At 47.3% G+C, this 57671-nt stretch carries 45 protein-coding genes, 3 tRNA genes, 6 rRNA genes, 1 other RNA gene, 1 pseudogene and 1 riboswitch (1 of these 57 cut by a window edge); of the genes and pseudogenes, 12 read left to right on the top strand and 44 right to left on the bottom strand.

The window, feature by feature from the left end; all coding sequences use genetic code 11:
• From BS614_RS03715 to rpoE, 19 genes are all read right to left on the bottom strand, one after another.
• A 23S ribosomal RNA gene (locus BS614_RS03715) occupies positions 1-785 on the bottom strand; it reaches 2141 nt to the left of the window's first position.
• Between the two features lie 209 nt (positions 786-994).
• Positions 995-1070, bottom strand: a tRNA-Ala gene (locus tag BS614_RS03710).
• 22 nt (positions 1071-1092) lie between these two features.
• Positions 1093-1169: transfer RNA gene (locus BS614_RS03705), tRNA-Ile, on the bottom strand.
• Between the two features lie 36 nt (positions 1170-1205).
• Positions 1206-1322 (bottom strand): 5S ribosomal RNA (gene rrf, locus BS614_RS03700).
• A gap of 100 nt (positions 1323-1422) precedes the next feature.
• Positions 1423-2975 (bottom strand): 16S ribosomal RNA (locus BS614_RS03695).
• The 16S, 23S and 5S rRNA genes sit together here with 2 tRNA genes alongside, the layout of an rRNA operon.
• A 349-nt stretch (positions 2976-3324) precedes the next feature.
• The gene (locus BS614_RS03690; RefSeq protein ID WP_074092952.1) at positions 3325-3594 is read right to left on the bottom strand and encodes a pro-sigmaK processing inhibitor BofA family protein; all 270 of its coding nucleotides are present in this window, start codon (positions 3592-3594) and stop codon (positions 3325-3327) included.
• Between the two features lie 32 nt (positions 3595-3626).
• Positions 3627-3854 carry a DUF2508 family protein gene (locus BS614_RS03685; protein WP_083657421.1) on the bottom strand — a complete coding sequence of 76 codons (228 nt, stop codon included), beginning with the start codon at positions 3852-3854 and terminating at the stop codon, positions 3627-3629.
• 234 nt (positions 3855-4088) lie between these two features.
• A complete protein-coding gene (recR, locus tag BS614_RS03680; protein WP_062838113.1) occupies positions 4089-4688 on the bottom strand; it encodes a recombination mediator RecR in 600 nt (199 codons plus the stop codon).
• Positions 4689-4723: 35 nt separating this feature from the next.
• Positions 4724-5035, bottom strand: coding sequence for a YbaB/EbfC family nucleoid-associated protein (locus tag BS614_RS03675; RefSeq protein ID WP_036607248.1), 312 nt, complete (start codon positions 5033-5035; stop codon positions 4724-4726).
• A gap of 41 nt (positions 5036-5076) precedes the next feature.
• Complete coding sequence (dnaX, locus tag BS614_RS03670; RefSeq protein WP_074092950.1) at positions 5077-6822, bottom strand: DNA polymerase III subunit gamma/tau; 1746 nt, start codon at positions 6820-6822, stop codon at positions 5077-5079.
• Between the two features lie 174 nt (positions 6823-6996).
• Positions 6997-7264, bottom strand: an RNA gene (ffs, locus tag BS614_RS03665) — signal recognition particle sRNA large type.
• Positions 7265-7410: 146 nt separating this feature from the next.
• Complete coding sequence (rpmE, locus tag BS614_RS03660; RefSeq protein WP_036607255.1) at positions 7411-7608, bottom strand: 50S ribosomal protein L31; 198 nt, start codon at positions 7606-7608, stop codon at positions 7411-7413.
• Positions 7609-7710: 102 nt separating this feature from the next.
• Positions 7711-8985 carry a radical SAM family protein gene (locus BS614_RS03655; protein ID WP_074092949.1) on the bottom strand — a complete coding sequence of 425 codons (1275 nt, stop codon included), beginning with the start codon at positions 8983-8985 and terminating at the stop codon, positions 7711-7713.
• A 97-nt stretch (positions 8986-9082) separates the two neighbouring features.
• The gene (gene rho, locus BS614_RS03650; protein ID WP_036607258.1) at positions 9083-10408 is read right to left on the bottom strand and encodes a transcription termination factor Rho; all 1326 of its coding nucleotides are present in this window, start codon (positions 10406-10408) and stop codon (positions 9083-9085) included.
• Between the two features lie 465 nt (positions 10409-10873).
• The gene (locus BS614_RS03645) at positions 10874-12127 is read right to left on the bottom strand and encodes a UDP-N-acetylglucosamine 1-carboxyvinyltransferase (protein WP_036607261.1); all 1254 of its coding nucleotides are present in this window, start codon (positions 12125-12127) and stop codon (positions 10874-10876) included.
• 147 nt (positions 12128-12274) lie between these two features.
• Positions 12275-13129, bottom strand: coding sequence for a class II fructose-1,6-bisphosphate aldolase (gene fba / locus BS614_RS03640; RefSeq protein ID WP_036607263.1), 855 nt, complete (start codon positions 13127-13129; stop codon positions 12275-12277).
• A gap of 260 nt (positions 13130-13389) precedes the next feature.
• Positions 13390-13776 (bottom strand): response regulator, encoded by a 387-nt coding sequence (locus BS614_RS03635; protein WP_017691292.1) that lies wholly within the window; start codon positions 13774-13776, stop codon positions 13390-13392.
• A gap of 227 nt (positions 13777-14003) precedes the next feature.
• Entirely contained in the window at positions 14004-15608 is a 1605-nt protein-coding gene (locus tag BS614_RS03630; RefSeq protein WP_074092948.1) for a CTP synthase, read from the bottom strand.
• A 451-nt stretch (positions 15609-16059) separates the two neighbouring features.
• Complete coding sequence (rpoE, locus tag BS614_RS03620) at positions 16060-16629, bottom strand: DNA-directed RNA polymerase subunit delta (RefSeq protein ID WP_047841137.1); 570 nt, start codon at positions 16627-16629, stop codon at positions 16060-16062.
• A gap of 461 nt (positions 16630-17090) precedes the next feature.
• Between rpoE and BS614_RS03615 the strand changes: the two genes are divergently transcribed.
• Entirely contained in the window at positions 17091-18245 is a 1155-nt protein-coding gene (locus BS614_RS03615; RefSeq protein WP_036607270.1) for a S8 family peptidase, read from the top strand.
• 295 nt (positions 18246-18540) lie between these two features.
• On the opposite strand, the gene argS is transcribed toward BS614_RS03615, so the two are convergent.
• The 5 genes from argS to BS614_RS03590 all read right to left on the bottom strand — a co-directional run bounded on the left by argS (position 18541) and on the right by BS614_RS03590 (position 24065).
• Positions 18541-20220 (bottom strand): arginine--tRNA ligase, encoded by a 1680-nt coding sequence (argS, locus tag BS614_RS03610; RefSeq protein ID WP_074092946.1) that lies wholly within the window; start codon positions 20218-20220, stop codon positions 18541-18543.
• The gene (locus BS614_RS03605; RefSeq protein ID WP_074092945.1) at positions 20217-20642 is read right to left on the bottom strand and encodes a YwiB family protein; all 426 of its coding nucleotides are present in this window, start codon (positions 20640-20642) and stop codon (positions 20217-20219) included. Before BS614_RS03605 ends, argS begins: the two co-directional genes overlap by 4 nt.
• 265 nt (positions 20643-20907) lie before the next feature.
• Entirely contained in the window at positions 20908-21174 is a 267-nt protein-coding gene (locus BS614_RS03600; protein ID WP_036667692.1) for a DUF6171 family protein, read from the bottom strand.
• A gap of 3 nt (positions 21175-21177) precedes the next feature.
• Positions 21178-22659, bottom strand: a complete 1482-nt coding sequence (locus BS614_RS03595) for an alpha-N-arabinofuranosidase (RefSeq protein ID WP_074092944.1) — start codon at positions 22657-22659, stop codon at positions 21178-21180.
• Between the two features lie 218 nt (positions 22660-22877).
• Positions 22878-24065, bottom strand: coding sequence for a WD40/YVTN/BNR-like repeat-containing protein (locus BS614_RS03590; protein ID WP_074092943.1), 1188 nt, complete (start codon positions 24063-24065; stop codon positions 22878-22880).
• Positions 24066-24694: 629 nt separating this feature from the next.
• On the opposite strand from BS614_RS03590, the gene BS614_RS32340 reads away from it, so the two are divergent.
• Positions 24695-24826: a hypothetical protein gene (locus BS614_RS32340; protein ID WP_017691304.1), complete on the top strand. Its 132-nt coding sequence runs from the start codon at positions 24695-24697 to the stop codon at positions 24824-24826.
• Positions 24827-25134: 308 nt separating this feature from the next.
• Here BS614_RS32340 and speB read toward each other — a convergent pair whose 3' ends face one another.
• Positions 25135-26004 carry an agmatinase gene (gene speB / locus BS614_RS03580; RefSeq protein ID WP_036607280.1) on the bottom strand — a complete coding sequence of 290 codons (870 nt, stop codon included), beginning with the start codon at positions 26002-26004 and terminating at the stop codon, positions 25135-25137.
• A gap of 15 nt (positions 26005-26019) precedes the next feature.
• Positions 26020-26847 carry a polyamine aminopropyltransferase gene (gene speE / locus BS614_RS03575; RefSeq protein WP_036667687.1) on the bottom strand — a complete coding sequence of 276 codons (828 nt, stop codon included), beginning with the start codon at positions 26845-26847 and terminating at the stop codon, positions 26020-26022.
• Positions 26848-27259: 412 nt separating this feature from the next.
• On the opposite strand from speE, the gene BS614_RS03570 reads away from it, so the two are divergent.
• A complete protein-coding gene (locus BS614_RS03570; protein WP_074092942.1) occupies positions 27260-29338 on the top strand; it encodes a transglycosylase domain-containing protein in 2079 nt (692 codons plus the stop codon).
• 197 nt (positions 29339-29535) lie between these two features.
• Here the strand turns inward: BS614_RS03570 and BS614_RS03565 are convergent, their stop codons facing one another.
• Positions 29536-30039, bottom strand: coding sequence for a YwhD family protein (locus tag BS614_RS03565; protein ID WP_017691308.1), 504 nt, complete (start codon positions 30037-30039; stop codon positions 29536-29538).
• Between the two features lie 101 nt (positions 30040-30140).
• On the opposite strand from BS614_RS03565, the pseudogene BS614_RS03560 reads away from it, so the two are divergent.
• The 5 genes and pseudogenes from BS614_RS03560 to BS614_RS03540 all read left to right on the top strand — a co-directional run bounded on the left by BS614_RS03560 (position 30141) and on the right by BS614_RS03540 (position 35209).
• A pseudogene (locus BS614_RS03560) lies at positions 30141-32133 on the top strand (M1 family metallopeptidase).
• A 10-nt stretch (positions 32134-32143) separates the two neighbouring features.
• Positions 32144-32995, top strand: a complete 852-nt coding sequence (locus BS614_RS03555) for a hypothetical protein (protein WP_036607309.1) — start codon at positions 32144-32146, stop codon at positions 32993-32995.
• A 245-nt stretch (positions 32996-33240) separates the two neighbouring features.
• Positions 33241-33378: riboswitch (cyclic di-AMP (ydaO/yuaA leader) on the top strand.
• A gap of 3 nt (positions 33379-33381) precedes the next feature.
• Positions 33382-33852 (top strand): C40 family peptidase, encoded by a 471-nt coding sequence (locus tag BS614_RS03550; RefSeq protein ID WP_017691311.1) that lies wholly within the window; start codon positions 33382-33384, stop codon positions 33850-33852.
• A 355-nt stretch (positions 33853-34207) separates the two neighbouring features.
• Positions 34208-34702 (top strand): GNAT family N-acetyltransferase, encoded by a 495-nt coding sequence (locus BS614_RS03545; RefSeq protein ID WP_074092941.1) that lies wholly within the window; start codon positions 34208-34210, stop codon positions 34700-34702.
• Between the two features lie 150 nt (positions 34703-34852).
• Positions 34853-35209 carry a c-type cytochrome gene (locus BS614_RS03540; RefSeq protein WP_036607288.1) on the top strand — a complete coding sequence of 119 codons (357 nt, stop codon included), beginning with the start codon at positions 34853-34855 and terminating at the stop codon, positions 35207-35209.
• A gap of 74 nt (positions 35210-35283) precedes the next feature.
• Here the strand turns inward: BS614_RS03540 and rbsK are convergent, their stop codons facing one another.
• From rbsK to BS614_RS03520, 3 genes are all read right to left on the bottom strand, one after another.
• Positions 35284-36267: a ribokinase gene (gene rbsK / locus BS614_RS03535; RefSeq protein ID WP_074092940.1), complete on the bottom strand. Its 984-nt coding sequence runs from the start codon at positions 36265-36267 to the stop codon at positions 35284-35286.
• A 44-nt stretch (positions 36268-36311) separates the two neighbouring features.
• Positions 36312-36608: a 4a-hydroxytetrahydrobiopterin dehydratase gene (locus tag BS614_RS03530; protein WP_017691315.1), complete on the bottom strand. Its 297-nt coding sequence runs from the start codon at positions 36606-36608 to the stop codon at positions 36312-36314.
• A 250-nt stretch (positions 36609-36858) separates the two neighbouring features.
• Positions 36859-37152: a hypothetical protein gene (locus BS614_RS03520; RefSeq protein WP_074092938.1), complete on the bottom strand. Its 294-nt coding sequence runs from the start codon at positions 37150-37152 to the stop codon at positions 36859-36861.
• A 233-nt stretch (positions 37153-37385) separates the two neighbouring features.
• Between BS614_RS03520 and motA the strand changes: the two genes are divergently transcribed.
• Both motA and motB read left to right on the top strand, forming a co-directional pair.
• On the top strand, positions 37386-38186 hold the full coding sequence (gene motA, locus BS614_RS03515; protein ID WP_036607291.1) for a flagellar motor stator protein MotA: 801 nt from the start codon (positions 37386-37388) through the stop codon (positions 38184-38186).
• Positions 38173-38991 (top strand): flagellar motor protein MotB, encoded by an 819-nt coding sequence (gene motB, locus BS614_RS03510; protein WP_036607292.1) that lies wholly within the window; start codon positions 38173-38175, stop codon positions 38989-38991. The genes motA and motB overlap by 14 nt, the downstream gene beginning before the upstream one ends.
• 213 nt (positions 38992-39204) lie before the next feature.
• Here motB and rluF read toward each other — a convergent pair whose 3' ends face one another.
• Together rluF and BS614_RS03500 are read right to left on the bottom strand one after the other, a co-directional pair.
• On the bottom strand, positions 39205-39906 hold the full coding sequence (gene rluF / locus BS614_RS03505) for a 23S rRNA pseudouridine(2604) synthase RluF (protein WP_074092937.1): 702 nt from the start codon (positions 39904-39906) through the stop codon (positions 39205-39207).
• Positions 39907-39924: 18 nt separating this feature from the next.
• Positions 39925-42264, bottom strand: a complete 2340-nt coding sequence (locus BS614_RS03500; protein ID WP_074096673.1) for an ATP-binding protein — start codon at positions 42262-42264, stop codon at positions 39925-39927.
• A 332-nt stretch (positions 42265-42596) separates the two neighbouring features.
• Between BS614_RS03500 and tadA the strand changes: the two genes are divergently transcribed.
• Positions 42597-43103, top strand: a complete 507-nt coding sequence (gene tadA, locus BS614_RS03495) for a tRNA adenosine(34) deaminase TadA (protein ID WP_074092936.1) — start codon at positions 42597-42599, stop codon at positions 43101-43103.
• Between the two features lie 43 nt (positions 43104-43146).
• Positions 43147-43716 carry a GNAT family N-acetyltransferase gene (locus tag BS614_RS03490; RefSeq protein ID WP_074092935.1) on the top strand — a complete coding sequence of 190 codons (570 nt, stop codon included), beginning with the start codon at positions 43147-43149 and terminating at the stop codon, positions 43714-43716.
• A 260-nt stretch (positions 43717-43976) separates the two neighbouring features.
• On the opposite strand, the gene BS614_RS03485 is transcribed toward BS614_RS03490, so the two are convergent.
• From BS614_RS03485 to BS614_RS03435, 12 genes are all read right to left on the bottom strand, one after another.
• Positions 43977-45071 (bottom strand): hypothetical protein, encoded by a 1095-nt coding sequence (locus BS614_RS03485; protein ID WP_047841148.1) that lies wholly within the window; start codon positions 45069-45071, stop codon positions 43977-43979.
• A gap of 235 nt (positions 45072-45306) precedes the next feature.
• The gene (locus tag BS614_RS03480; protein WP_036607296.1) at positions 45307-45459 is read right to left on the bottom strand and encodes a small acid-soluble spore protein P; all 153 of its coding nucleotides are present in this window, start codon (positions 45457-45459) and stop codon (positions 45307-45309) included.
• Positions 45460-45480: 21 nt separating this feature from the next.
• Entirely contained in the window at positions 45481-45657 is a 177-nt protein-coding gene (locus BS614_RS31760) for a hypothetical protein (RefSeq protein WP_017691325.1), read from the bottom strand.
• 29 nt (positions 45658-45686) lie between these two features.
• Positions 45687-46025, bottom strand: coding sequence for a hypothetical protein (locus tag BS614_RS03475; protein WP_036607297.1), 339 nt, complete (start codon positions 46023-46025; stop codon positions 45687-45689).
• A 192-nt stretch (positions 46026-46217) separates the two neighbouring features.
• Positions 46218-46306, bottom strand: a tRNA-Ser gene (locus BS614_RS03470).
• A gap of 196 nt (positions 46307-46502) precedes the next feature.
• Entirely contained in the window at positions 46503-47786 is a 1284-nt protein-coding gene (gene serS / locus BS614_RS03465) for a serine--tRNA ligase (protein ID WP_017691327.1), read from the bottom strand.
• Between the two features lie 273 nt (positions 47787-48059).
• Positions 48060-48650 (bottom strand): pyridoxal 5'-phosphate synthase glutaminase subunit PdxT, encoded by a 591-nt coding sequence (gene pdxT, locus BS614_RS03460; RefSeq protein ID WP_036671585.1) that lies wholly within the window; start codon positions 48648-48650, stop codon positions 48060-48062.
• Positions 48651-48867: 217 nt separating this feature from the next.
• Positions 48868-50256, bottom strand: coding sequence for a D-alanyl-D-alanine carboxypeptidase family protein (locus BS614_RS03455; RefSeq protein WP_074092934.1), 1389 nt, complete (start codon positions 50254-50256; stop codon positions 48868-48870).
• Positions 50257-50672: 416 nt separating this feature from the next.
• On the bottom strand, positions 50673-52130 hold the full coding sequence (gene guaB / locus BS614_RS03450; protein ID WP_036607306.1) for an IMP dehydrogenase: 1458 nt from the start codon (positions 52128-52130) through the stop codon (positions 50673-50675).
• Positions 52131-52497: 367 nt separating this feature from the next.
• Positions 52498-52614: ribosomal RNA gene (gene rrf, locus BS614_RS03445) — 5S ribosomal RNA — on the bottom strand.
• Positions 52615-52692: 78 nt separating this feature from the next.
• Positions 52693-55618, bottom strand: a 23S ribosomal RNA gene (locus tag BS614_RS03440).
• A gap of 314 nt (positions 55619-55932) precedes the next feature.
• A 16S ribosomal RNA gene (locus BS614_RS03435) occupies positions 55933-57485 on the bottom strand.
• Positions 57486-57671: the final 186 nt, after the last annotated feature.

Raw genomic sequence — 57671 nt, 5'->3', positions numbered from 1 at the left:
GTTCGGGCCTCCAGTGCGTGTTACCGCACCTTCACCCTGGACAGGGGTAGATCACCCGGTTTCGGGTCTACGTCCACGTACTATGTCGCCCTATTCAGACTCGCTTTCGCTGCGGCTCCGGCTCTTCACCTTAACCTTGCACGGGAACGTAACTCGCCGGTTCATTCTACAAAAGGCACGCCATCACCCCTAAAACGGGCTCTGACTTTTTGTAAGCACACGGTTTCAGGTTCTATTTCACTCCCCTTCCGGGGTGCTTTTCACCTTTCCCTCACGGTACTGCTTCACTATCGGTCGCTAGGAAGTATTTAGCCTTGGCAGATGGTCCTGCCGGATTCATACGGGGTTTCACGTGCCCCGCACTACTCGGGATCCGTCTCGGAGGGAACAGACTTTCAACTACAGGGCTTTTACCTTCTTTGGCGGGCCTTTCCAGACCTCTTCGCTTAACCGGTTCCTTTGTAACTCCATGTGAGACGTCCCACAACCCCAAAGAGCAAACTCTCTGGTTTGGGCTTCTCCGCGTTCGCTCGCCGCTACTGACGGAATCACTATTGTTTTCTCTTCCTCAGGGTACTTAGATGTTTCAGTTCCCCTGGTATGCCTCTACACAACCTATGTATTCAGTTGTGAGTAACTGGAAATTACCCCAGCTGGGTTTCCCCATTCGGACACCCCCGGATCAAAGCTTGCTTACAGCTCCCCGAGGCAGTTTCGTTGTTCGCCACGTCCTTCATCGGCTCCTAGCGCCTAGGCATCCTCCGTGTGCTCTTAGTAGCTTAACCATTTTTTTCCGGTTTCGGTCGCTCGCTTCCCTTGGTTTGGACTGCGTCCAAATCCAAAAGTCGCTCTCACCCGATACCATCACAAAAGCAATTTAACTACCTTTATACACTTGACTTGTTTGCACAAGTTCAGCTTAAAGGAATGTTCTAATTCGCGTTTGTTTCGTTTCGATATCTAGTTTTCAAAGAACAAACTTGTAAAACATTTTTGGTGGAGCCAAGCGGGATCGAACCGCTGACCTCCTGCTTGCAAGGCAGGCGCTCTCCCAGCTGAGCTATGGCCCCATATAAAGTTTAAAGGTATAGATGGTGGGCCCTGGTGGACTCGAACCACCGGCCTCACCCTTATCAGAGGTGCGCTCTAACCAACTGAGCTAAGGGCCCACATTATATATACTATTTGAACCCAAAATGGGTTACGCTTGGCGGCGTTCTACTCTCCCAGGACCCTGCGGTCCAAGTACCATTGACGCTGAAGGGCTTAACGGTCGTGTTCGGGATGGGAACGTGTGGAACCCCTTCGCTATCGCCACCAAACGTTTGAGAGTTTGAGCTCTCAAAACTGAGCAACGAGTGAGTGTTTTGCAGCTAAGCTGCATATTTGAATGTTTCCGTTGCAGGAAACGATTCTCCATAGAAAGGAGGTGATCCAGCCGCACCTTCCGATACGGCTACCTTGTTACGACTTCACCCCAATCATCTATCCCACCTTCGGCGGCTGGCTCCTTGCGGTTACCCCACCGACTTCGGGTGTTATAAACTCTCGTGGTGTGACGGGCGGTGTGTACAAGACCCGGGAACGTATTCACCGCGGCATGCTGATCCGCGATTACTAGCAATTCCGACTTCATGCAGGCGAGTTGCAGCCTGCAATCCGAACTGAGACCGGCTTTGTTGGGATTGGCTCCATCTCGCGATTTCGCAGCCCGTTGTACCGGCCATTGTAGTACGTGTGTAGCCCAGGTCATAAGGGGCATGATGATTTGACGTCATCCCCACCTTCCTCCGGTTTGTCACCGGCAGTCTATCTAGAGTGCCCACCCGAAGTGCTGGCAACTAAATATAAGGGTTGCGCTCGTTGCGGGACTTAACCCAACATCTCACGACACGAGCTGACGACAACCATGCACCACCTGTCTCCTCTGTCCCGAAGGAAAGATACATCTCTGCATCGATCAGAGGGATGTCAAGACCTGGTAAGGTTCTTCGCGTTGCTTCGAATTAAACCACATACTCCACTGCTTGTGCGGGTCCCCGTCAATTCCTTTGAGTTTCAGTCTTGCGACCGTACTCCCCAGGCGGAGTGCTTAATGTGTTAACTTCGGCACCAAGGGTATCGAAACCCCTAACACCTAGCACTCATCGTTTACGGCGTGGACTACCAGGGTATCTAATCCTGTTTGCTCCCCACGCTTTCGCGCCTCAGCGTCAGTTACAGCCCAGAGAGTCGCCTTCGCCACTGGTGTTCCTCCACATATCTACGCATTTCACCGCTACACGTGGAATTCCACTCTCCTCTTCTGCACTCAAGTCACCCAGTTTCCAGTGCGATCCGGGGTTGAGCCCCGGGATTAAACACCAGACTTAAATGACCGCCTGCGCGCGCTTTACGCCCAATAATTCCGGACAACGCTTGCCCCCTACGTATTACCGCGGCTGCTGGCACGTAGTTAGCCGGGGCTTTCTTCTCAGGTACCGTCAACTTGAGAGCAGTTACTCTCCCAAGCGTTCTTCCCTGGCAACAGAGCTTTACGATCCGAAAACCTTCATCACTCACGCGGCATTGCTCCGTCAGGCTTTCGCCCATTGCGGAAGATTCCCTACTGCTGCCTCCCGTAGGAGTCTGGGCCGTGTCTCAGTCCCAGTGTGGCCGATCACCCTCTCAGGTCGGCTACGCATCGTCGCCTTGGTGAGCCGTTACCTCACCAACTAGCTAATGCGCCGCAGGCCCATCCCCAAGTGACAGATTGCTCCGTCTTTCCAGTTCTCTTCAGGCGAAGAAAACAACTATTCGGTATTAGCTACCGTTTCCGGTAGTTGTCCCAAACTTGAGGGCAGGTTGCCTACGTGTTACTCACCCGTCCGCCGCTAAGTATCAAGGAAGCAAGCTTCCTATCAACTCCGCTCGACTTGCATGTATTAGGCATGCCGCCAGCGTTCGTCCTGAGCCAGGATCAAACTCTCCAATAAAGTATTGAAAAGAGCGATAAGCTCATTTTGAATCTGACGAGATTAAAAATCTCATTTATGCTCCAGTCGATCCAAGCCAAGGCTTGTTTCAAACTTTCGCGTTTCATTCTGCAAGCAGAATGTTTACTCACTCGTTGTTCAGTTTTCAAAGATCAAACTCGTTTTTTCGTCACCATTTTCTCTCAGCGGCGACTTTTATAATATATCATACTTCGTTTGTTTTGGTCAAGTGTTTTTTTGAAATTCTTTTTCGAAGTTCGTAATGAACTCCTCCATTTCATCTAAAGCATCTAACCAAGCAAGCAAAGCAACGAGATATAATGTACCATATAAATATCCTGCGAGTCAACTATCCGAACAAAGAAATTTTCAACCCTAATAATAGCCCCACACCTGGCAATCCCAAAACAGTTACAGTCCCTATCGTTGCAGGGTTCAGCGGGATGTAGGTTCCTGTAATCCAGCCAGAATAATTCACGATATATATCCCTACTGCAGCCAGCACCAGATGAATTCCGAATGACGTGAAAAACGATAACCCTATCCGCTTTCTGAACAAAACAACGATAAGCCCCAGTAATGATATAACCAATACACTTCCCAGTATGATACTCTTCATATGTTACACCTCCGTGTTTAATGTAAACGTGACTACATACTAATCCCTCGCTGTGATGTAACATCATCATTAGCTCTGGCTCGCTTTGCTCTTCTCAAGTGGATCTGGTACTTCCGCTCAGCTGCCTCCAATACATAAATGGCATAATCAATCTCATCCTGCCCCTGTGCATCTTCAAACTGTCTCATAGCCCGTTCCCATTCCTGCTTAGCCATCTGAATATCTGCATAGATCTGATCCGCCTCAAGTTCCTTCAACATTCTGTTGTGTTTCTCTACCGAGTTCCGTGTATTTCGCCACAAAAACATAAACTCTCCCCCTCCTGATCAGCACAGCATATTCTCATACTTATCAGGGAAAGGACAAACTTAGAACTCAGGCATTCATTTTCTCCATAAAAAAAAAGAGAGCCCTAAGGCTCTCTTTGCACACCGAAACTTATTTAGCATCCGAAGTTTCCAAGGAAATCCGCTGCGTAATACAAATTGATCACACTAACGCATCTCCCTGCGCCCTTCCAACGCTTTGGAAAGGGTCACTTCATCCGCATACTCAAGATCGCCACCTACAGGCAATCCATGCGCAATCCGGGTTACACTGATCTCAAACGGACGCACCAAGCGGGAGATGTACATCGCTGTAGCCTCACCCTCAATATTGGGGTTCGTCGCCAGGATGATCTCTTTTATACGTTCATCACTTAATCGGATCAGGAGTTCCTTCAAACGAATATCGTCTGGGCCAATTCCCTCCATAGGTGAAATCGCGCCCTGTAACACATGATAGTATCCATCAAATTCCTTGGTTCGCTCCATGGCCACCAGATCTTTCGAATCCTGAACTACACAGATTACAGAGACATCCCTGGACTTATCCTGACAGATGCGACACGGGTCCGTATCAGTGATATTACAACATACAGAACAGTAATGAAGATTACGCTTCACACTTACGAGCGCTTTGGCAAAATCGATAACGTCATCTTCCTTCATGTTAAGCACATGAAAAGCTAAACGCGCTGCCGTCTTGGGACCCACACCCGGCAACCGGGTGAAGGCATCAATCAGCTTGGCTATTGGTTCGGGATAATACAATCGATTGTGTCTCCTTTGACAGGATCAATTTTTAATTAAAATAATCCCGGAATATTCATGCCGCCTGTGAATTTGCCCATATCCTTGTTGGCAATCTCATCAGCTTTGGCCATTGCATCATTAACAGCTGTCATAACGAGATCCTGCAACATTTCAACATCTTCCGGATCTACCGCTTCAGGTTTGATCGTGATAGCAAGCAATTTCTTGTGTCCGTTAACTTCAGCCGTCACTACACCGCCACCAGATGTACCTTGGACTGTTTTGTCCGCCAGTTCCTCTTGTGCTTTCAGCATTTGCTCCTGCATTTTCTTCACTTGTTTCATCATTTGGTTCATGTTGTTCATAATTGTTCATCTCCTTTGTTATGGTTATCGCGCGATGCGCATTATTCTTTGATCACTACAAGGTCTTCACCAAAGAGCTGGATGGCTTCATCAATCCAAGGCTGTTTGTTGCCTGAACCGCCGTCTTCATGCTCAGGTTCAAGCTTAAAGTCCTCCTTTGGCGCTTCAGAAGCTCCCTCCATTGCTCCGGTCCAATCTTTGAGCATCATCGTCACCAATCGTGCAGGACGCCCAAGCTGTTCGGACAACACCCGCTCAATGACTTCACGGTTAGCCTGCTTCTCCGTTGTTTCACGGTGAATGTTGTTTTTGAAAGCAACCAACACATTGTCTTCAAGCAACGACACCGGCTCACCATCCACAAACCAGGCGTGGACGGTAACCCTCTCTTCCTTCACTCGTTGCAGGATCTGACTCCATTTTTTGCTGATCTCCGCGAACTCAGGGGCTCCCTTGCGCGCAACATACTGATCTAACTGTGCAGGAAGCTTCGCAGGCGAGTTGCCTCTCGATACAGGAGCTCTTGTTGCCGGACGCGATGGAGCGCTCGATGCACCTTCTCCACCAGACAACCCACTTTTTAGTGCACGATCCAACTTCTTCTCCAACTCAGCAAGCTGCTGCTTCAAGCGGTTGATCTCCCCCCCATCAGCAGGTGCTGCATGAGCTGAAGTTCCCACCTGAACAGAAGCCTCACCTTGAGCAGGAATACTACACAGTTTAAGCAATGCAACTTCAAATAATGTCTGTGGCTGTACTGCATATTTCATTTCACTCTGGTACCGATTAAGGGTGTCAATCATGTGGAACAGTTGTTCCTTGGTGAATGACTCCGCCATATCACGGAAAGACTCCGGATTAAGTACGCGGTCCGTCAGTTTATCTGCATCAGGCACCATCTTAATCATAAGCAAATCACGGAAATAATACAGTAAATTCTCCATGCACTTGTCTGCACTCTTTCCTTCATGCATGAAACCTTCAATCATCTGCAAAATATGACCAACATCACCTTTGAGCAGCGAAGCAGCCAGTTTGGCAAATTGCTCTGAAGCAATTCCACCCGTCATGTCCATGACCTGCTGGTACGTTACTCGTCCATCCGTAAATGAAGAGATCTGATCCAGCACACTAAGTGCATCCCTCATTCCACCGTCCGATAAACGGGCAATGTATTGGAGCGCATCCTGGTCAGCTTCCATGCCTTCCTGTTCACAGATCAGTGTAAGTCTTGCTGTCTGCTCTTCTAGGGATACCCGGCGAAAATCAAATCGCTGACAGCGCGATATAATGGTAGCCGGAAGGCGGTGCGGTTCCGTTGTTGCCAAAATAAACATCACATGTGGCGGTGGCTCTTCCAATGTTTTGAGTAAAGCATTGAATGCCTCCGTCGTCAGCATGTGCACTTCATCAATAATATAGACTTTCTGCCGGACTTCGGTTGGCGCATATTTAACCTTTTCCCGAAGATCACGGATTTCCTCAACGCCCCGGTTGGATGCAGCGTCAATCTCCTGCACGTCCATCACAGCGCCAGTCGTAATCCTGCGGCAAGCTTCACACTCGTTACAAGGTTCAGGCGCAGGCCCACGTTCGCAGTTCACAGCTTTGGCCAAAATCTTGGCGGCACTTGTCTTTCCCGTTCCTCTGGGCCCGCTAAATAAGTAGGCATGGGAAGTCCGCTGTTCACGAATCGCGTTCTGCAAGGTCTGAATAATATGCTGTTGCCCCACCATATCTTGAAACGACTGGGGACGCCAAGCCCGGTATAACGCGATATGCTCCATGATGCGTTACCTTCCTTCCACTTCGCATTCGAGTCCTTTGTCGTTCCCCCATTATACTATATTCCAGGGTGAATCCAAACTTTATCTGACTCATTCATGCATGGTTTTTTAAGACATATCAAAAAGACCCCTGCATACATACAACTGCAAAGGTCTCTACATTTAAAAGGTAAGCCGTGCACCTGCTATCGATATTTGCGATCCAAGTGGCACCCCTGAACAATAGCTCGGGCTAGGCAACCCTCCGGCACAAGAGTGATCTCACTTATGGCTGCTTCCTTCCGGACCTGACCAGGTTCATGAGTACTCATTGCGGAGGACCCAACCGTCAACACCACGTTTAGGGACCAAACCTCACATCGGCAAAACCTCTAGCAGGAATTCAACCTCGCTATAGCGGATTGCGAGTTACAGGGCACCGCTACCTCCCCATCTAGCACGGTAAGAAATAGTATAACGTAAGGTTATCCAAATTGCAACCAGAGGAACTCGGAAGCAACCATGCTTACATATAACATATAAAAACCCCTGCCAGATCAGCAGGGGTGCGTTGGATGCAATTAGCAGACAACTCCAAGAATTGTCCTATTAGATTCCGTATTTCTTCTTGAAACGATCAACACGGCCGCCAGCATCGATAAACTTCTGTTTACCTGTGAAGAACGGGTGGCACGCGGAGCAAATCTCTACACGAAGTCCGTCTTTAACCGAACCTGTCTCAAAAGTATTCCCGCAAGCGCAAGATACTTGACCAATCGTGTAATTAGGATGAATTGCTTCTTTCATTACCTTTCACCTCTTTCCGCCCTGAGCCTCAAGCGGACCCAGAGTAAATGGCACAACTCTGAGATTATAACACGGCCTTGTGCCTGTTGCAATCCATTATTGTTAAGAGGTAATCAACCGTTTTGGACGTGCCATTCCAGCGGGTGGAACATGGGTATACGATCCGATCACAACATCAGGCAACTCGTCTTCAAAAATCTCAATCATCTGCTTCATGCCCAAGATATCACCTTGAGCTGGAGGAATTAATTCCAGATAGCTCTCCGGATCAATATTGAGATTACGCATCTGAATCAAGCGTAGATCAGTTCTTCTTGCAAACTCAATCATCGCCTCAATCTCTTCTTCACGATCTGTTACGCCCGGGAAGATCAAATAGTTAATGGAGGTGTATACACCCTGCTGCGCTGCGTATTTCATCGACTTTTCAACATTCGCTAAGGTATAACCACGCGGTTTATAGTAGGCGTTGTAATGGTCATCCAGTGCACTAATTGTACTTACACGCATCAGATCCAATCCAGCATCTACAATACCTCTAATGTGATCATTCAGACCGGCATTGGTATTAATATTGATATACCCCATGTCCGTTACGGAACGCACTTCGCGAATCGCTTCAATAATCAGCTTGGCCTGCGTGGAAGGCTCACCTTCACAACCTTGTCCAAAGCTAATAATGGACTCCGGCGTCTTCAGGTGTTCCAGCATAACCTCCACAATCTCATCCACACGTGGTCGGAAGTTCATACGTGTCTGCGGGGAAACAAAGCCGCTATCATCCGGTTGCTCGGAGATACACCCGAAACAACCTGCATTGCAAGAATAGGATACTGGCACTCCACCTTCCCAACGATTCAGGAACGTGTTCGATGAAGTTAGACATTCATATCCAAGCGCACAGTTGGATAGATGGGTGTAAAGACGGTTCTCGGGGTATTGCTCCGTCAATCGTTTAACCCCGGAACGCACATCGTCACGATCACAGTTGAGTGGATTCCATTTTTCAGGACTATCCGACTTCGAAGCGGTGACATAGAAACCGCCATCTTTCCAGACTACTGCGGAATAACCGAACAAAGGCAACTTATACTCCTTATCCGTCTTCACATATCCCGGGAGACACAAACGAGTGAATCCTTGCGGAAGCAAGGCACCTACAGCCTGTGTGTCCGTTGGCATTGGCAACATCTCACCGGTGTCCGGGTCCATACCAATGGGCCGGGTGCTTGGGAGTCCAACCAACGTTGCACCCTCTGGCAAAGGAATTAACTCATCTTCCATAATCTCAACGATCATATCTCCACTCCGGGCAAGCCCGTACAGGGAAGGATGATCAAATACATTACCTTTTTCATCTGCGTATACTAAATACATGATGTTCTCCTCACATCTAATGGGTTAAACCTAACGACGAGTGTATTATAACATTCACAGCAATGCTGCAAAAATAAAGTGATTAGTCGAACGACACTTACGTCGATGTACCTGACGTAGCTGTCTGTCTAGGGGAGCGACGGGTTGTTGTTGTACCCGAATTGCTTGTCGGGCTATTACCTGCCGAATCAAATGCCGCCAAAAACTCTGCATTTGTCTTGCTGTTACGAAGTTTTTTCAGGAATCCTTCGACAAAGTCATGGGAATCATTCATGTTTTTACGAATCGCCCAGATTGTATCCAACTCTTCCTTGCTGAGCAACACTTCTTCACGACGTGTACCGGAACGACGAATGTCGATTGCCGGGAATATACGACGCTCTGCCAGACGACGGTCCAGATGCAGCTCCATATTACCTGTACCCTTAAACTCTTCATAAATGACATCATCCATACGTGATCCGGTATCAATTAATGCAGTTGCCAGAATAGTCAGGCTTCCGCCTTCCTCCACATTCCGGGCAGAACCGAAGAAACGTTTCGGACGATGGAATGCAGCTGGGTCAATACCACCACTAAGCGTACGACCGGATGGTGGAATAACCAGGTTATATGCACGGGCAAGACGCGTAATGCTATCCAGCAGGATAACAACATCCTTTTTGGCCTCAACGAGACGAAGCGCACGCTCAAGCACCAATTCCGCCACCTTAATATGATTCTCAGGCAGTTCATCAAATGTCGAAGCCACAACTTCCCCTTTTACCGAACGCGACATATCCGTTACTTCCTCTGGACGTTCATCAATCAACAGGACAAATAGTTCAATTTCAGGATTGTTAGTTGAGATGCTGTTGGCAATTTCTTTGAGGAGAAGCGTTTTACCCGCTTTGGGAGGTGCTACGATCAATCCGCGCTGTCCCAATCCTACCGGGGCGAGCACATCCATAATTCGTGTGGACAAATGGTTGGGGGATGTTTCGAGAACCAGTTTTTTCTGCGGATACAGTGGGGTTAGTGCCGGGAAGTGAAGTCGCTCTGCAGCCGCCGATGGATTCTCACCATTTACAGCGTTGACTTGCAACAAACCGAAGTATCTCTCGTTTTCCTTAGGCGTTCTACACTTACCTGATACGAGGTCACCTGTTCTTAGGTCAAACTTGCGAATCTGAGAAGCTGAGATGTAGATGTCTTCCGTACTTGGCAAGTAGTTGATTGGTCTTAAGAATCCGTAACCTTCAGGTAAAATCTCGAGTACGCCTTGCATGAACATCAGGCCGCTCTGTTCAGCCTGTGCGCGTAATATGGCAAAGATTAATTCTTTCTTTTTTAACGTACCATAGTAAGGTATCTGATATTTTTTGGCCAGTTTGTAGAGGTCCGTTAGTTTCATTTCTTCCAAATCGGAAATTTGTAGATCCATATAATAACCACCTATTCAATTAATAAGTCCGTGTGAAATGGATAGTTTCGCTAGATGTTCCGGCTATAGAGAGCGGCGTCCGCCACAATCCCTTCTGTCCATTGTACGGAATGTAACCGTTATAATGCAAATACTTGTCTTTGAGTGTAAGTTTCCGGGTGGGATGGCCAACATTCGGCAATATCCGCTATTGAGTGAACGATGCATTGAGGCGATCAATCCGGATAGACCGGCTATGGAGCGCAGTTCAAACAAAACCGGGGGTTGGGGATGAGAAATGATGTTCTTACAGCCATATGAAGTTTATTTCAAAAAAAGACCCTCCGGTAAAGGAAACAGAAACATTTCGTCTTATGCCGGAGAGACTGAGAACTCTATTAAAACAGGTTTACCTAATCATCAAAAAGATATGCAGTTCAGTTAAAATAAACATGTGTAGGACTGAATCATGCATAATGCTTCCTATTAATCAGTTTCCCGCCATACATCTGCACCGAGCAGGCGCAGATTAGTCACCAGATGATCATAACCGCGGTCGATATATTCGACCCCCGTTACTTCAGTCACACCTTCACTGACGGTTAGACCTGCAATCACCAGCGCTGCTCCAGCGCGAAGATCGGATGCTTTTACTTTGGCCGCGTTTAATGCACTGCCTTCAATAATTGCTGACCGTCCTTCTACTCGAATCTTTGCACCCATCCGCACTAACTCAGGCACATGTTTGAATCGATTACTGTATACAAAGTCGCTCAGGACGCTCACACCGGTTGCCTGTGTTAAAACACTGGTCATGGGTGACTGTAGATCCGTTGGGAAACCAGGATATACAAGTGCCTTCACGTCAACGTGGTTATAGCTTGGTTTACCAATGACACGTATACTTTCATCCAATTCCTCAATGCCAACACCCATCTCCAGCAGCTTTGCCGTTAAAGCTTCCAGATGTTTTGGAATCACATTGTCAATCAGAACATCTCCGCGCGTCGCCGCTGCAGCGATCATATACGTACCTGCTTGGATACGGTCCGGAATGATGGAATGACGGCAGCCTTTAAGCTCCGAGACTCCTTCAATACGGATCGTTTCGGTACCTGCACCCTTGATGCTGGCACCCATGGAATTCAGAAGTGTTGCTACATCTATAATCTCAGGCTCTTTAGCCGCGTTTTCGATAATTGTAGAGCCTTTGGCACGAGTAGCCGCCAGCATGATATTAATGGTTGCGCCGACACTGCTTACATCAAGATAGATTTTTGCGCCGCGCAGCTCTTTGGCATGCAAATGGATGGAGCCATGTTCGTTTGTTACGGTTGCGCCAAGCGCTTCAAACCCTTTGATATGTTGATCAATTGGACGAGGCTCAAAATTACAGCCCCCTGGTAAACCTATGGTCGCTTCTTTGAAACGCCCTAGCAATGCACCCATCATGTAATACGAAGCACGAAGCTTCTTCACGGGACCATTCGGCATAGGAATGGATTTGATGTCAGAAGGGTCAATCTTCATCTGACTGCCTTCCCAAGTCACATGTGCTCCGAGTTCCTCCAAAATTTCTGCATAAACCGCCACGTCACTCAAAAGCGGCAGGTTGTCCAACACGACTTCTGACTCGGCAAGCAATGCTGCAGGAATAAGCGCAATGGCGCTGTTCTTGGCGCCGCTTATAGTTACAGTTCCCTGTAACGGACGTCCGCCACTAATCATCAATTTTTCCATAAAGCTTAATGTCCCCCTACGTGTTTTGCAGCCGATGAACGGCAATACGTGCTGTTGGCTTCCGATGTAGAAATAAGGTGTGAAAATGGAAAGACACCGGCTAGGCGGTGTTTTTCCATTTCACAGTATGGAACTGGTAAAGATAAATTACGCTTTGTTGTTAGAACCAAACTCGCGGATTTTACCTTTAACGGTTTCTTTAATTGCTTCACGGCCTGGTACGATGAATGTACGTGGATCGTAAGCGTCTGGTTTAGCTGCAAGCACTTCACGAACCACTCTTGCAAAAGCAATTTGGTTCTCTGTGTTTACGTTGATTTTGGATGTACCCAGGGAAATGGCTTTGTCGATGTCGTGTTTAGGAATACCTGTACCACCGTGCAATACGAGTGGAACTTGTACCGCGTCACGAACTTCTTCCATTTCTTTGAAGCCCAGGTTAGGCTCGCCATGGTAAGGACCGTGTACGGAACCAAGAGCTGGTGCCAATGTATCGATACCTGTTTCTTTAACGATACGGATACACTCGTTCAGGTCAGCGTACATGATACCGCCGATAACGTCGTCTTCTTGTCCACCTACAGTACCTACTTCAGCTTCTACAGAAACGCCTTTAGCGTGTGCATATTCAACAACTTTTTTAGTCATTTCGATGTTCTCATCGATAGAGTGGTGGGAACCGTCGATCATTACGGATGTGAATCCAGCGTCGATCGCTTCTTTACACTTGTCGAAGCTTGAACCGTGGTCCAGGTGAATCGCAACTGGAACAGTGATTTTCATGTCGTGAATGAGTCCTTCTACCATTTTAACTACAGTGTAGAAGCCACCAATGTGACGTGCTGCGCCTTCGGATACACCCAAGATTACTGGGGATTTCTCTTCTTCAGCAGCACCAAGAATCGCTTGAGTCCACTCAAGGTTATTGATGTTGTATTGACCAACTGCATATTTTCCTTCAAGTGCTTTGTTCAACATGTCTGTCATAGATACTAATGGCATGGTTTCAATCCTCCTAGGGGTTTGGGTTGTGTCTATGGTTTTTAGCCGAAATCACATACGGGCTTATTATACCACATCCCATGTCAAATACTAAACAAGCATTTGCAAAAATGCTGTGCTTTGCAGCACAGTTTTCATAGACACCGCTTTATAACTTCCCCATTTCCAATATTCCCCGGATGAAGGAGTGAAATACCTCATTTTCCCACCAAGTACCTTCTATGTTCTCCACACGCAAAAAAATCCTGTATCAACAGGATTCAGCTGCATTTATTGGCGGTACCGTTGCGAAGTTGCATATTCACAGCCACTCGCATCTCGTCGATATCAAACGGTTTCGTAAAGTGCATGAGCGCTCCGAGATCCGTGGCTTCCTTAATCATGTCCAGTTCACCATAAGCGGTCATCATGATCACCTTGATACCCGGATCAATTTCTTTAATATGCTTCAGGATTTCCAGACCGTCCATCCCAGGAATCTTCATATCGAGCAATACCAGGTCAGGCTTGTCATTATTCACAATCTCCAGAGCAACCTTGCCGTTGGGTGCTTGAAACGTGTTATACCCCTCACTGCTGAACACTTCCATTAACAGGATTCGAATACCATTCTGGTCATCAACAATCAAAACTTTTTTATCTTCCACTCTGTAACCTCCTAGAATTAGGAAAGCATGCACACCTTCGAATCTGGATAACTATCCCATAGTCGTCATGATAAGTATTCTACCTCTTCCATTAAAATCCTGCTACCTTCACAAAATGACAAAAAGCATTTCCACCTGCTTTCTACGCAAAAAAAAGGATGTTCCGGCATCCGCTATGGTTGCCAGGAACATCCCCAATATCTATTACGTTAACACAAAAAAATTTATTACTTCTGCGCATTCACCAGAGAAGCTTTTACAAACTCACGGAACAATGGTTGCGGACGGTTCGGACGGGAAGTGAATTCCGGATGGAATTGTACCGCCAGGAACCATGGGTGTCCTGGAAGTTCCACAATCTCAACCAGACGTCCATCCGGGGATGTACCCGAGATAACCAGTCCTGCTTTTTCGATCGTTTCACGGTATTCATTGTTGAACTCATACCGGTGACGGTGTCTCTCATACACCAGCTCGTCATCATAACAAGCCATCGCCAAAGAACCTTCCTGAAGCTTACAAGGATACAGACCCAGACGCATCGTGCCACCCAGATTCTCGATATCTTTTTGCTCAGGCAACAGGTCGATCACAGGGAATTCCGTAGCCGGATTAATTTCGGAACTGTTCGCACCATTCAAACCAACGATGGAACGTGCATACTCAATAACGGAAACCTGCATACCCAGGCAAATACCGAAGAACGGAATTTGTTTCTCACGAGCATAACGGATTGCCGATACTTTACCTTCAATACCACGATCTCCGAATCCACCAGGAACAAGGATACCCCCAATACCATGTAACAAGTCGCCTACATTCTCATCCGTAATATCTTCAGAAGGAACCCAGCGAATTTTCACATCAGCATTGGATGCAAATCCTGCATGAGACAACGACTCAACAACACTCAGGTATGCATCATGCAACGCTACATATTTACCAACAATAGCGATCTCAACTGTATGCTCCAACTTGTTGATCCGGTCAACCAGCCCTTCCCACTCGCTCATATCCGGTGCAGGAGTAGTCAGTTTCAGGTGATTTACCACGATCTCATCCAAGCCTTCTTCACGCAGGTTCAAAGGTACTTGATACAACGTGTCTGCATCACGACATTCAACCACGGCATTCTCATCAATGTCGCAGAAGAGAGCGATTTTGGCTTTCATGTCTTTAGACAATTCATACTCCGTACGGCATACAATCACATTCGGTTGAATACCGATGCTGCGTAATTCCTTAACACTATGTTGCGTTGGTTTTGTTTTCACTTCACCAGCTGCTTTGATATAAGGAATAAGTGTTACGTGGATGTACATCACATTGTCGCGACCTACATCACTCTTGATCTGACGGATAGCTTCCAGGAAAGGCAAACTCTCAATGTCGCCTACTGTTCCACCAATTTCCGTAATGACCACATCCGAACCCGCTTCACGTCCAGCGCGGAATACACGCTCTTTGATCTCGTTCGTAATGTGTGGAATAACTTGTACCGTTCCGCCCAGATATTCCCCGCGCCGCTCTTTGCTGATGACGGAAGAGTATACTTTACCAGTCGTGACGTTGCTGTTTTTGGAGAGATTGATGTCAATAAAACGTTCATAGTGGCCAAGGTCCAGATCCGTTTCCGCGCCATCATCCGTTACAAAAACCTCACCGTGCTGATAAGGACTCATTGTTCCCGGGTCGATGTTAATATATGGATCAAATTTCTGGATCGTTACCTTAAGCCCTCTGTTTTTCAGCAATCTGCCCAGAGAAGCAGCCGTAATCCCTTTGCCCAGGGAGGACACAACTCCGCCCGTCACGAAAATATACTTTGTCACTGTTATTACCCTCCTAATATAAGTACAGAAATTCAGGCGATATATGGTGTTATCGTAACCTGTTTCCCAGGTAATCATCGTTAAAAAGAGCAATGGCAGAAATTCCCTGCATCTGCGAACTGCTCTTTCTGCGAAGTCGGTTTAAATACACGTTGTTCTACAGCAAAAATGGTGCAAATATTCCGATGGCCTTCATTCCATTTGGTGTTTTTGATATACAAAAACGGGCCACGAAATGTTGGCCGGGAGCATACGGAAAAAAATCATTTTGCAAAATTATGCCTCTAAAAATACAAAAAAAAGTACTCCCGCAGGACGGGGCACCTTCTATAAAAAACATAAATATATTGTCGCTCATTCATAAGCCCATGCAATAGTTTACCCGTTACCCCGTCTGCTGTCAAGGCTGACTATTCCGGGGAAACGGGTAAATTATAGACGTCAAAAATGACTACCGATTATCAGAATCGTCGTCAAATTCATCCTCGTTTTCGGACTCTTCTTCGTCTTCTTCGAGGTCTTCATCTTCCAGATCGTCATCCTCAACCAGCACTTCTTCTTCGCTGTCTTCTTCGTCAAAGATGTCGTCTTCTTCTTCCTCTTCTTCGTCTTCTTCTTCGTCTTTATCCGTGCTGTCGAAGCCTTCATCGCTGCTATAGCTGTCTTCTTCTTCACCGAAGTCTTCATCTTCCAGATCATCGTCTTCATCGTTGATGATACGCGGACGCTTCGCACCCGTCATGGAATCTTCTGTTCCAGCTACCGGATACCAGCGCTTTAAGCCCCACAGACTTGTACCGACGCAAGCAAAACGGCCATCGATATTAATCTCGGTATATAGCTGGGCGATAAACTCGTTGATTTCTTCATCAGTCATTCCGCGCTGCTTCGCTACCTCATTCATTAAGTCACGATAGTAATACGGCGTATTAGCCGCTTTCAGCACCATAAAGGCAAGGTCCACCAAAGGGATCTCTTTTACCTTTTCTTTATCAATTTTCAAATTGAGCGAGGTACTCACTGCAGACACTTCCTCTCACACAAAATTCACTTTTTAACCCCTACGAACTGGACTGTTACGTATAACATATCCATTAACAAACCTAAGTAAAACCTATTTAGCGTTAAAAAGCAAGTTTTTATGTACGGATGTGACGCAAATGCGGAGAGCAGCAACAATATGTCCACATATTAAACGTGAAGTGACATCAAACCCACAGGAATATCCTCTTTGCCAAAGAGACAACTCCATAATAAAAAAGACGGAGTCCCCTCCGCCTTCTGACTGTATACCCTTGGAGGATTACTCCTCACCAGGTTCCCCGCAAGAGCCCTCTAGCTCTCCATCCATCATATGTCCCTGCGCCCGTTTTGACACGAAGAGAATGTGTTTTTGTAAAAAAAGGGCAAGTTCCCCATGCGGCGGGATGAGCGCATTCATAGAATACCTCAGCATGTTCATCCCGAAGGGGGCTGCCCATTATGGACTATACTGGTTTATTGCATCAATTGATTGACGGAATGCGACGCCCTGAACCAGAACAGGGTGGGCGATATTTGATCCGATTTGCCAAACCGCAGCAGTACGAGGCCTGTCTTGTGGAATTGTCCCGAATGCGGAATGAATTCACCGACCTTGGGGCTGTCCGTTCCTCGCGACTGGCTCGTTCCATTATCGCTCCAGTCCAACGCCCGGAGGACCTATACCGCTATGGGGATGAAATTACGATTGAAGAAGACGTTCCCATCTCCCTTCATGCCACTGCACTCCACAGCAAACCAAGCAATGCTCAAGGCATACCCTGGGGAGTGAAGCAGATTCGGGCGCCCAAAGTATGGTCTGTGTCTACCGGACACCGGATTAAAATCGGTGTGATTGATACAGGTGCTGATTATCATCATCCTGATCTTCGTTATTCACTGGCACGTGGAATCAATCTGTTAAACCGCAGCCTGCTTCCTCATGATGATAACGGACATGGCACCCACATTGCAGGGACCATCGCCGCAGCTAACAGCACCGCAGGAATGATTGGTGTAGCTCCACGCTCCCTGATCTATCCGGTGAAAGCATTTGACCACAACGGATCGGCTTATGTATCCGACATTGTACTTGGCATCGACTGGTGTGTACGCAACAAGGTCGATATCATCAATATGAGCTTTGGCATGAAAACACGTAGCAAGGCGCTTCTTGATGTTGTCAACCGTGCGTACCATGCCGGAATCGTTATTGTTGCTTCGTCAGGAAATGACGGCAAACGCCGCAGTATTGATTACCCTGCACGGTATCCCCAGACCATATCTGTTGGGGCAACCGACAAAAACAGACGTATTGCGTCCTTCAGCAATCGTGGCGCATATGTGGATGTCTATGCACCCGGTGATAAAATCGTCTCCTCTTGGGTACAAGGCAAACATCACGAGATGAGCGGCACATCCATGGCGACGTCCCATGTGAGTGGCGCTATCGCCTTGCTGCTCTCCAAACATCCGGGGTTATCCCCTAGTGAAATCAAGACACTCGTCAAACGTGCTACGATCCCGTTGCGCGCTCGCAAGACTACCACCGCAAAAAGCAAGGTGCGTGGTGGTGAGATTGATGCCCTGAAGCTAATGCAGGAGGGCGGGGAGTGAGCAAACTCTGCCAGCCGTCAGCCGTCAGCAGAACTTGATTGAGGCTCGTGGCGAAACGCAATAGCCCGGCCCAGGCAGTACGCACGAGGGAGTATTACGTAGCGACTGAGACCCTAGATTACGTCCACTGTGATGTCAGAGCAGGCTAGTGTGCCTTGGATTGACCAGGCATTTCGTTTCTTCAGCTAGGGCACAGAACAAAAAAAGTCTCCATGTACCACGTTGAAGGCACTCAACATGGACATGGAGACTTTTTGCCTTAGGCAGAGCGGCGGATGTGCCGCTAGCCTGGAATTTACATTTTGTCAGGAGCGGTTACGCCTACCAGACGAAGCGCTGTTGCGATAACGGTACGTACAGCACCGATCAGTGCCAGACGTGCTTGAGTTTGCTGCGTGTCTTCCGTAATGACACGTTCTGCACGGTAGTAGCTGTGGAACAGGGATGCCAGCTCGTATACATAACGGATGATACGATGAGGCGCATATCCTGTTGCTGCTGCCGAGATTTCCTCAGGCAACTCTCCCATTTTGCGGAGAAGGTCATACTCGTGCTCTGTTGTCAGCTTGGACAGGTCAATCTGTGCCAGTGGCAGCAGTTCAATACCTTGTTCTTCAGCCTGACGGTATACACTGCATACACGTGCATGCGCGTATTGTACGTAGAATACCGGATTCTCATTGGATGTCGAAATCGCAAGGTCCATGTCAAAGTCCAGATGGGAGTCCATGCTGCGCATTGTGAAGAAGTAACGGATGGCATCAATGCCGACTTCATCCATCAGATCTTCCATCGTTACAGCTTTACCTGTACGCTTGGACATCTTCACTTTTTCACCGTTCTGGAACAAGCTCACCATCTGTGCAATCAAGACCACCAGTTTCTCAGGGTCATTACCCAGTGCTTGCATCGCGGCTTTCATCCGTGGAATATATCCATGGTGATCGGCACCCCAGATGTTGATCATCGTGTCGTATCCACGAGCATATTTGTCGCGGTGATAAGCAATATCTGGCGTCAGGTAAGTATACGTGCCATCGTTCTTGATCAATACACGTTCTTTGTCGTCACCGTACTGCATCGTTTTCAACCAAGTTGCTCCATCTTGCTCATAGATCTCATTACGATCACGCAATTCATCAAGCACTCGCAGCACTTCTCCGTTGTCGTACAGGGAAGTTTCGCTGAACCAGATGTCAAAGTTAACACGGAAGCGATTCAAGTCACGTTTGATCTTGTCCAGTTCCTTCTCCAGACCAAAGTCACGGAAATAAGCCGCACGGTCACCCGGATGCATGGACAGCAACTCTTCACCCTTTTCAGCAACAAGCTGCTTGGCGAATCCTTTAATATCTTCACCGTGATAACCGTCTTCAGGCATCTCAGCATCCTGACCCAGCTCTTGCAGATAACGAGCTTCAATGGAACGAGCCAGATTAAACACCTGATTACCTGCGTCATTAATGTAGTATTCACGGGTTACATCATATCCTGCGTAGTCAAGGATGTTACATAGTGCATCACCTACAGCTGCTCCACGGGCATGACCCAGATGCAGGCTGCCTGTCGGGTTGGCACTGACAAACTCCATCTCGACTTTGCGTCCTTCTCCGATGTTAATTCTTCCGTAATCTTTACCCTGCTCCTGCACAAGCGCAAGTACTGGATAAAGGTAACTCTTGTCCAATTTGAAGTTAATGAATCCTGGGCCCGCAATCTCAGCCTTCTCGATTCCGGCTTCAGCCAGATTCAGATTGGCAATGATCTCTTCTGCAATCTGACGCGGATTACGCTTGGCAATCTTGGTCAGCTGCATGGCAGCATTGGTCGCCAAGTCCCCGTGTGTCTTCTCACGCGGCACTTCCAATGTGATGGCTGGCAATTCGTCCTGCGTAACAATTCCGGCCGTCACAATGGCGTTGCCGATGGCCGTACTTACCCGTTCGTTAATCGTATCTAGTGGATTACGTGTCATGAAATTGGTTCCTCCTGTATATGCAAACTAATCGCGAAATGTCCAGATTCTTCATCAAAGCGGTAAAAGTCGTAGCTCCACGCTGCGCGTGCGCTCAATCCCTGAATGGAAAGTTCCAGCTTCTGTGTATGCGTGGACAGGGCAAACGACATGTATGGTGATCGGTAGAAACCAGGACGCTTCCGATTCAATTCAAAAGTCTGCTCCGACTCCACCTCACCATGACGTATAATCTTGATGGATTGTCCGCCCAGCTTCAATGTTGTACGGGTTGTACCTCCCTCAGGTCCAACCTGCGGTTCTTCATAACGAACATAAAGAACAGACCCTTTTAACACGGCTTCACCCTGCATTTCCTGCAGCACATCTTCACCTTCATAACGGCTGTGCAGCCGGATGTGTACCGGTCGCATGTTCGACATGAATGTTAACCTCCATTATATTCGAGGCGACGCAAAATCAGGCACGGCTGGTGAGAACAGCCCTTCCCGTATTGTTGTGTCGCTATACGCGCTCATATTCCCGGATAGCTCGCTATCCTACACTCTACTGTATAACTATATCCAGTTCCCTCGCTCAATTCAAATCCAAATTCAGAGTTTTTTCCTCATCAAGCCAAAAAAGAAGAGCCGCACCTGTAAAGTGCAACTCCCTTTTGCTTCATTATAATAAGATTCGTTCCTCCGATCAGGCCCATTGGGATTCATAAGGAAAAGGACATGTCGACTCACTCAGCTTCGCTCGCACCTGTACGAGACAACCACAATGCCGACAAGTTGTGCCATATTGCAATCCCGGACAAGCGGAGCAGATGGATAGCCGACGTTCATATTCCTCATCCTGTACCGTCGGACGCGAACGTGAGGCAATCTCCACAAGTCTGGCCATTTTGGCATCGCTAATCTTCACATCGTACTGATCATTACAGCCTTTGCAAGGTTCCTGCCTTTTCATGCATTAACCCTCGACAGCGAGCACCCCAACCGATGCTGGTGGAAGGACAAAACGCAGTGTGTTATTCTCCAGTGTGATTCCATCCCACGCCACAGGCTGAACATGATTCGGCTGTTCAAAGGTATTAAATGCACCAAAATCAGTATGGTGCAGAATCTGCCCGGTTACTTTAGCCGCTTGAGCTGCGTCCAGCTGACACACAACTTCCAACTCATCCGTGTGACTCAGATTACAAGCTGTCACATGAATGACCCCATCCTTGTTGCGGGATGCTGATAAACTGAGCTGTGGAATGGTCTCTTCCCCGAATGTGTATCCTGGGCTTTCATAATTCAAGTCCAATCGCTGTGCATCCATATGAACCTGATACATATCAAATACATGGTACGTAGGGGTCAGGAGCATTTTGTCCCCTTCCGTGAGCACAAGCGATTGAAGCACATTGACGATCTGCGCAAGATTTGCCATGTGTACCCGTTTATTATGTTGGTTGAAAATATTCAGGTTAACACCTGCAAGCACAGCGTCCCGCATCGTATTCTGTTGATACAGGAACCCTGGATTGGTTCCCGGCTCAACGTTATACCACGTGCCCCATTCATCCACAATAATGCCGACTCTGCCCTCTGGATCATATTTGTCCATAATCTCGGAGTGCTTCACCAGTAATTCATCCATATGGAGCGTCTTTTTCAAGGTAGTGAACCATTCAGCCTCGCCAAATCCTGTAGCTGCGCCTTTATCATTCCACTCTCCTGTAGGGATGGTGTAATAATGAAGACTGATTCCATCCATAAAGCGAGCAGCCTCCCGCATCAGGACTTCCATCCATTCATAGTTGCCTTCGTTGGGTCCACAAGCGATTTTATAAATCTCGTTCCCGGAATAGTTACGTACATATGTAGCATACCGACGATATTCATCCGCATAATATTCAGGGCGCATATTGCCGCCGCATCCCCAGTTCTCATTTCCCACGCCAAAATACTTCATTTTCCACGGTTCTTCCCTACCATTACTCTTACGCCAGTTCGCCATCGGGGATTCGCCGTCAAATGTGATGTACTCCACCCATTCCTGCATCTCCTGCACTGTACCGCTACCCAGATTGCCACTAATATATGGCTCCGTGCCGAGCAACTCACATAATCTCAAGAATTCATGTGTACCAAAGTGATTGTTCTCTTCCACACCGCCCCAGTGTGTATTGATCATACGAGCACGCTCACTCTTCGGACCTACACCATCTTTCCAGTGATATTCATCGGCAAAACAACCGCCTGGCCAGCGAAGTACTGGAATATTAAGCTTCTGCAAGGCCGTCAATACATCATTTCGAATCCCATCCGTATTCGGAATAGGTGAATCTTCTCCTACCCACAGCCCCTCATAAATACAACGTCCCAAGTGTTCGGAAAAGTGACCATATATATTGCGATTTATTAATCCTTGATCTGAATCGGCCTTTAAAATAACATCAACCATTATTTCAACCCCCATAAATTATATTGTTATCGCTTACAATAACTCGTTTCAGAGTAGGTTTCAACCGTTTTTATTTCTACACAAACAAGCCTCTTCCTGTGTAATTGATTAGGAAGAGGCTTGTTTGTTATAGAAATTCATACAGAGACTTACCAAATTGATTTTTATACATTTCTAATTTGGATTTGCTCCGTTGTTATTTCAGATTCACAGGCTATTTAATCCTGCTCTGAAGGCAACAACATTTTTTGTGTCCACGTCGTTCCACCATCTGTAGTCTGATAGATCGCAGGAGAGTTATCACTTGTGACTACGAGCCAACCCGTCTTGGCCGATGGGAACGAGATACGGGAACTGTATCCCGGATCTTTCAGGTCAATATTTTTCCACGTGGAACCTGTATCATAAGAACGTCCAATACCCACTTTGCCAGCTGCGGGTGAACCTGCAGACAGATACGCCGTCTGATTACCAATCAACGCCATGTTGCCGGGGTGACCACCCGGGTTGGCTGGTCCGTTTCCTTTGCCCGTACTGTTTGTACCTGGTGCAGGACCTCCCCCTGCTGTGGATTGCGCAAATACTTGGGTCCAGTTCTTGCCTTGATTACCGCTCGCATAGAGGGAGTACGATTGTTGGGACATGCCTGCATCACCATACAGAAGGGCCCATACTTGCTGGCCATGTGCATACAGATCCGCTCCGCTCCATGTGTCTGAGACAACTCGAAGAGAGGTTGTCCAGTTTTTGCCGCCATCACTCGTTTGCTTCAGATGATACCCCGATCCAGGTACAACCACGACGGCATACCCTTGTTTCTCTGTTGCAAAGGCAGCTGCACGCGTGTTGGCAGGCGTATTCAATTTACTCCAGGTTACCCCGCCATCCTTTGTCTGATATGCACCATTATAGGTGTAACCATAACCTACATCTTTATTGCGAAAATCAATTCGTTTGAGTTGAATGCCCGGCGTATCGAGCCGCGTCCAGTGCGATCCCCCATCATGGGTACGGATCAGATAGGTTGCAGGTGAATCCTTCACTCGCGCCAGCGCATATCCGTTCACATTATTGGGAAAATCAAGCTGAGTGAATTGCCACTGCCCGGTATATATGGACTGCCACGTACATCCTGCATTCGAGGTACCGATCAGGAAGCCTTCACCCCCAGCTCGTCCAGTCGTATCATTAAGAAAATCAATGTCAGTAAATTGCAGGTGTTGCTCTTCCACACCGCTGCCCTTTTTTAATGTAGCAGATAGTCCATGATCTCCCTTTCCACATGCCTGTGAGGATGCAGCGTTAGCACCTGATAGCATATGTACCGGACCCATCCCCCAAGCCAGCGTTAACGATAATGCGAGTGCACTAATCCGTTTCCATGTCATTGTACTCTTGGTTGTCATCGTAACACCTCCTTCTATGGTTTTACCCAAATTTGATGGTTCTAACGTAACAATCTGATTAACCCTGATGACAATTTTGCAAGAAAAAAACCACCTTTACCCATGATTGGTATCATGCAGGCAAGGGTGGTTGATTACTAAACGTTGTGTACTCTAAGTTAAATGGGAAATGTCCTGATACCAAGGATAACAAAACTGATACTTAATAAAAGACATAAACTAAAATATATTTTGTTGTATTTATATTCCCGAATACTATATGCAGCAAAAAGCATAGCCAGATCAGCCACCATCAACGTAAAGTTGAGAAATATCGTCACTGCTAATACAAAATTGATGACAAACACTATAAAAACTGCAGTCAGCCACTTGGGATACATACTCAATTGAGTCCGAATCACACGCATTCACATCCACCTTGCCCTTCCTCTATTTCCATATTATACACAAATATTAAGATAGAGTCATACCAAGGCACGATATCTGTGTAAGAGGAGAGTCCATACTAACACATGAAATAAATGGTAGAGGCAAGGGAACATACGTGCTATAATTAATGTTATGGACTTTTGAATATCGGTGGATGTTTTCCAGACCACGGCGCAGCTTCCCGAAAGGGGGTGACGTCGTTGGTCAAACTTGTGGCGTTGCTTGATGTAATCCGATGGATTGCTGCGATCCTCAGTATTGTACTGAGTGGGCGAAAGCTTTACCGTTGGTTGCGCAAAAAGTTTCGTAGCAAGCGAAAACCCACCTCATAAGGTCGGAAGCCTGACGGTGGGTTTTGCTTGAATAGCATTATTTAGTTCATGCGCGCCGTGGCAATCCACAGCCTTTCGGGTCCTAAGAGTCTTTACCGTTGGCAGCGGTAAAGGCTCTTTTTAGTATATGACCGAACCCGATCACCATATACTTCACGAATGTAATATATCAATTAATATACTACTGAATACTTATGTAGTCAGTATAGCACAGCTCTGTACAAAAGTTAACAATACAAAACGCCCTCCCCTGCGCAAAGTTGAACCCGCGCAGACAGAGAGCGTTATACTTATCGATTATTCTGTGATTATTTCACGAATCCAAGCAGCATTTCACGGATCAGCTTCGCAGCTACAATCTGTGTCTGTTGTGTTGGATCATAGATTGGTGCAACTTCAACCAAGTCACAACCAACTACATTTACATCAGATCCTGCGATCATATGAATGGCTTCCAGCAGTTCCTTAGACGTAATGCCGCCCGCTTCTGCTGTACCTGTTCCTGGCGCTGCTGACGGATCAAGCACATCGATGTCGATGGTCACATACACCGGACGGTTGCCCATCTTCGGAAGAGCTTCCTTCATCGGAGCTGCCACTTCAAATGGATAGAAGTTGATGTTCTCGCGACCGTACTGGAACTCCTCACGGGAACCGGAACGGATACCGAACTGATAGATGTTTTTGCCACCCATCAACTCAGCTGCTTTACGTACTGGTGTGGAGTGGGACAATGGCTCGCCTTCATAGTTTTCACGAAGGTCTGCGTGTGCATCAATATGAATCAGAATAAGATCTGGGTATTTCTTGTACATCTGTTGGATGACTGGCCAAGTAACCAGATGCTCGCCACCGAGACCAACTGGGAATTTGTCGTCAGCGAGCAGACTGCCGATGTATTCATGAATTACTTCAAGGCTGCGTCCCGCGTTACCGAAAGGCAAGAGCAGGTCTCCAGCGTCAAAGTATGTCATGTCTACAATGCTTTTGTCGAGATATGGGCTGTACTCTTCAAGTCCAACCGATGCTTGACGGATATGAGATGGGCCGAAACGGGAACCCGGACGGAAGCTGACGGTGTAATCCATCGGCATACCATAGATAACCGCTTTGGAGTTCTCATAATCCTCAGAGCTGCAAATAAATACGTTTCCTGAATAAGCTTGATCCAGTTTCATTAATGATTTCCCCTTTTATTTCGTTAAATCTTCCACGAATTTAGGAAGTACAAATGCTGCTTTGTGCAGACGCGGAGAGTAATACTTGGTATCCATCTCCGGGATTTGAGTCTCATCCACTTCAAGCGGGTCATGTTTCTTGCTACCCATGGTGAATGTCCACAAACCACTTGGATAGGTTGGAATATTACAGCCGTACACATGTACGATCGGGAAGATTTCTTTGACGTCTTTGTTCACCTTCTGGATCAGATCCGCCTTGAACCAAGGGTTGTCCGTTTGGGCAACGAAGATTCCGTCTTCTTTCAATGCTTCGTAGATGCCTTGGTAGAACCCACGCTCAAACAATGGCGCAGCCGGTCCTACAGGCTCCGTAGAGTCTACGATGATCACATCGTATTCATTTTTATGTTCAATAATATGCATGTAGCCGTCGTTTACGAGCACTTCAACATTAGGCTCGTCCAACTTGCCGGCGATTTCAGGCAAATATTTTTTAGAGTATTCAATAACTTTACCGTCAATTTCGACGAGAACCGCTTTTTCTACAGCATCATGTTTAACGACTTCACGAATGACTCCGCCATCGCCGCCACCGACAACCAGAACTTTTTTCGGATTCGGGTGAGTGTTCAGCGCAGGGTGTGCCGCCATTTCGTGATATACGAATTCGTCTTTTACAGTCGTCATCACCATGCCATCAAGAAGCAACATGTTACCGAATTCTTCGGTCTCTACCATGGCCAAATCTTGAAAATCCGTTTTCTCTGTAACATAGGTCTGCTTAATCTTCGCGGTGATCCCGAATACCGGGGTCTGTTTCTCCGTAAACCACAATTCCATAATCTCTACCTTCTTTCCGTAAAGTTAATGATCAGCCATACCCGACCAAGTGCTGTGCACTATAATCGGTTCGCCCAAGCACGTCCAGCGTTCGGCGCCATATCGCGTTATAATTGCTGGCCTGCGGGAAAGGTCCGCGGTTCACTTCATTATATAGATTAAATTGACCAGAGCGTGCAGAGCGTCTGACTAATCAATGAATCAATGACCATTCGTCTGTTCGTCCTTACGCGCTTTAGTATCTTGTGCCGAATCTTACCTTTTCATTACCCTTTTGCATTATACGCGATTGACGTTTATACTGCAAAACGGTTTTTAAGGCGAAAATGCTACATTTTGTTTGCTTATGCACCCGATTGAATATCCCTGCCAATCAAGTCCCATACTGGAAGAAAAGAGAGGAGCCCGTTCCATGACCAAGCCAAATCAAAAGACCCGCAAACGCGGGTTCCCTGTACGAAAATTCATTAAAAACCTGTCTCTGCTCGCCGTGCTCGCTATACTTGCTACCGCTGCAGGATTGGTCTATCTATACGCAACCAGCCTGCCTCTCGCAGACTCTGACCGGAATTCCAGATTACTGGACAGTCAGGGTGAAGTCATCGCTACCTTCTCCGCAGGTGGCAAAGACTCTGTACCCGTTCAACTGGAGGATATCGCTCCAGATCTGGTCCATGCCACTCTGGCTGTAGAGGACCGCAAATTCTATAATCACTACGGGTTCGATGTGCAAGGGATGGGACGGGCTGTGCTCGTTAACCTCGAACATATGCAGATGTCGCAAGGTGCGAGTACATTGACTCAACAGCTGGCGCGTAACCTGTATCTATCTCATGAGAAAACATGGACTCGCAAAGCCAAGGAAGCCATGTACACGGCGCAATTGGAGATGAAATACAGCAAGGATGAAATTTTGCAGATGTATCTGAACGAAATCTATTATGGGCATGGTGCGTACGGAATCGAAGCGGCTTCACGAATGTATTTTGGCAAATCAGCCAAACAGCTGGATCTTGCAGAGAGTGCCATGCTGGCAGGAATCCCGAAAGGACCTACCTACTATTCACCCTATAACCATATGAAGAATGCCAAAGACCGACAGAAGATTGTGCTGAATGCCATGGCTGATATCGGCAAGATCACCCAGGCCGAAGCGGATAAGGCGTATGAGAAAATGCTTTCGTTCAAACCGGAAAGTGAGCGTAAAACGGTGGAAAGTGCTCCGTATTTCCGTGACTATATCCGGAATCTGGCCATCAGAGAGCTGGGAATCAGTGAAGCGATGCTGGATCATGGGGGATTGAATATCTACACCACCCTGGATCTGCGTGTACAAAAAGCAGCTGAAGATGCCATAGCGAAGGGTATGGATGCCAAAAGTGAGCTTGAGACGGCTCTCGTGTCCATCGACCCTCGTACGGGTTACATCAAAGCCATGGTAGGCGGCAAGAATTACCGCACCAATCAGATTAACCATGTACTGGCGACAACGCGCCAGCCAGGTTCGGCGTTTAAACCCATTATGTATCTGGCAGCCCTGGAATCCAAGCAGCTCACCAGTGCATCCATATTTAACAGTGAACCTACCCTTTTTCACTATGACAACGACCGCAAAACCTATAAACCCGGCAACTTTGGAGACAAGTATCTGGGTGAGATTGATCTAAGACAGGCGATCGCCGCTTCAGACAATATCTATGCGGTGAACACCATTATGCAGATCGGTCCTGAGCAGGTTGTGAGTATGGCAAAAAACCTCGGCATTACAAGCAATCTGAGCGCCGTACCTTCTCTTGCACTGGGAACGTCACCTGTCAGCCCGTTGGAGATGGCGTCGGCCTTTTCCGTCATTGCTGCTGGTGGACAACGGACGCCGCCTGTCGCCATTCTGCAAGTAACAGATGCCGCAGGACGTGTACTCTATGAATCGCCTCAGACGAAGGCTGAGACGGTTGTGGAACCTGCGGCAGCTTATGTCCTAACTCGTTTAATGGAAAGTGTCTTCGAAAATGGAGGAACGGGCAACCGGGTGTCTAAGGCGATCAAACGTCCGGTAGCGGGAAAAACAGGAACAACCAACACGGATGCCTGGCTCGTTGGATTCACACCGGAGCTTTCCACCGCTGTATGGGTTGGTTACGATCAAGGCAAATCCATCTCGACTTCGGATGGCCGCCGGGCAGCACCGATCTTTGCCCAGTTCACAGAGCAGGCACTTGCGAGCGTACCACCCAAAATTTTCACCGTTCCTGATCATGTCGTAAGTGTCTATATTGATCCGGAATCCGGCAAGCTGGCAGGCAACGGTTGTGAAGAGAAACGGCTGGAAGTTTTTATTGATGGTACTGAACCGACAGAGGTATGCCATGGCACAACGGATGATTCGGATTCTGGAGAAGATGAGAAGACCCGTCAGGTACAGAATCAACAAGGCATACAGGAAGAGAAACATTCTTGGTGGGGAGATTTCAAACGTTGGTGGGTAGAATGACGTAAATGCGCAATGACTTAGTTGCGTCACCTATAACCCCTGGTTATATTGAACAATTGGAAATTCACTTCGGATGAAAACTCATAATTATTCAGATCGATGAATAGGATTAAAGCACAAGCAAAAGACCCCCAACCGAACTTTCCGGTCAAGGGGCCTTTTGCTTTTTTCTTTTAGACTGTGTTGAAAGATCTGCCTTAGGCGAGTGCTTCCTTCAATACATCTGGAGAAGCATTCCACCAGTCTTCGTTGTGTGAGATCAGCAGTGTCTTAAGTGCAGCTCGAGCTTCAGGTCCAAGCTCATCCAGCATGAAGCGACGCTTCAAGGCATAATCCATGCGATTCACATGTTCCGCCAGCAGTTTCCATCCACGTCTTGCTTCCGTATCAATCCACATCTCACATGCCGTTGCTCCACCATAGAGTTGGCCTTCCTCCGTGCGATCGACAGCTACCCACACCAGCCATACCTGGCGTCCGTTGGGCACATCTTCACGATTGGTAGAGAACTTGATATTGCGTTCCACTTTGCTCTTCGCATGCATCGCACCGATATCGATTTTGGCTTCGCCATTATCAATAATGACCGGGGAAAGGTTATTCAGCTCAATGGAGCCTGCACCGAAGCCTTTATGCTTGCTTTTTGCACTAACGATATTCAAGGCAATCTGTTTTTTGCCGTTTTGCTCGTTTTGGTCCATGTTTATAACCTCCAAGGGTTGATACAAATATTTTAACTAATAATTGCCCCATTGCAAACATATACATGCTGTAGATGCTTGTCAACGGGAGGTATTTAACGATGATTCCACGACGCGCCAAGAGCTGGCTCACTGCATCCCTGGCCCTGTGTGTACTTGCCGGAGGGATATGGATCACTCTGGGTTATAATCGCTCAACTCATTCCGAATTGCCAGTACTCGCCCCCGAATCGGGCAAGCCCAAGGCAATAGCCCCAACTCCAGCACCTCCAGAAAGTGTACAGACCCCTACTGCCGAAGTGTACAGCAACCGTGTTGTGGAATATCACATGGATGTAAAACTGGTCGAAGGGAATGTACTGGAAGGGACTCAGACGATTACCTGGACACATCCAGGTAAAAAAAACCGTCAGCGAGCTTTACTTTCATATGTATCCCAACGCCTTCTCTTCTGCTGACACCACCTTTATGAAGGAATCCGGTGGAAAGCTTCGGGGTGATGTCATGCCTACCAATGGTTACGGCTCCATGAACATTACCGAAATGAAAACGGAGGACGGGCTCTCTCTGCTACACCGGATGCAGTATGTGCAACCAGATGACGGAAATATCAAGGACACCACCCTCATTAAAGTACGCTTGCCCAAACCCGTCAAAGGCGGGGAAAGCATCACGCTCCACACTCGATTTGAAGTGAATCTGCCGAAGATTTTTGCCCGGATGGGAACTGCTGATCATTTTGTCATGGCAGGTCAGTGGTTTCCCAAATTAAGTGCCTATGAACCTGTGGGCAGACGTGGACGAACAACGGAAGGCTGGAATCTGCACCAGTACCATGGCAATTCAGAGTTTTACGCTGACTTCGGTATATATAGTGTGCGTATTCGGGTGCCTGAAACATACAAAGTAGCTGCTACCGGATTTCCGACACAGCAAGCCGTGGTGAAGAATGGAGAAAAGGTCTATCAATTTTACGCCGATGATGTGCATGACTTCGCATGGGCAGCTTCACCGGATTTTGTCTACGCCGAGGAACCCTTCTCTGCACCCAATGTGCCTGGTGTACGAATCAAGTTATATCTGGACCCTGCTCATCAGGATCTGAAAGAACGTTACTTCTACGCCGCGAAGGCCGCTCTAGCCAATTATAGCAAATGGTTTGGCCCATATCCTTACGCTACCTTATCCATCGTAGTTCCACCCAAAGCGGGGAACGGCGCAGGAGGTATGGAATACCCTACGCTAGTTACGGCCTTTGGAGCCGATGATACTACTCCGGGTTATGACCTGGAACGTACCATAGTCCACGAGATCGGACACCAGTACTTCTACGGCATGGTTGCCAGCAACGAATTCGAGGAAGCCTGGCTGGATGAGGGATTCACCTCTTATGCAGAAGACAAACTGATGGAGCAGGAATACGGATTGATTCCGAATCTGCCGGTACAATCGGGACTGATTACGTCTCCTTCATCCTTAACACAAGAATCCTGGAAGTTTGATTCACAGGATGAGTATGCAGCCAATGTCTACACACGCGGCAAGCTAGTATTGCTCGGCATTGAACATCAAGTTGGTGCCAAGAAGATGGAGCGTATTCTCTCTACCTATGTGAAGAAGTACCGTTTCAAACATCCCACATCCGCTGATTTTCAAAAGGTTGTGGAGCAAGTGACCCGCACTTCCTGGTCTGATTATTTTGATCAATACGTCTATGGTAATGGGATGGCTGACTTTGCTGTAGAGAAGATTCGTATTACGCCCGTACAGAAAGACGGTCAAACATTGTACGAGTCATCCGTGACGATCACAAAAAAAGGTAGTGATTACAGCGCCGTTCCTGTTCGCATTGCTTTTGAAGACGGGCATATCCTCACCAAGCAATGGAATGGCAAAGAAGATCGCATCACGTATAAATTAACTCACACATCCCCCGTATCCTGGGCCATGACCGATCCCCTGTACACGATCGTGCTGGAGAACCGCCATATGAATAATTTCCTGAAATCCGGACTGGATGAGCGAGCGAAGTCCCGCTGGAGCATGAGTGTAACCAAACTAATAGAAGCCATATTCGGAGGTCTGTCATGGTGAGGTGGAAACGGTGAAAGCGAAAATACGTGAAGGCTGGTTTCTCGTCCGTCAGCATATGTTCATTGCCGCACTCTTATTTCTTTATCAACTCATTTGGGGATATTTCTTCTATCGAATGGTACAATCGGCGGTCATCCCACTACTCCTTCGCTATCCAGATGCTGATGCCGGTGAGCTGAGTACACTTTTGTTCAAAATGGAAAGTCAACTTAACCTGTCTACCCATCCGGAGGTTCATCGTTATCTATGGATTCTCGGGGGCATGCTGCTGGTTCGCATGTTGATCAGCCCCCTCATTCAGGCAGGACTGCTCTACTCACTTCAGCACTTTAATTCTACAGAAGAGCGTATCCCCTTTGTCCGCGGAATCAAAAATCTGTGGAAACCGATGCTACTGCTCCACACCATACGTACATTATTGATACTTCTGCCCGCCTACTGGCTCATACCGAAGCTCTACTCAATTCTCATGGACGGATTTCATTCCCTTCAATTACTTTTGCCTGGTATACCATATGTCGCTGCCTGGATCGTATATGGTTGGATCATCCACCATGTCATACTCTACATGCAGTTCGGTGTTTCGGCACCAGAAGGAGAAGGCGGGGCTCACGGTACCCTCAAAGCCCTCTGGATTGCACTGCGTCATCTCATCGCCGTAATCGGCATTGCACTCCTGCTGGGCGGAGTACACCTGCTCGTCTTTGGGGCATTCACTACAGCCTCATGGTTATTAACGGGACTTACCGGACTTATACTACAACAGACGTATCCACTTGCCAGATGTCTATTGAGTCTGTGGAAAATATGCAGCCATTTCCGATTATGGCAGTCCAAAATATCCAAAGGTGAGAGCAGATAGTTTAAAAATTGTTACCATCACATGTTAAACTCATGGCCTAATATGTACTTATAAATAGGCAAACCTCAACCTTTTCCCGTCAAAGGTCGAGGTTTTTTTTGCTAAATTTGTTGCTAAACGTTGCCAAAGCCGTACTCCTCTGTTACAATAATCGCAGTGAGTTTTTAGTAACAACTTTGTAATCTTTACATTCATATTTGTAACTACTTAAAATTAAATCGTCATTTCTTGATTTCGCAGGTGCATAACTAGCATAGCCAAATTCCTGGCACCTGGGAAGCGGGGGAACCAGTTATGGGTGAATTGATCTTGCTACAGAGGGATCATAGGGGACCTTCAACCGAATCCTTAAGCTAACCTCGCAGGCGTTGGAAGGGGAATATCTCTTGTTCAAGAAGAAATTAACCGCAGCTGTACTTAGCATCACATTCGCTTTATCGCTTGGTGCAGGTAGCGCATTCGCAGATTCAAAGATGGACAAAGTAATTGATTCAGCAATGGGAACTACATATCAAAGTGGAGGAACAACGCTCAACGGCTTTGACTGCTCCGGATTTACACGGTATGTATTCGACAAGTTGGGTATTGATTTGGCACGCCAATCCAGTTCCCAATTCGACATGGGCGATTCCGTATCCCGCATGGAAATGAGAGCTGGCGATCTGGTGTTCTTTAATACAACAGGTAAAGGCGTATCTCATGTAGGAATCTTTGTAGGGGATGGAAAGTTCGCACACTCCTCTTCATCCAAAGGTGTTACGATCAGTGCATTGAGTGAAAACTATTGGGCCAATCGTTATGTTGGCGCGAAACGGATTATGAGCACGGACGCATATGAATCACTGGCCCTTGACTAGGGACAAGCTGAGCAACATGATGCTGTAACCATTAACCATACTGGAACGAAGCAAAAAGCATAACAGAACCGCCCGGTACATTCTCCGCAGGAATGTATCCGGCGGTTTTTTTGTGCTTCAATCCTTATTCATGTTGCAAGCTATACTCGGGGTATATCCTGCGACATTAACAGGTTCATTTTGCGTTCGTTCGTCCGTGCCCTTATGATGTTTTTACCCATCCCGTTATAATATAAACGAAATTACCGGAACTTTTGTTTCATTTTTTTTCTTGGGAAGGAAGACTTGCTAAATGAACATCACTTTTGTAGAGTGGACAAAGAGTTCTGTTTCAAGGAAAGGAGCATGCAGGTGTATGAAGGAAACCCCTGTGACGTTTCACGTTGTACCCATGCGAGAAGAACATGCGGAGCTTATCTGCAGTTGGCAGTATGACCCGCCTTACAATATCTACAGCTGGCTCCCCTGGGAGCAGATGAAAGCTCTGGAAGTGGAATTCGGAGATGCACAGCTACGGCAGGAGCAATATGCGATCGTCTTGGATCAGAACGATCGTATATGTGGGTTTGCTCAATACTTCCCACTTGAAGGGGTAACCCGGATTGGCCTTGGCATGCATCCAGAGCTGTGTGGTCAGGGTCAAGGGACAGCTTTTGTCACTGCCATTGTACAGGAAGCCATTCGCCGAAATCCCACGAATGAGATTGATCTGGAAGTACTCACTTGGAATGCTCGTGCCATTCAAGTCTATCTGAAGAGTGGATTTGTCACCCATGATACATACGAACGGCAGACCCCAACCGGCTTGAAGCCCTTTCACTGTATGGTTTATGAAGGGCCTCGCGGTTAGAATCCATTGCAAAACAACCAAATTTGCCCCTTGTTATGTGATTAGTTCAAAAAATTCCCACAAAATGCTATGATGTCAGTACAGGTTCCGTTATAATGATATGGATAGTTTCAGGTTAGATGATCTTTCATTCTGGAGGGGACATAAGGGATGCACAAATGGATCATGAGCGGAGTATTTTTTGCAGCATGCGCTTTAGCTATTGTTTTAATGTTTACGCTTCCAGGGAAAGAAGAAGTGGCTGAAGAAGCCAAGCCAACCATGCCGGAAGTAACATTGGATGCCGGACAAGCTGAAGCACTGGTCAAAGCCAATTGTATCTCCTGTCACGGGGATCAGCTTCAAGGTGGCGTAGGACCTGCTCTGGCCAACATCGGCAGCCAGGATGATCTGGAGAAAATCTATTCTACGATTGTCAAAGGTAAAGGTGGTATGCCTTCCTTCAAGGGCAAACTGCAGGATGAAGAGATTGCAAATATCGCCATGTGGCTGTCAGAGAAGAAATAATCTCTGCACACGCATAACAAAGAGGCACTTAATCCCCTTTTCGGAGAATAAGAGCCTCTTTGTTATATCAATTATTAAGCCTCTGCGGCATGCTCAGCCAGAAAGGCCTCAACTTCACGTGCGGACGGCATCCCGGACTGGGCGCCGAGCTTTGTCACGGATAACGCGGCCGCACCCATGGCGAAGCCTACGGCCGCGTCCAAAGTCTCACCGCGCGCGAGGGCTACTGCCAGCGCGCCGTTGAAGCAATCGCCAGCGCCGGTCGTATCGACGGCGCTTACGGCGTAGCCGGGCGCACGGCACGCGCCGGCACGCCCTGCTTGTACGCGGCCACCAGGCGCCGCCGCGTACACAGCCCCCTCGGGGCCGAGCGTCGTGACGACAGCGGCCCCGAGGGATGCGGCGAGCTCTGCGACCGCCGCATCCAGGTCTTCCGGCCGGAGATGATCCCGGCCGGTAAGCACGGCAAGCTCGCTGCGGTTCGGCGTGACAACGTCGACGCACCGCAGGAGCTCTTGGGGCAGACCCGGCACCGCGGGAGCCGGGTTGAGCACCACCAGTGCGCTGCCTTCAGCCGCCAGTTGGGCGGCGCGGGTAACCGCTGGCAGCGGGATCTCCAGCTGCAGCAGCACCGCTGCGGCTGCAGTCAGGCTTTTTACCGTATCCGCCTCTTCCAGCATCTCAGGCACCACTTGCCCATTCGCACCAGGAATAACGATAATCCGGTTGTCTCCCCGAGAGAGCCAGATGGAAGCCGTCCCTGTTACCGTGTCTTCCAATATGCGAACCCGCGAGGCATCTGCACCACTTTCCGTCAGACTGTGCAGCAGACGTTCGCCAAAACCGTCCGATCCCACCGCGCCAATCATCGTAGTCTGTCCACCCAGACGCGCAGCGGCAACAGCCTGGTTGGCCCCTTTGCCACCAGCGAGATAATGTAGCTCCTCACCGCTCACCGTCTCTCCCTCTTCCGGAATCGTGTCTGTCTTCACCACAAGATCCATATTGAGACTGCCTACGACAGCAATAAGAGGTTGTTTCTGATTATAGTCTGACATGTATGGTTCACTCACTTCTGGCCGCGTGATAATAACCGACCTCGTTATTGCGACCTCATTTTGTCATAAGCTTCGTTATATTGCCCTGCTTCCTTGATATCTACAGATGTGATACCACCCGCATCCCATGATGTGAGACGCAACGTAACCGTTGTATAATCAATCGTAATAAAAGGATGATGATTGAATGCTTCCGAGATCGCAGCGACCTCATCCACAAATGCAATCCCTTTCATGTAGTTGGAGAACACGAATTTACGTACAATCCACCGTCCCTCTTCCAGTTCCCAGCCTTCCAGCCTTCCCAGATGAGCTTCGACTTCCTCTTGCGAAAAAACCATGCGTTATCTTCCTCCCCATAGGATGGTACATTACAGACATGCGTCCGTATAACCACCGACACCTTCGGTGCGATCAACAGCAACCTCAAAGGCCAGGCTCACCGCCATGCGGTTGGCCCATTTCACGACTAACATCTTACCACGGACAAGCTTCAAAATCCAATCAACTACATGGCATAGAACCAATAACCATAAGGCTTTGAGGGGAATTCCAATTCCATTTATACCCCTGAAAATGCATGTGAACACACTAAATTAAAGGTACAAATGTCAACTCTTCTTCCCCGATCAAAATATGAATGCGGTGCTGTTCCTTATCATGGATGACCACGCCACTTCCAACCGGAATAACGGACTCCTCGCCCAGCGCATAGAACAAATCCTCCGCCAACGCCTCATCCACTTCAAGTTGGTCAGATGCAGCCAGTCTCTCCCACTCTTCCGCGTCCATTTCAAAGAAAACATACCGATCCGGTATGCGTCCGATTGCCGTTGTCAGATCTGTCAAAATTCCTTCATAATCCCGTCCATGCTTTACGCCCATTGGCTTTTCACTCCTATTCGGCCCCTAAGGAGCGGATTTGATCTTATTATACCTGAAAATAGCCCTTAAAAAAAAAGGCCTTCTGGTCGATAAATACATATATGACCGTTTTAACTGTTTTAGCAACCGTAAGGAATGCCTAACATTGAACGGATTGCGGCCAAAAATTCGTCCGGAAGCCCGAACACAGCCGCTTGAAAGGATTCAATTTTATCTCATGGATGAGGTGTATGATGAACATTTCAACGATTATTGGACTAATTTTGGGGCTGGTCTCCCTTGTATTTGGTATGTTCTTGAAGGGTGCGCCCTTAATCAACCTGGTTAACAATCCCGCAGCCTACATTATTATCTTTGTTGGTACGGCAGGAACCATCTTTATCGCATTTCCGATGTCTGAAGTTAAGAAAATCCCTAAGCTTTTCGGGATTGTTTTCAAAAATCAAGTACTTATTGATCGCGTATCCCTGATCGGCACATTTATGGATTGGGCTTCCACTACCCGTCGTGAAGGTTTGCTTGCACTGGAATCAAAAGTAGAAGAGATTGACGATCAGTTCCTTCGTGGCGGTATGCGTATGATTATAGACGGCAACGATCAGGAATTTGTAAGTGATGTGCTCATGGAAGATATTCATGCTACAGAGGAGCGCCACCGTGGCAGTGCCTTGATCTTCGCTCAGGCGGGGATGTACGCACCAACGCTCGGGGTTCTCGGGGCCGTTGTAGGTCTCATCGCAGCACTTGCCGATCTCAGTGACATGGAGAAACTCTCCCATGCGATTGCGGCAGCATTTATCGCAACACTCCTTGGTATATTTAGTGGTTACGTGTTATGGCACCCGATGTCTAACAAGCTGAAACGGATGTCCAAGCAAGAAATGGAGATCAAGCTGATGATGGTTGAAGGACTGTTATCCATACAATCCGGTGTCTCCACCATCGCCATCAACCAAAAGTTATCCGTATTCCTGACACCTTCCGAACGTAAACAACTGGAAGAGAAGGAGGGATCACCAGGTGAAAAAGGCTAAGAAGCACGAACCACATGAAGAGCATATAGACGAGAGCTGGTTGCTTCCCTATTCCGACTTGATGACCTTGTTGCTCGCTCTCTTTATTGTATTGTTCGGTATGAGTTCAATCGATGCAGCTAAGTTCGAGCAGATGGCTTCCGCACTAAACAGTGCATTAAATGGAGGTTCCGGGATTCTGGACCATTCGTCCATGAATCCGGATACGCCAGGTGCTGATTTGGGTAAGAACAAACAGGAACCTACAGAAATCACCAAGAAAACACCAGCTCAGATTACAGATGCACAGATGGCTAAGAAAGAACAAGAAGACCTGGAGAAACTCAAAGAGCGACTCGACAAATATATCTCGAAGAACGGGCTCTCGGACCAGCTGAACACCAAGCTGAATCAGTCTGAATTGAAGATCACCATCAGTGATAACGCCCTGTTCTCGTCAGGCCGAGCAGATGTGAAGCCTGAATCACGATCCCTGGCCAAAGCAATCTCAAGCATGCTGCAGGAGTTCCCTGAATATGAAGTGGTTGTATCCGGTCATACCGATAATATTCCCATTTCGAACAACCAATATAAGGATAACTGGGATCTAAGCGCAGATCGTGCGCTCAACTTCCTGAAAATCCTGTTGCTGAACTCGCAATTGGACCCTTCCAAATTCACACCAAGTGGTTATGGAGAGTATCACCCAATTGCCAGCAATGACACCAATACGGGACGGGCACAGAATCGCCGTGTAGAGGTATCTATCATTCGGAAGTATCAAAGTAACAATACAAATGTAAAAGCCGTTGGCGGAGGAAACTAGAGGCCTGCAGCGATTCATTAACCAAAGACCGTTCTCCAGGTACAAGGAGAACGGTCTTTTTGGTTTATATAAGGCTTATGCTTGGTTTATCTCTACATTTTTTCACGCTATTTTGGAAGATTCACCTGTCATTATTGACCCTATACCAAAAAGCCCTGCACTCCCTTACGGAAAGCAGGGCTTCAATCAGTTAATTAGTCGAACTCGAACCAGCTATTCCAGTGAATAGTCCAACAGACCGCCCAGCTCCGCTTTTTCAGCAGGGGTAAGCTCTCTCCATGAACCTGTCGCCATTTCTCCAAGATGGATGTTCATGATCCGAATACGCTTCAACTTACGAACCTCGTAACCAAAGGCACTACACATCCGCCGAATCTGACGGTTCTTTCCTTCAGTCAGGATGATACGGAATACTCGATCCGTCATCCGGGTCACTGTACAAGGCAGGGTCATTTCACCCAGGATCTTTACCCCAGTGCTCATACCTCTAAGGAAACTGGGGGTTACAGATCGATCAACAGTAACGATATACTCTTTCTCATGGTGCCCTTCTGATCTAAGAATCCGGTTAACGATATCACCATCATTGGTCATCAGGATCAAGCCTTCCGAGTCCTTATCCAGACGTCCAATAGGAAAGATACGTTCATCGTGCCCGACAAAATCAACGATATTGCCCTGAATATGCTGCTCGGTTGTACTTGTGATCCCGATCGGTTTATTCAGCGCGATATATACGTGTTTTCTCTTTTCCTTGATAGGTTTGCCATTGATTCGTACATCGTCGCCTTCTTCTGCCTGACTGCCCAGTTCAGCCTTAACTCCATTAATGGTTACCTGACCACTATCCACCAACTTGTCGGCTTCACGCCGGGAGCAATAACCTGTTTCACTAATAAATTTATTAATACGCAAAAGGTAATCTCACCTCATCTATTTCTCTTCATCTGTAAGTGGTTGATCCGTTACCTGATCTACCTCAATAACATCCGTTTGTTGCTCGGATGCAGGCAGTTCAATAATAACCGTTGTTCCCTTGTTCATGACGCTTTTAATATCCATCATGCCCTTATGTGATTGAATAATGCGCTGACTGACCATCAGGCCAAGCCCTGTTCCAGACTCTTTATTCGTAAAGAAAGGCTCCCCAAGCTTGGGCATCATCTCTTCCGGGATACCGATCCCTTCATCCCTGATCTCAATTCTGACGCGTTTCGATTGCTCGTCATGCTTGAGCTTGATATGGATGTTTCCTCCATTTGGCATGGCCTCCATACCATTTTTCAGCAAATTGATGAATACCTGCTTCAATTGGTTCTCTTCACAGTGTACCATAGCCGAATCGGATGAGGCACGCAGTACAAATTCTACACCATGCAGATGCGCCTGACTATCCAATAACGAGATGACATCGCCAAGAATAAAACGAATGTCCCGATTCTGAAAATGAACCGCCTGCGGTTTCGCCAGAATCAGAAATTCACCAACAATAAGGTTGATTCGATCCAGCTCCGATAACATCAGATCCAGATGACGATGATTCAGCTTGTTGCTCTCTTGCTGTAACTGCAGGAATCCGCGCAGCGTGGTCAGTGGATTACGAATCTCATGTGCCACACCTGCTGCAAGCTGGCCCACGGTTGTTAGCTTCTCAGAACGTCTCAGCAGCTCTTCCATCCGATTACGGCTTGTAATGTCCCTGGAGACACTAATGAGCGCGGTAATCTCTCCAGCCTCGTCTCGTACCGGAGCCGTACTGACACTGACCTCTACTCGGGTCCCGTCTTTCTTCATCCAGGTAGTTTCGTTGGACGTAATGGACATCCCCTCAACGAGTTGGGCATGCTGACGTTTCATTTCTTCTTCTGCCTCTGGCGGGATGATCTTCAGATTACGACCTTCCACCTCACGACTTCGAAAGCCATATAATTGTTCAAATGCCCGGTTAACCCGCAGCACTTTTCCTTCAAGATCCGTAATGTGAATGGCATCCGCTGTCTGATTGATAATGGACTCCAGATGTTCTTTCACCGCCCGATTCTCTTCATACATCTGTTTCAGACGACTCGTATAATGGCCCAGATTACGAATCATGGCATTAATACGATTGGCCAGTTGGCCAAGTTCATCTTTCCTCTTTACTTTCAGACGGAAATCAAAGTGCCCATCCGCTACATCATTCACTTTGCCCAGTATGGATTGGATCGGACGCGTAATATACCCTGCGAGCAAATAGCTGCCAAAGATCACAATCTCCAGCAAAACCAACGATATGGAGGCATGGCTCACCAACTGCTCAGATACCATGGAGGATATTTGCTTATAGTCCATGACAATACTGATCACATAGGAAGACTGATTGGGTGTGAAAATGGGAATAAAACTCTTCAGTACCTTCTGTTCGTGCGTTTCACTGACAAAAGATACATTTTGCCCTGTTCGAATGGCGCGCACCACAGCACGATGATCCTCATCCGTAGAACCATACTGGTATGTACCAAAACGAATCGGTCTGTTATTCAACTTGCTAAAGTTCGAATCTCTTCCGTCATCCCCCATGTTCGGGCTGCCAAAAGTCAACGGATTGATGCCTGTAATCTCCAGAATGGAGGGATTGACCTCACGAATTTTATTTAAAATCTCATCCGGACTAGAGATTTTCACATAGTCATCAACTTCCGTATTATTATAGAAGGGATTGATTATGTAGTTTCTCTTTCCATCATGGTAATAACCCCAGATATCAATATCCGAAGGACTGGATGTCGAGTATTCGAATCCATCTGACCAGAAATGCTCCAACTTCTGCCCTTGGGGAATCGTCACCTGTTGTTTTTCAAACAATTGCTTAAAGGCCTGATACCAATAAGTCATGGATTTGGTGGACAGCCCGATTTCTCTCGGATCTGAGGAGCGGCTAACAACGATGTCATCATCCGTCTGCTCCATTAACGAAATATGTGAGACGCCGACCTTTTGGCTCAAGCGTACAAGTTCTTCATTTGTGATATTATTAATATCCGGGTCCAATTCTTCCGCTGCCATGACAGCAGCAAGCCACAGATTGTTTCCAATCTGCCGTTTTACATAATCCGAACTGTATTGATTCTGTTCGACAGCAATTGCAATCTGCTTTGCAGTGAGCACCATCTTGGTTTCACTGTCCTGCCTCAGATTCTCTTCTGTAGTATAATAACTCAGTGCGATATTCAACACTAAAATAACGAGCACTGAGCACGACATAATCATGGATAATTTCGTTTTAATAGACAAGTTTTTTTGTTCACCTCTCGGCTTGTACCCTCTGGCGATATATGGCAAAACCTATCTCCATCATAACGCTTGTATGTCTTTTTGAAAAGGATAATTGACCTGTGTCCAAAAGTTACCGAATGACTGAAAAGCTCGAAATTCGTTGTTTTTTGCATTTTCGAACTCTACAATGAAATTAATCACTATATTTATCCACATACCCACAGGCTTGTGGATAGTTTGTTTATAACTATGTGAGCAACTACACGGTTATCCACAATTCTATACACAACATGTTAACAACCCGAATATTTGTTCGCTGAATAAACGATTTTGGAAGGAGTTATATAGTAATGAATGACCATTCTCTCCAGCCCGATCTTGCGCATTTATCTGAAGAGGCTCAACATGAGCACTGGATGCGAGAGGCCATTGCCGAGGCCTACAAAGCTGAAGCTCTTGGGGAAGTTCCGATTGGAGCTGTAATCGTACAAAATAACCAAATTATTGGTCGGGGATACAATCTGCGTGAAACTACACTGGATTCCACCGCCCATGCAGAGATGGTGGCTATTCGTCAGGCCAGCGAGACCATCGGAGCTTGGCGTTTGTTGGATTGTTCTCTGTACGTCACACTGGAACCTTGTCCAATGTGTGCAGGTGCAATTGTACAATCCAGGGTCCCCCGCGTAATCTATGGTACGGCTGATCCCAAGGCAGGCTGTGCAGGTACACTGATGAACCTGCTACAGGAGCCTCGTTTTAACCATCGCACCGAGGTGGTCCCGGATATCCTTCAGCCCGAATGCTCTACGATGCTAACTCAATTTTTCAGAAGTCTGCGCCAAAAGTTAAAGTAGTCACCGACTACAAACATCCCAATTAGAAAGGAAGTGTGCTGTAATGGCACTAACACTCTATGATACAGCCAATGGCATAAGCCTTCGGTTGCTCACCCCCCAGGATACACAGTCCTATTTGGACCTGATTCAGATCACACGTGTCCCATACCAGTCTGTAGAACCCGTGCGAGACGATGAGTTCTATACACTGGATGCTCAGACTCGGCGGATTGAGGATCGGGTCAAGGCAGCAGAAGATGGTACAGGATATCAATTTGGAATCTATACTATTAAAGACAGCCTGTTGATTGGACAAGTAAGTATCAACAATGTCGTATTGGGCGTTGCCAATTATGCGGATATGGGTTACTTTATCCATCCGGATTATCAGGGTGGCGGACGAATGACAGCAGCGGTTAAACTGGCCGTAGCTTATGGCTTCCGTGCGCTGAAGTTAAATCGGGTTCAGGCTGCGGTATTACCCTCCAATAAAGGTTCACAGCGCGTACTGGAGAAGAACGGATTCCAGTTTGAAGGTACTGCTCGCAAATACCTCAAGATCAACGGCAAATATCAGGATCATCAGATCTATGCTGTACTTGCTGAAGACTTGGACGAACTTACAAACTAATTAAGAAGAAACGTATCCTCACGACCGTCTGTATTTCCAATTCAACAATATACAAATTTAATGTACAAAACCGCACTACCCTAGTTATGTAGGAGAGAGTGCGGTTTTATTTGAATAGATATTACCAGCCGCAATTCAAATTCAAAGATCATTATTTTGCGTATATCCCCTCTTACGCTGTCTAACAAAAAAACCGCCTGTACCCAAGCGGAAGGAGATTATCCTTCACTTGAATCACAGACGGTTTGAACTCAGCGAGATTAGTATCCGTATGAAGCGTTCATCAATTCTTCGAACTCTTGCATAGTAATTACGTCATCGCCAGTAGGGATGTTGATTTTGAATGCTGCTTTTTCGTTAATCTTGGTGTACGTATTGGAACCGGTAAATGCCAATTTAACTTCATCTTTTGTACCTTCTGGCTTGATCAGCACGTCAGCGACCATCTTTTGATATACAGGGAAGTCGTTTTTGTCCAATGCGAAATCGATGTTGAATTGGTTGATTGTCAGAACATCTTTCAATTTATCCAAGTCTTTAGCCATTTCAGCCTGATCTGCTTCAGTGATCTTCAGATCTTCTTTAGCTTTATCGATATCAGCCTGATCCATTTGCAGCATTTCACGATATTCCTCTTTGGACAGAATATCCAATACTTTAGGCATAGCTTTTGTTACCAGTACAGTAACTGCTTCTTTAACATTGTCATTATTCACCGAGAATTGTACAACTTGCTTCGCATCTACACCTTCAGGAAGTTTTGCATCTTTGGTGTCTAGATTTTTGAAGAATTTGGCTTGATCGTACTCGCTCAGCACTGCGTCCATGACTTCGTTGCTCAGCTTTTGCGTTTTGGCTGCGTCCATAGCATCAGGGTTCCATTCTGTACCCTCTTGCTCAGCCAGTTCTTTCAGGTCAAGTTCCAGGAATTTGCCTACAACGTTCTCCGGAATCGGGAAGAACGGAATATTCGGCACTTTCACATAGAGTTTCTCTGCCGTCATCACCATTGGGATGTTAAAGGTCATACCCATGTCGCCTTTAAGCTCGATGCCAAGAGTCATCTCTGTCTGCATAGGCTCACTTTGGTATACACCTGTTACATTCAACTGAGCATCCTTCAGCATGCTCATAAACTGAGTCATGGTAGGATCAGTTTGTGAAGCATCCCCAGGTTTATAGCTCAATTCATTAATAGTGAAATTAGAACTCATTTCATACGAAGTCAATTTGGAAGCATTGGCCGCAGCCGTCTTCAATGCCTCTTTTGGTTCCTGCTTGCTGCTACATGCTGTTAATGCCATAGATACGGTCAACAGCAACGTGAGAAGAAGCGCCCCCATACGTTTAGTCATTTGTTTCTCTCCTCTCGTGATAACCCCAAAAAAAAGTAATTCAATATCAATGATATACCATATCACCAGATACCGAAACCTAATTTGGGAAAAATGTGATCTTTCCTCTTTAAAATGGCTACAAAGACCTATGTCAGCTTTGGGAATAACCATGTGCCTGTCTTTATATATGTATGAATACGCAAAAGCCCCCTGTTAGGTAACAAGGGACTTTTGCGTGAATCTGTTTCTTCTATTAACCTTGGGGATTCAAATGATCCACATGATTTTGATTTTTCACTTTTTTGGAACCGGATAATGGTTCCTGCATGGAAGAGCGTTTGGATGAATGACGATGCTGTTCGGATGCTTGCGCTTCCGGTACGGGAATTGTTTTTGGTTTGCTCATATTATTGCCCCCTCATCATTGTTAGGAATGGGATGGGTCCCTATCTTCCGTTTTGTCATGATTCAGTGCATCCTGATGACGGCGATCATTAATATCTTGCTGAATTTGCTGGGCATGATGACTGTTTACGGCAGGCTGCTCCAGATCATCGACTACATTTTGCAGGTTTTTGTCTACTCCCGCTTTGGCTTTAGTCAATTGAGTTCACTCCTTCAGATTTCAGGCTATTATCTCGTCTGGGATTGTAACGACTGGGCGCATTCATGAATGTGCCGTGTATAATCGTGAGCCAGTTCCTGAATCGGTTCTGTACGCTCATCCGTCGTTCGTCCATCCCGTTCCACATCAATCAGCTGTACGCTGACTTCACGGGAATCGACATATGCACATTTGAAATCAAAAGAGTACATCTCGTGCCCTGCTGTAGCAATGTGTATCCGAATCGCCTGCTGATCGGCTTCGTCGGCCATTACCTGAGCCTGGTCTCCAACATTCAGGACTTGAGGCAAACGTTCTTGCCAAGCCCCTACAAGCTCTGTCTGATCGATGTTTAACTCGCGGTTCATCTTACCACCTCCACTTCTATAAAGTGCGGCGATGAAGATGTTTTTATACATATTAGCCTTATTCAAAATATAACGTTGTACTGTGCAACCTATTCATCGGTCACCAAATTGTATGCTCACTACGCTGGACAAACTCACAACGCAAAAAAGGACCCGAGCGATATCGCTCGAATCCTTGTTATAAGTGTAGTATGGCGGAGAGGGTGGGATTCGAACCCACGTGGAGTTGCCCCCTAACGGTTTTCAAGACCGCCCCGTTATGACCGCTTCGGTACCTCTCCAGGGAATTAAGTTTTATAAACTTGCCACAAAAAGTATCATACCACATCTCGACATTATAATGCAACCTTTTATATTAAAATTGATGATCCCGTATCAGACAACTGCCTCAGTTATACAAAACACTCCAATCCGCCATTCCGAAATGACGGATTGAATTTGTATTCCCCTTGATGAGGATGGCTAGCTAACTCTTACTTAAGAGCGACGTGCAATCACACTTGCACCGCCCATATAAGGACGCAATGCTTCAGGAATGACAACCGTACCATCTTCCTGTTGATAGTTCTCCAGGATAGCGGCTACCGTCCGCCCAACCGCCAATCCTGACCCGTTCAATGTATGAACAAATTCCGGTTTCGCTTTTGGTTCTCTGCGGAAACGGATATTGGCACGACGTGCCTGGAAGTCCTCACAGTTGGAGCACGAAGAAATCTCACGATAAGTGTTGCTCTCAGGCAACCACACTTCAATATCATACGTTTTAGCTGAAGTGAAGCCCATATCTGCCGTGCACAATGTCAGGACGCGATACGGCAAGCCCAACAATTGAAGCACACGCTCCGCATTTTGGGTCATTTGCTCCAGCTCTTCATACGAAGTCTCCGGAGTAGATAGCTTGAGCAGCTCTACTTTGTTGAATTGATGCTGACGAATCAATCCGCGTGTATCCCGTCCAGCCGAACCGGCTTCAGAGCGGAAACAAGAGCTGTATGCCACAAAGTGCTTAGGCAATTGATCTACATTCAGAATCTCTTCGCGATGATAGTTCGTTACCGGAACTTCAGCAGTAGGGATCAGATAATATTCGGTATCTTTCAACTTGAACAGGTCTTCTTCGAACTTAGGCAGTTGACCTGTTCCAAACAAGCTGTCCCGATTAACGATGTATGGAGGCAGAATCTCTTCATATCCATGTTGATCGCTGTGCAGATCCATCATGAAGTTAATCAATGCACGTTCCAGACGTGCGCCCAGACCTTTATAAAAGGTAAAACGGGAACCTGTTACTTTGGCAGCCGCCTCAAAATCAAGAATATCGAGATCCTGCGCAATTTCCCAGTGTGCTTTTGGTGCAAAAGTAAATGACTTCGGCTCTTCCCAACGACGAATCTCAACATTGTCGTCTTCAGAAGCTCCAATAGGTACACTTTCGTTAGGAATGTTCGGAATCGCCATTGTGAGATCATTGATCTTCACTTCCAGTTCCCGAACTTCCTCGTCCATGGCTTTGATTCGATCAGACACTTCGCGCATCTCCACAATCAGATCATCAGCATTCTCACGATTCTTCTTCAGTCTAGCAACTTCCGCGGAGACTGTATTCCGACGGCTCTTCAGTGTTTCACTCTCTTGAAGCAATTCCCGACGCTTGGCATCCATCTCGGTAAATCCAGCGATAAGATCCAGCGATTTGCCACGTTTAGTCAATGCTTCTTCTACACGTGCATACTCATTCCGCAATATTTTCACATCAAGCACGATATACCCCTCCTAAATAACCTCACAACGTGAAGCCTTATGTTAAATCCATTCTCAAAACTCTACTGTATACACCTTACTATATACTTATCGGAACCTGTAACCCAAAAAACAACCTATATCCCCCTTGTCACCCTCCGCTGCGATTCCCGCTATGAAGCAGATACAGGCAACATCAGGCATCCGTTCAGATGCAACTGCCAACCAGCGGCCTTATACGGCTTCTGGTGAAGTGATCCGATGACCGGGAGATCATAGGTTGTACATCATGCATTATTTAGAGTCTACCGTGTGTTTGTAGGATCTGGCCATGTCTACAAAATAAGTATGCAGACGATAGTCATCCGTCAATTCCGGATGGTAGGAGCAAGCCAGCAAATGTCCCTGACGAGCCGTAACAATCTCATCCTTGTATGTGGAGAGAACCTCCACCTGGTCTCCGACACTCTCGATCAAGGGCGCCCGTATAAATACAGCCCTTACCGTTTCCTCAATACCTTTGACTGGCAAATCCGTCTCAAAACTCTCTCTCTGCCGTCCAAATGCATTTCGGGATACAGTCATATCCATTAGCTCCAAATGAGCTTCTTCTTGCCCTGCAATGTGTTTAGCCATAACGATCAAGCCAGCACAGGTACCAAATACCGGTTTGCCCTCAGCAGCAAACGCCCGAATGGCATCCATAAACCCATACTTGCGCATCAGTTTACCGATCGTCGTGCTTTCCCCGCCAGGAAGGATAAGACCATCCAAGTCCTCCAATTGCTGAACCTGTTTGATAGCTATACCTTCTGCTCCAGCACGTTCAATACTTCGAATATGCTCTGTGACAGCTCCTTGAAGTGCTAAAACGCCGATCTTCATACGCTCATTCCCCTTCTCTTACCAGCCACGATCTTGCATATGGTAAACGAACATTGTACTTTTTTACTTCATCATACGTGAATTCTAACTTGATATTTTACCGGAAAAATTGTAAATATACAATCCATCCGGTCGGAATAACTTGTATTTTGTCAATGATATGACCATGTAAGCATTAAAATCATGATCATACTCTTTCCATAAAGTTTGCTATGGACTAAAACAGGTTTTTAATCCCGTCAAAGAGATCCACAAAGAAATCCTTCACAGCACGGAAGAACAAACGGAACCATCCACCTTTTTCAGCCTCTTCAGCAGTGATCAAGTTCACTGTTTTTTCCTGTGGCTCAATTCCATCTGCTTTATACGTGTACGTTACTGTACCAACCTTCGTACCTGCCTTGATTGGTGCTACCAACTTGTCAGCCTCAGTTACGTTGGCTTTGAACGTCACATTCAGGTTCTGAGTACCTTTGGGTACAACGAAACTTACCGCATTATCTGTTACAACAGGAACGGTTGTTTCTTTCCCTTTTTTCAAAGGTACCGCTTCCCAGCCCGTCACTTTGGTCTTGCCTGCAACAGCCTGTTTCACTTCAAAGTTGTTAAATCCATAGTCCAATACCTTTTTAGTTTCTCTGAAACGTGCGGATTCCGAATCTGTGCCCATAACAACACTAATTAGACGCATACCGTTACGTTCTGCTGTACCTGTAAAGTTATTACCTGCGTTCGTGGTATGGCCTGTTTTCATTCCATCCAGACCTTCATAGGCATAGCTTTTGAAATTGGTTATATTTTTATTCGCTTCCAGCATCCAGTTGTAGTTGATAATTGGCGCTTTATCATTAGGACGGAATTTGTAGGATTGAATCGTTGTAAATTCTGTGTAGTCCGGGTGATCCATAATGATATAACGGCACAGAATTGCAGCATCCAGTGCGGACATCACTGTTTCTTTATCTTCAGCTGGACGGAAGTCGGCAGGCATATCTGCTCGATCGAGACCGGAAGAGTTGATGAAGAAGGTATCCTTCATGCCCATACGCTTCGCTTCATCATTCATCATTTTCACGAAAGCTTCTTCCGAACCCGCAACATACTCAGCCAAAGCAACCGTAGCATCATTGGCAGAGCCAACAGCCATAGCAATATAGAGATCCTTAACTGTGTGCTGGTCACCTTCCGCCAGGAAGATACGTGATCCGACACTTTGTGCAGCATTCTTTTTAACAGTTACAATATCGTCCCAGCCAAATTTACCTTGTTTGACCTGTTCTGCGACAATGTACTCTGTCATCATCTTGGTCATACTGGCAGGTGGCATCGCTTTATCCGCATCAACATTTAGTAGAATCTGTCCCGTTGAGGCTTCCATTAGCACCGCAGATCTAACTTCAAGCCCAAGCGAGTCTACCCCAGGCACCTGTATAGCTTTCTCCGTCTTCGTTGTTGTTGCCGCAGCAGTCAGAACCTGACCGGAGTTGTCCGCAGCAGCCATGACCGGCATTACTGCAGACATACAAAGCATGTTAATTAGCATTACCGAGGCTACGCTCTTTTTGAGCATTTGGCGTTTCTTTTTATTCATGTGTTTGGCTTTCAATGATGAATACTCCCTTCGATCCAAAGCATTGTTAATTGCTTCAGTGCAGCTTATGCTGCGATTTTCTTGTTCCCTAACCTGTGTGTTTGATGTATGAGATGTGTGCTATATGCGCTGTATCGAACGAGCAATATTATAGCTCCTAAAGTTCGTTATCGATTGTCACTTAGTCCGCATTTTTCAAATGCTTATGTAAAAGGACGTCCGCGCTTCTGTATAACTGGCAGCCTTTACTGGCACTGAATTTGCTTTTCAAAACCATATTCATAGATTCACGTCAAATAGCCGCCGCAACGCCTTAATCCACCCATGGATCGTCACCGCTTGTTCTATTCTATCACAGGGGTATCTGCAAAAAAAGACAGACCCGGTGAAAATCACCGAGCCTGTCCTGGAAATGATTAACTCTCTTCAGATTACAACGAGTAGTTAGGTGCTTCTTTGGTAATCTGTACATCATGGGGATGACTTTCGCGCAGTCCTGCACCTGTAATTCGGATAAAGCCTGTATCGTTACGAAGTTGCTCCAAGTTACTTGTACCACAGTATCCCATACCCGAACGCAGACCACCAATCAGTTGGTGGATCGTATCAGACAATGGTCCTTTGTAAGCGACACGACCTTCAATTCCTTCCGGAACCAGTTTCTTGTCATCATCTTGGAAATAACGATCTTTACTACCTTGTTTCATTGCAGCCATTGAACCCATACCGCGGTATACTTTGTAGCTACGTCCTTGGAAGATTTCAGTTTCTCCCGGGCTTTCTGCTGTGCCGGCAAACAAACTTCCCAGCATCACCGCGTGTGCGCCTGCAGCCAGTGCCTTCGTAATTTCACCAGAATATTTAATTCCGCCATCCGCGATAATCGGAACTCCATATTCGCGTGCCACTGTTGCACAATCGTAGACTGCAGTTACTTGAGGTACACCAATACCAGCGATAACACGTGTTGTACAAATCGAACCTGGACCAATACCTACTTTGACTACCGAAGCCCCTGCTTCGATCAGGTCACGAGTGGCTGCGCCAGTAGCGACGTTACCTGCAACGATGGTCAGACTAGGGAAACGTTCACGAAGCTGACGTACAGCTTCAATGATATTGATGTGGTGTCCGTGAGCCGAGTCTACCGTAATCAGGTCGACACCAGCTTGTACCAAAGCATCTGCACGTTCAAATGTATCTTTGGAAATACCAATCGCTGCACCAACCAACAAACGTCCTTGAGCATCTTTGGCTGCATGAGGGAATTGAATGGCTTTCTCGATATCTTTAATCGTGATAAGACCTTTCAACGTGTTTGTCTCATCAACTAATGGAAGTTTCTCAATCTTGTGCTTCTGAAGGATACCTTCAGCTTCTTGCAGTGTAGTGCCAACAGGAGCGGTAACCAGATTCTCATGAGTCATGACTTCGCTAATTTTGATGCCGTAATCATGGATAAAACGCAAATCGCGGTTGGTCAAAATACCAACCAGCTTCTGGTCTCCTTCAATAATAGGTACACCGGAGATCCGATATTTCGCCATTACTGCTTCCGCATCAGATACCAGATGATCTGCCGTCAGTGAGAACGGGTTTGTAATAACACCACTCTCCGAACGCTTAACACGATCTACTTCTTCTGCCTGTTGTTCAACCGACATATTTTTATGAATAATACCGATACCGCCTTCACGTGCAATGGCAATAGCCAATGTCGCTTCTGTTACTGTATCCATACCCGCACTGATCAAAGGAATATTTAGCTTTACAGTATCACTCAAACGAATAGATACATCTACTTCTTTAGGCAGTGTCTCGGATTTCCGTGGCACTAGCAATACATCATCAAAGGTGAGGCCTTCCTTACCAAATTTATCTTCCCACACGCAAGTGTTCCTCCTTATGTTTGCTCAGCTTTACGGTCCAAAACCCGAAGATTCCAGGCTGTATTTTACGCCGAAAATACGTTTTCTGAAAAATTTATTATTGCCATCTTAGCAAAGCGATATTTAGACTGTCAAGGAAAAGTACTTGGTTATATCAGGTGTATTGCCTGATGAACACAACTGTTTTTCCAGAGCGGACAAGTCTAGTTATTACGCAAAAAAACGTCAATTCGTATCGAATAACGTTACCTGTATACATCCTATTGTGCTGATAAATCAACAAATTCAATCTGTATTTTAATCCCATACTGCATAATAAAAATATATAATAAAAACCACCACCGAATAACATCGGCAGTGGTTCTTTGCTTGGCGGCGTCCTACTCTCCCAGGACCCTGCGGTCCAAGTACCATCGGCGCTAGAGGGCTTAACGGTCGTGTTCGGGATGGGTACGTGTGGAACCCCTCCGCCATCGCCACCAAACGCATAGCTTAGCTTACATTCAGAGATCGTTCTCTGAAAACTAGATTCGAAACGAAACATGCGAATGACAACTTGCTATTGGATAAGCCCTCGACCGATTAGTACTGGTCAGCTCCATGCATTGCTGCACTTCCACCCCCAGCCTATCTACCTCGTCGTCTTCAAGGGGTCTTACATACTGGGAAATCTCATCTTGAGGGGGGCTTCACGCTTAGATGCTTTCAGCGTTTATCCCGTCCGTACATAGCTACCCAGCGGTGCTCCTGGCGGAACAACTGGTACACCAGCGGTACGTCCATCCCGGTCCTCTCGTACTAAGGACAGCTCCTCTCAAATTTCCTACGCCCACGACAGATAGGGACCGAACTGTCTCACGACGTTCTGAACCCAGCTCGCGTACCGCTTTAATGGGCGAACAGCCCAACCCTTGGGACCTACTTCAGCCCCAGGATGCGATGAGCCGACATCGAGGTGCCAAACCTCCCCGTCGATGTGGACTCTTGGGGGAGATAAGCCTGTTATCCCCAGGGTAGCTTTTATCCGTTGAGCGATGGCCCTTCCATGCGGTACCACCGGATCACTAAGCCCGACTTTCGTCCCTGCTCGACTTGTAGGTCTCGCAGTCAAGCTCCCTTATGCCTTTGCACTCTTCGAATGATTTCCAACCATTCTGAGGGAACCTTTGGGCGCCTCCGTTACTCTTTAGGAGGCGACCGCCCCAGTCAAACTGCCCACCTGACACTGTCCCCGCACCGGATTACGGTACCAGGTTAGAACCTAGATACGATCAGGGTGGTATCCCAACGTTGCCTCCACGCAAGCTGGCGCTCACACTTCAAAGGCTCCCACCTATCCTGTACAGATCGTACCCAAATTCAATATCAAGCTGCAGTAAAGCTCCATGGGGTCTTTCCGTCTTGTCGCGGGTAACCTGCATCTTCACAGGTATTAAAATTTCACCGGATCTCTCGTTGAGACAGCGCCCAAGTCGTTACGCCATTCGTGCGGGTCAGAATTTACCTGACAAGGAATTTCGCTACCTTAGGACCGTTATAGTTACGGCCGCCGTTTACTGGGGCTTCGGTTCACAGCTTCGGATTGCTCCTAACCACTCCCCTTAACCTTCCAGCACCGGGCAGGCGTCAGCCCGTATACTTCGCCTTACGGCTTCGCACAGACCTGTGTTTTTGCTAAACAGTCGCTTGGGCCTTTTCACTGCGGCCCCCTCGTGCTATTCACACTACCGGGGCACCCCTTCTCCCGAAGTTACGGGGTCATTTTGCCGAGTTCCTTAACGAGAGTTCTTCCGCGCGCCTTAGAATACTCTTCTCGCCTACCTGTGTCGGTTTGCGGTACGGGCACCTTCACCTGGCTAGAGGCTTTTCTTGGCAGTGTGAGATCATGACCTTCGCTACTATAATTTTCGCTCCCCATCACAGCTCAGCCTTACAATGTGCGGATTTGCCTACACATCAGCCTTACTGCTTAGACGGACATCCATCAGTCCGCGTCACTACCCTACTGCGTCCCCCCATTGCTCATAACGGCTTACGGTGGTACAGGAATTTCGACCTGTTGTCCTTCGACTACGCCTTTCGGCCTCGCCTTAGGTCCCGACTTACCCTGAGCGGACGAGCCTTCCTCAGGAACCCTTAGGCTTTCGGCGGATCAGATTCTCACTGATCTTTTCGTTACTCATACCGGCATTCTCACTTGTATAATGTCCAGCGCTCCTTACGGTACACCTTCAACCCTTATACAACGCTCCCCTACCCCTGATGCAAAGCATCAAGCCATAGCTTCGGTGGTGTGTTTAGCCCCGTTACATTTTCGGCGCAGAGTCACTCGACCAGTGAGCTATTACGCACTCTTTAAATGATGGCTGCTTCTAAGCCAACATCCTGGTTGTCTGTGCAACTCCACATCCTTTCCCACTTAACACACACTTGGGGACCTTAGCTGATGGTCTGGGCTGTTTCCCTTTTGACAATGGATCTTAGCACTCACTGTCTGACTCCCGGAAGTAAGTCTATGGCATTCGGAGTTTGACTGAGCTTGGTAACCCTTGCGGGCCCCGCACCCAATCAGTGCTCTACCTCCACGACTCTGTTTTCCGAGGCTAGCCCTAAAGCTATTTCGGGGAGAACCAGCTATCTCCGAGTTCGATTGGAATTTCTCCGCTACCCCCACCTCATCCCCGCATTTTTCAACATGCGTGGGTTCGGGCCTCCAGTGCGTGTTACCGCACCTTCACCCTGGACAGGGGTAGATCACCCGGTTTCGGGTCTACGTCCACGTACTACATCGCCCTATTCAGACTCGCTTTCGCTGCGGCTCCGGCTCTTCACCTTAACCTTGCACGGGAACGTAACTCGCCGGTTCATTCTACAAAAGGCACGCCATCACCCCTAAAACGGGCTCTGACTTTTTGTAAGCACACGGTTTCAGGTTCTATTTCACTCCCCTTCCGGGGTGCTTTTCACCTTTCCCTCACGGTACTGCTTCACTATCGGTCGCTAGGAAGTATTTAGCCTTGGCAGATGGTCCTGCCGGATTCATACGGGGTTTCACGTGCCCCGCACTACTCGGGATCCGTCTCGGAGGGAACAGACTTTCAACTACAGGGCTTTTACCTTCTTTGGCGGGCCTTTCCAGACCTCTTCGCTTAACCGGTTCCTTTGTAACTCCATGTGAGACGTCCCACAACCCCAAAGAGCAAGCTCTCTGGTTTGGGCTTCTCCGCGTTCGCTCGCCGCTACTGACGGAATCACTATTGTTTTCTCTTCCTCAGGGTACTTAGATGTTTCAGTTCCCCTGGTATGCCTCTACACAACCTATGTATTCAGTTGTGAGTAACTGGAAATTACCCCAGCTGGGTTTCCCCATTCGGACACCCCCGGATCAAAGCTTGCTTACAGCTCCCCGAGGCAGTTTCGTTGTTCGCCACGTCCTTCATCGGCTCCTAGCGCCTAGGCATCCTCCGTGTGCTCTTAGTAGCTTAACCATTTTGTTCCGGTTTCGGTCGCTCGCTTCCCTTGGTTTGGACTACGTCCAAATCCAAAAGTCGCTCTCACCCGATACCATCACAAAAGCAATTTAACTACCTTTATAAACACTTCACTTGTTTACACAAGTTCAGCTTAAAGGAATGTTCTAATTCGCGTTTGTTTCGTTTCGATATCTAGTTTTCAAAGAACAAGCTCCATGCAAAAGCAAGCTGTTTGAGAGTTTGAGCTCTCAAAACTGAGCAACGAGTGAGTGTTTTGCAGCTAAGCTGCATATTTGAATGTTTCCGTTGCAGGAAACGATTCTCCATAGAAAGGAGGTGATCCAGCCGCACCTTCCGATACGGCTACCTTGTTACGACTTCACCCCAATCATCTATCCCACCTTCGGCGGCTGGCTCCTTGCGGTTACCCCACCGACTTCGGGTGTTATAAACTCTCGTGGTGTGACGGGCGGTGTGTACAAGACCCGGGAACGTATTCACCGCGGCATGCTGATCCGCGATTACTAGCAATTCCGACTTCATGCAGGCGAGTTGCAGCCTGCAATCCGAACTGAGACCGGCTTTGTTGGGATTGGCTCCATCTCGCGATTTCGCAGCCCGTTGTACCGGCCATTGTAGTACGTGTGTAGCCCAGGTCATAAGGGGCATGATGATTTGACGTCATCCCCACCTTCCTCCGGTTTGTCACCGGCAGTCTATCTAGAGTGCCCACCCGAAGTGCTGGCAACTAAATATAAGGGTTGCGCTCGTTGCGGGACTTAACCCAACATCTCACGACACGAGCTGACGACAACCATGCACCACCTGTCTTGAATGTTCCGAAGAAAAGGTACATCTCTGCACCGGTCATTCAGATGTCAAGACCTGGTAAGGTTCTTCGCGTTGCTTCGAATTAAACCACATACTCCACTGCTTGTGCGGGTCCCCGTCAATTCCTTTGAGTTTCAGTCTTGCGACCGTACTCCCCAGGCGGAGTGCTTAATGTGTTAACTTCGGCACCAAGGGTATCGAAACCCCTAACACCTAGCACTCATCGTTTACGGCGTGGACTACCAGGGTATCTAATCCTGTTTGCTCCCCACGCTTTCGCGCCTCAGCGTCAGTTACAGCCCAGAGAGTCGCCTTCGCCACTGGTGTTCCTCCACATATCTACGCATTTCACCGCTACACGTGGAATTCCACTCTCCTCTTCTGCACTCAAGTCACCCAGTTTCCAGTGCGATCCGGGGTTGAGCCCCGGGATTAAACACCAGACTTAAATGACCGCCTGCGCGCGCTTTACGCCCAATAATTCCGGACAACGCTTGCCCCCTACGTATTACCGCGGCTGCTGGCACGTAGTTAGCCGGGGCTTTCTTCTCAGGTACCGTCACCTTGAGAGCAGTTACTCTCCCAAGCGTTCTTCCCTGGCAACAGAGCTTTACGATCCGAAAACCTTCATCACTCACGCGGCATTGCTCCGTCAGGCTTTCGCCCATTGCGGAAGATTCCCTACTGCTGCCTCCCGTAGGAGTCTGGGCCGTGTCTCAGTCCCAGTGTGGCCGATCACCCTCTCAGGTCGGCTACGCATCGTCGCCTTGGTGAGCCGTTACCTCACCAACTAGCTAATGCGCCGCAGGCCCATCCCCAAGTGACAGATTGCTCCGTCTTTCCAGTTTCCTTCAGGCGAAGAAAACAATTATTCGGTATTAGCTACCGTTTCCGGTAGTTGTCCCAAACTTGAGGGCAGGTTGCCTACGTGTTACTCACCCGTCCGCCGCTAAGTATCAAGGAAGCAAGCTTCCTATCAACTCCGCTCGACTTGCATGTATTAGGCATGCCGCCAGCGTTCGTCCTGAGCCAGGATCAAACTCTCCAATAAAGTATTGAAAAGAGCGATAAGCTCATTTTGAATCTGACGAGATTAAAAATCTCATTTGTGCTCCAGTCGATTCAAGCCAAGGCTTGTTTCAAACTTTCGCGTTCATTCTGCAAGCAGAATGTTTACTCACTCGTTGTTCAGTTTTCAAAGATCAAACTTATTTCGTTACCGAATGTTGTTCTCTTC

Origin of the sequence: Paenibacillus xylanexedens, assembly GCF_001908275.1 — a bacterium.
Classification (GTDB): domain Bacteria; phylum Bacillota; class Bacilli; order Paenibacillales; family Paenibacillaceae; genus Paenibacillus; species Paenibacillus xylanexedens_A.
The sequence above is the reverse complement of the archived record's forward strand: the minus strand, read 5'-3'. Positions and strand labels throughout refer to the sequence as shown.

Excerpts from the sequence above, each read along its gene's own strand:
- BS614_RS03645 (WP_036607261.1), bottom strand. The coding sequence starts at position 12,127 with ATGGAAAAATTGATGATTAGTGGCGGACGTCCGTTACAGGGAACTGTA.
- tadA (WP_074092936.1), top strand. The coding sequence starts at position 42,597 with ATGAATGACCATTCTCTCCAGCCCGATCTTGCGCATTTATCTGAAGAG.
- BS614_RS03685 (WP_083657421.1), bottom strand. The coding sequence starts at position 3,854 with ATGTTGAAGGAACTTGAGGCGGATCAGATCTATGCAGATATTCAGATG.
- BS614_RS03615 (WP_036607270.1), top strand. The coding sequence starts at position 17,091 with ATGGACTATACTGGTTTATTGCATCAATTGATTGACGGAATGCGACGC.
- BS614_RS03485 (WP_047841148.1), bottom strand. The coding sequence starts at position 45,071 with ATGACTAAACGTATGGGGGCGCTTCTTCTCACGTTGCTGTTGACCGTA.
- BS614_RS03565 (WP_017691308.1), bottom strand. The coding sequence starts at position 30,039 with ATGGACCAAAACGAGCAAAACGGCAAAAAACAGATTGCCTTGAATATC.
- BS614_RS03475 (WP_036607297.1), bottom strand. The coding sequence starts at position 46,025 with ATGAACCGCGAGTTAAACATCGATCAGACAGAGCTTGTAGGGGCTTGG.
- speE (WP_036667687.1), bottom strand. The coding sequence starts at position 26,847 with ATGGAATTGTGGTTTACGGAGAAACAGACCCCGGTATTCGGGATCACC.
- rho (WP_036607258.1), bottom strand. The coding sequence starts at position 10,408 with ATGGATCTACAAATTTCCGATTTGGAAGAAATGAAACTAACGGACCTC.
- rbsK (WP_074092940.1), bottom strand. The coding sequence starts at position 36,267 with ATGTCAGACTATAATCAGAAACAACCTCTTATTGCTGTCGTAGGCAGT.
- BS614_RS03605 (WP_074092945.1), bottom strand. The coding sequence starts at position 20,642 with ATGTCGAACATGCGACCGGTACACATCCGGCTGCACAGCCGTTATGAA.
- BS614_RS03480 (WP_036607296.1), bottom strand. The coding sequence starts at position 45,459 with ATGAGCAAACCAAAAACAATTCCCGTACCGGAAGCGCAAGCATCCGAA.
- rpmE (WP_036607255.1), bottom strand. The coding sequence starts at position 7,608 with ATGAAAGAAGCAATTCATCCTAATTACACGATTGGTCAAGTATCTTGC.
- pdxT (WP_036671585.1), bottom strand. The coding sequence starts at position 48,650 with ATGAAGATCGGCGTTTTAGCACTTCAAGGAGCTGTCACAGAGCATATT.
- argS (WP_074092946.1), bottom strand. The coding sequence starts at position 20,220 with ATGACACGTAATCCACTAGATACGATTAACGAACGGGTAAGTACGGCC.
- BS614_RS03675 (WP_036607248.1), bottom strand. The coding sequence starts at position 5,035 with ATGAACAACATGAACCAAATGATGAAACAAGTGAAGAAAATGCAGGAG.
- BS614_RS03600 (WP_036667692.1), bottom strand. The coding sequence starts at position 21,174 with ATGAAAAGGCAGGAACCTTGCAAAGGCTGTAATGATCAGTACGATGTG.
- BS614_RS03520 (WP_074092938.1), bottom strand. The coding sequence starts at position 37,152 with ATGGGCGTAAAGCATGGACGGGATTATGAAGGAATTTTGACAGATCTG.
- BS614_RS03595 (WP_074092944.1), bottom strand. The coding sequence starts at position 22,659 with ATGGTTGATGTTATTTTAAAGGCCGATTCAGATCAAGGATTAATAAAT.
- BS614_RS03545 (WP_074092941.1), top strand. The coding sequence starts at position 34,208 with ATGAAGGAAACCCCTGTGACGTTTCACGTTGTACCCATGCGAGAAGAA.
- motA (WP_036607291.1), top strand. The coding sequence starts at position 37,386 with ATGAACATTTCAACGATTATTGGACTAATTTTGGGGCTGGTCTCCCTT.
- BS614_RS03590 (WP_074092943.1), bottom strand. The coding sequence starts at position 24,065 with ATGACAACCAAGAGTACAATGACATGGAAACGGATTAGTGCACTCGCA.
- fba (WP_036607263.1), bottom strand. The coding sequence starts at position 13,129 with ATGCCATTAGTATCTATGACAGACATGTTGAACAAAGCACTTGAAGGA.
- BS614_RS03570 (WP_074092942.1), top strand. The coding sequence starts at position 27,260 with ATGACCAAGCCAAATCAAAAGACCCGCAAACGCGGGTTCCCTGTACGA.
- speB (WP_036607280.1), bottom strand. The coding sequence starts at position 26,004 with ATGAAACTGGATCAAGCTTATTCAGGAAACGTATTTATTTGCAGCTCT.
- dnaX (WP_074092950.1), bottom strand. The coding sequence starts at position 6,822 with ATGGAGCATATCGCGTTATACCGGGCTTGGCGTCCCCAGTCGTTTCAA.
- BS614_RS03690 (WP_074092952.1), bottom strand. The coding sequence starts at position 3,594 with ATGAAGAGTATCATACTGGGAAGTGTATTGGTTATATCATTACTGGGG.
- BS614_RS03490 (WP_074092935.1), top strand. The coding sequence starts at position 43,147 with ATGGCACTAACACTCTATGATACAGCCAATGGCATAAGCCTTCGGTTG.
- BS614_RS03655 (WP_074092949.1), bottom strand. The coding sequence starts at position 8,985 with ATGTATTTAGTATACGCAGATGAAAAAGGTAATGTATTTGATCATCCT.
- BS614_RS03530 (WP_017691315.1), bottom strand. The coding sequence starts at position 36,608 with ATGGTTTTTTCGCAAGAGGAAGTCGAAGCTCATCTGGGAAGGCTGGAA.
- BS614_RS03540 (WP_036607288.1), top strand. The coding sequence starts at position 34,853 with ATGCACAAATGGATCATGAGCGGAGTATTTTTTGCAGCATGCGCTTTA.